51 protein-coding genes and 1 pseudogene are annotated in these 56,789 nt (G+C 71.5%); 34 read left to right on the top strand and 18 right to left on the bottom strand.

Going from position 1 to position 56,789, the window contains the following annotated elements; genetic code table 11:
* Positions 1-118: 118 nt before the first annotated feature.
* The gene (locus AC07DU_RS03765; RefSeq protein WP_453373490.1) at positions 119-2,728 is read left to right on the top strand and encodes a SpoIIE family protein phosphatase; all 2,610 of its coding nucleotides are present in this window, start codon (positions 119-121) and stop codon (positions 2,726-2,728) included.
* 28 nt (positions 2,729-2,756) lie between these two features.
* Here AC07DU_RS03765 and AC07DU_RS03760 read toward each other — a convergent pair whose 3' ends face one another.
* The 6 genes from AC07DU_RS03760 to AC07DU_RS03735 form a co-directional block, all read right to left on the bottom strand.
* Positions 2,757-3,476, bottom strand: a complete 720-nt coding sequence (locus AC07DU_RS03760) for a PspA/IM30 family protein (RefSeq protein WP_479109453.1) — start codon at positions 3,474-3,476, stop codon at positions 2,757-2,759.
* Positions 3,477-3,543: 67 nt separating this feature from the next.
* Positions 3,544-5,583 (bottom strand): TPM domain-containing protein, encoded by a 2,040-nt coding sequence (locus AC07DU_RS03755; RefSeq protein ID WP_479109884.1) that lies wholly within the window; start codon positions 5,581-5,583, stop codon positions 3,544-3,546.
* 176 nt (positions 5,584-5,759) lie between these two features.
* Positions 5,760-6,536, bottom strand: a complete 777-nt coding sequence (locus tag AC07DU_RS03750) for a succinate dehydrogenase/fumarate reductase iron-sulfur subunit (RefSeq protein ID WP_360900772.1) — start codon at positions 6,534-6,536, stop codon at positions 5,760-5,762.
* The gene (locus AC07DU_RS03745; protein WP_479026913.1) at positions 6,533-8,449 is read right to left on the bottom strand and encodes a fumarate reductase/succinate dehydrogenase flavoprotein subunit; all 1,917 of its coding nucleotides are present in this window, start codon (positions 8,447-8,449) and stop codon (positions 6,533-6,535) included. The genes AC07DU_RS03750 and AC07DU_RS03745 overlap by 4 nt, the downstream gene beginning before the upstream one ends.
* Positions 8,450-9,277, bottom strand: coding sequence for a hypothetical protein (locus AC07DU_RS03740; RefSeq protein ID WP_360900766.1), 828 nt, complete (start codon positions 9,275-9,277; stop codon positions 8,450-8,452).
* Positions 9,278-9,380: 103 nt separating this feature from the next.
* Positions 9,381-9,611 carry a hypothetical protein gene (locus AC07DU_RS03735; RefSeq protein ID WP_360900763.1) on the bottom strand — a complete coding sequence of 77 codons (231 nt, stop codon included), beginning with the start codon at positions 9,609-9,611 and terminating at the stop codon, positions 9,381-9,383.
* Between the two features lie 347 nt (positions 9,612-9,958).
* On the opposite strand from AC07DU_RS03735, the gene AC07DU_RS03730 reads away from it, so the two are divergent.
* From AC07DU_RS03730 to AC07DU_RS03655, 16 genes are all read left to right on the top strand, one after another.
* Entirely contained in the window at positions 9,959-12,433 is a 2,475-nt protein-coding gene (locus tag AC07DU_RS03730) for an ABC transporter family substrate-binding protein (RefSeq protein WP_479109451.1), read from the top strand.
* A gap of 386 nt (positions 12,434-12,819) precedes the next feature.
* Entirely contained in the window at positions 12,820-14,724 is a 1,905-nt protein-coding gene (gene typA, locus AC07DU_RS03725) for a translational GTPase TypA (RefSeq protein ID WP_360900757.1), read from the top strand.
* Between the two features lie 494 nt (positions 14,725-15,218).
* Complete coding sequence (locus tag AC07DU_RS03720; protein ID WP_479109449.1) at positions 15,219-16,874, top strand: peptide ABC transporter substrate-binding protein; 1,656 nt, start codon at positions 15,219-15,221, stop codon at positions 16,872-16,874.
* A gap of 197 nt (positions 16,875-17,071) precedes the next feature.
* Entirely contained in the window at positions 17,072-17,998 is a 927-nt protein-coding gene (locus AC07DU_RS03715) for an ABC transporter permease (protein WP_453287079.1), read from the top strand.
* A gap of 24 nt (positions 17,999-18,022) precedes the next feature.
* Entirely contained in the window at positions 18,023-18,946 is a 924-nt protein-coding gene (locus tag AC07DU_RS03710) for an ABC transporter permease (RefSeq protein WP_366866505.1), read from the top strand.
* A gap of 51 nt (positions 18,947-18,997) precedes the next feature.
* Positions 18,998-20,047 (top strand): ABC transporter ATP-binding protein, encoded by a 1,050-nt coding sequence (locus AC07DU_RS03705; protein ID WP_360900745.1) that lies wholly within the window; start codon positions 18,998-19,000, stop codon positions 20,045-20,047.
* Positions 20,040-21,092 carry an ABC transporter ATP-binding protein gene (locus tag AC07DU_RS03700; RefSeq protein WP_366866503.1) on the top strand — a complete coding sequence of 351 codons (1,053 nt, stop codon included), beginning with the start codon at positions 20,040-20,042 and terminating at the stop codon, positions 21,090-21,092. Before AC07DU_RS03705 ends, AC07DU_RS03700 begins: the two co-directional genes overlap by 8 nt.
* A 213-nt stretch (positions 21,093-21,305) precedes the next feature.
* Positions 21,306-22,937 (top strand): peptide ABC transporter substrate-binding protein, encoded by a 1,632-nt coding sequence (locus AC07DU_RS03695; protein WP_479109447.1) that lies wholly within the window; start codon positions 21,306-21,308, stop codon positions 22,935-22,937.
* Positions 22,938-22,968: 31 nt separating this feature from the next.
* The gene (locus AC07DU_RS03690; protein WP_360900736.1) at positions 22,969-23,892 is read left to right on the top strand and encodes an ABC transporter permease; all 924 of its coding nucleotides are present in this window, start codon (positions 22,969-22,971) and stop codon (positions 23,890-23,892) included.
* On the top strand, positions 23,885-24,916 hold the full coding sequence (locus AC07DU_RS03685) for an ABC transporter permease (RefSeq protein WP_361944774.1): 1,032 nt from the start codon (positions 23,885-23,887) through the stop codon (positions 24,914-24,916). The genes AC07DU_RS03690 and AC07DU_RS03685 overlap by 8 nt, the downstream gene beginning before the upstream one ends.
* A gap of 12 nt (positions 24,917-24,928) precedes the next feature.
* Positions 24,929-25,912 (top strand): ABC transporter ATP-binding protein, encoded by a 984-nt coding sequence (locus AC07DU_RS03680; protein ID WP_453373463.1) that lies wholly within the window; start codon positions 24,929-24,931, stop codon positions 25,910-25,912.
* The gene (locus AC07DU_RS03675) at positions 25,905-26,960 is read left to right on the top strand and encodes an ABC transporter ATP-binding protein (protein WP_360900727.1); all 1,056 of its coding nucleotides are present in this window, start codon (positions 25,905-25,907) and stop codon (positions 26,958-26,960) included. The genes AC07DU_RS03680 and AC07DU_RS03675 overlap by 8 nt, the downstream gene beginning before the upstream one ends.
* A 354-nt stretch (positions 26,961-27,314) precedes the next feature.
* A complete protein-coding gene (locus AC07DU_RS03670; RefSeq protein WP_360900724.1) occupies positions 27,315-27,509 on the top strand; it encodes a hypothetical protein in 195 nt (64 codons plus the stop codon).
* 61 nt (positions 27,510-27,570) lie between these two features.
* Complete coding sequence (gene mshB / locus AC07DU_RS03665; RefSeq protein WP_479109445.1) at positions 27,571-28,467, top strand: N-acetyl-1-D-myo-inositol-2-amino-2-deoxy-alpha-D-glucopyranoside deacetylase; 897 nt, start codon at positions 27,571-27,573, stop codon at positions 28,465-28,467.
* Positions 28,464-28,847 (top strand): DUF6113 family protein, encoded by a 384-nt coding sequence (locus tag AC07DU_RS03660; protein ID WP_479109443.1) that lies wholly within the window; start codon positions 28,464-28,466, stop codon positions 28,845-28,847. The genes mshB and AC07DU_RS03660 overlap by 4 nt, the downstream gene beginning before the upstream one ends.
* Before the next feature lie 204 nt (positions 28,848-29,051).
* Positions 29,052-31,082 (top strand): peptidoglycan binding domain-containing protein, encoded by a 2,031-nt coding sequence (locus tag AC07DU_RS03655; protein ID WP_479109441.1) that lies wholly within the window; start codon positions 29,052-29,054, stop codon positions 31,080-31,082.
* Between the two features lie 75 nt (positions 31,083-31,157).
* On the opposite strand, the gene AC07DU_RS03650 is transcribed toward AC07DU_RS03655, so the two are convergent.
* Both AC07DU_RS03650 and AC07DU_RS03645 read right to left on the bottom strand, forming a co-directional pair.
* Positions 31,158-31,949 (bottom strand): transglutaminase family protein, encoded by a 792-nt coding sequence (locus tag AC07DU_RS03650; protein ID WP_479109439.1) that lies wholly within the window; start codon positions 31,947-31,949, stop codon positions 31,158-31,160.
* On the bottom strand, positions 31,946-32,932 hold the full coding sequence (locus AC07DU_RS03645) for a GNAT family N-acetyltransferase (RefSeq protein WP_479109437.1): 987 nt from the start codon (positions 32,930-32,932) through the stop codon (positions 31,946-31,948). Before AC07DU_RS03645 ends, AC07DU_RS03650 begins: the two co-directional genes overlap by 4 nt.
* A 117-nt stretch (positions 32,933-33,049) precedes the next feature.
* Between AC07DU_RS03645 and fdxA the strand changes: the two genes are divergently transcribed.
* Positions 33,050-33,379, top strand: coding sequence for a ferredoxin (gene fdxA / locus AC07DU_RS03640; RefSeq protein WP_030713714.1), 330 nt, complete (start codon positions 33,050-33,052; stop codon positions 33,377-33,379).
* Between the two features lie 150 nt (positions 33,380-33,529).
* Positions 33,530-34,627, top strand: a complete 1,098-nt coding sequence (gene dapC / locus AC07DU_RS03635; protein WP_479109435.1) for a succinyldiaminopimelate transaminase — start codon at positions 33,530-33,532, stop codon at positions 34,625-34,627.
* A 75-nt stretch (positions 34,628-34,702) separates the two neighbouring features.
* Here dapC and AC07DU_RS03630 read toward each other — a convergent pair whose 3' ends face one another.
* The gene (locus AC07DU_RS03630; protein WP_360900702.1) at positions 34,703-35,065 is read right to left on the bottom strand and encodes an ATP-binding protein; all 363 of its coding nucleotides are present in this window, start codon (positions 35,063-35,065) and stop codon (positions 34,703-34,705) included.
* A 246-nt stretch (positions 35,066-35,311) separates the two neighbouring features.
* Complete coding sequence (locus AC07DU_RS03625; RefSeq protein ID WP_479109433.1) at positions 35,312-36,250, bottom strand: hypothetical protein; 939 nt, start codon at positions 36,248-36,250, stop codon at positions 35,312-35,314.
* A gap of 86 nt (positions 36,251-36,336) precedes the next feature.
* Here AC07DU_RS03625 and dapE point away from each other — a divergent pair, with 86 nt between their 5' ends.
* Positions 36,337-37,416 carry a succinyl-diaminopimelate desuccinylase gene (dapE, locus tag AC07DU_RS03620; protein WP_453373471.1) on the top strand — a complete coding sequence of 360 codons (1,080 nt, stop codon included), beginning with the start codon at positions 36,337-36,339 and terminating at the stop codon, positions 37,414-37,416.
* 64 nt (positions 37,417-37,480) lie between these two features.
* Positions 37,481-38,299 carry an LOG family protein gene (locus tag AC07DU_RS03615; RefSeq protein ID WP_360903447.1) on the top strand — a complete coding sequence of 273 codons (819 nt, stop codon included), beginning with the start codon at positions 37,481-37,483 and terminating at the stop codon, positions 38,297-38,299.
* Between the two features lie 84 nt (positions 38,300-38,383).
* Here AC07DU_RS03615 and folP read toward each other — a convergent pair whose 3' ends face one another.
* The gene (folP, locus tag AC07DU_RS03610) at positions 38,384-39,244 is read right to left on the bottom strand and encodes a dihydropteroate synthase (protein WP_453288160.1); all 861 of its coding nucleotides are present in this window, start codon (positions 39,242-39,244) and stop codon (positions 38,384-38,386) included.
* A 76-nt stretch (positions 39,245-39,320) separates the two neighbouring features.
* Between folP and AC07DU_RS03605 the strand changes: the two genes are divergently transcribed.
* Positions 39,321-39,683, top strand: a complete 363-nt coding sequence (locus AC07DU_RS03605) for a DivIVA domain-containing protein (RefSeq protein WP_453373473.1) — start codon at positions 39,321-39,323, stop codon at positions 39,681-39,683.
* A complete protein-coding gene (locus AC07DU_RS03600; RefSeq protein ID WP_479109431.1) occupies positions 39,680-40,258 on the top strand; it encodes a DNA-3-methyladenine glycosylase I in 579 nt (192 codons plus the stop codon). The genes AC07DU_RS03605 and AC07DU_RS03600 overlap by 4 nt, the downstream gene beginning before the upstream one ends.
* A 26-nt stretch (positions 40,259-40,284) precedes the next feature.
* Here the strand turns inward: AC07DU_RS03600 and chcB are convergent, their stop codons facing one another.
* The gene (gene chcB, locus AC07DU_RS03595; protein ID WP_360903459.1) at positions 40,285-41,088 is read right to left on the bottom strand and encodes a 2-cyclohexenylcarbonyl CoA isomerase; all 804 of its coding nucleotides are present in this window, start codon (positions 41,086-41,088) and stop codon (positions 40,285-40,287) included.
* Positions 41,089-41,421: 333 nt separating this feature from the next.
* On the opposite strand from chcB, the gene AC07DU_RS03590 reads away from it, so the two are divergent.
* On the top strand, positions 41,422-41,589 hold the full coding sequence (locus AC07DU_RS03590; RefSeq protein ID WP_003966491.1) for a DUF3117 domain-containing protein: 168 nt from the start codon (positions 41,422-41,424) through the stop codon (positions 41,587-41,589).
* A gap of 131 nt (positions 41,590-41,720) precedes the next feature.
* On the opposite strand, the gene AC07DU_RS03585 is transcribed toward AC07DU_RS03590, so the two are convergent.
* On the bottom strand, positions 41,721-42,383 hold the full coding sequence (locus tag AC07DU_RS03585; protein ID WP_360903462.1) for an O-methyltransferase: 663 nt from the start codon (positions 42,381-42,383) through the stop codon (positions 41,721-41,723).
* 178 nt (positions 42,384-42,561) lie between these two features.
* Here AC07DU_RS03585 and sigE point away from each other — a divergent pair, with 178 nt between their 5' ends.
* From sigE to AC07DU_RS03560, 5 genes are all read left to right on the top strand, one after another.
* The gene (sigE, locus tag AC07DU_RS03580) at positions 42,562-43,341 is read left to right on the top strand and encodes an RNA polymerase sigma factor SigE (RefSeq protein ID WP_392050377.1); all 780 of its coding nucleotides are present in this window, start codon (positions 42,562-42,564) and stop codon (positions 43,339-43,341) included.
* Entirely contained in the window at positions 43,338-43,994 is a 657-nt protein-coding gene (locus AC07DU_RS03575) for a zf-HC2 domain-containing protein (RefSeq protein WP_479109429.1), read from the top strand. The genes sigE and AC07DU_RS03575 overlap by 4 nt, the downstream gene beginning before the upstream one ends.
* 96 nt (positions 43,995-44,090) lie before the next feature.
* Positions 44,091-45,395 carry a S1C family serine protease gene (locus AC07DU_RS03570; protein ID WP_479109427.1) on the top strand — a complete coding sequence of 435 codons (1,305 nt, stop codon included), beginning with the start codon at positions 44,091-44,093 and terminating at the stop codon, positions 45,393-45,395.
* A gap of 118 nt (positions 45,396-45,513) precedes the next feature.
* Positions 45,514-45,966 (top strand): sec-independent translocase, encoded by a 453-nt coding sequence (locus AC07DU_RS03565; RefSeq protein ID WP_479026962.1) that lies wholly within the window; start codon positions 45,514-45,516, stop codon positions 45,964-45,966.
* Positions 45,967-46,167: 201 nt separating this feature from the next.
* Complete coding sequence (locus AC07DU_RS03560) at positions 46,168-46,893, top strand: hypothetical protein (protein WP_360903474.1); 726 nt, start codon at positions 46,168-46,170, stop codon at positions 46,891-46,893.
* Between the two features lie 96 nt (positions 46,894-46,989).
* Here the strand turns inward: AC07DU_RS03560 and AC07DU_RS03555 are convergent, their stop codons facing one another.
* From AC07DU_RS03555 to AC07DU_RS03545, 3 genes are all read right to left on the bottom strand, one after another.
* Complete coding sequence (locus tag AC07DU_RS03555; RefSeq protein WP_360903477.1) at positions 46,990-48,150, bottom strand: Mrp/NBP35 family ATP-binding protein; 1,161 nt, start codon at positions 48,148-48,150, stop codon at positions 46,990-46,992.
* A 42-nt stretch (positions 48,151-48,192) separates the two neighbouring features.
* Complete coding sequence (locus AC07DU_RS03550; protein ID WP_453373492.1) at positions 48,193-48,771, bottom strand: DUF1003 domain-containing protein; 579 nt, start codon at positions 48,769-48,771, stop codon at positions 48,193-48,195.
* A gap of 106 nt (positions 48,772-48,877) precedes the next feature.
* Positions 48,878-50,149, bottom strand: a complete 1,272-nt coding sequence (locus AC07DU_RS03545) for a magnesium transporter MgtE N-terminal domain-containing protein (protein ID WP_360903480.1) — start codon at positions 50,147-50,149, stop codon at positions 48,878-48,880.
* 220 nt (positions 50,150-50,369) lie between these two features.
* Between AC07DU_RS03545 and AC07DU_RS03540 the strand changes: the two genes are divergently transcribed.
* Positions 50,370-51,161 (top strand): hypothetical protein, encoded by a 792-nt coding sequence (locus AC07DU_RS03540; RefSeq protein ID WP_479026966.1) that lies wholly within the window; start codon positions 50,370-50,372, stop codon positions 51,159-51,161.
* Positions 51,162-51,545: 384 nt separating this feature from the next.
* Here the strand turns inward: AC07DU_RS03540 and AC07DU_RS03535 are convergent, their stop codons facing one another.
* Together AC07DU_RS03535 and AC07DU_RS03530 are read right to left on the bottom strand one after the other, a co-directional pair.
* Complete coding sequence (locus AC07DU_RS03535) at positions 51,546-52,058, bottom strand: hypothetical protein (RefSeq protein ID WP_479109425.1); 513 nt, start codon at positions 52,056-52,058, stop codon at positions 51,546-51,548.
* A gap of 31 nt (positions 52,059-52,089) precedes the next feature.
* Positions 52,090-53,205 carry a magnesium and cobalt transport protein CorA gene (locus tag AC07DU_RS03530; RefSeq protein WP_360903489.1) on the bottom strand — a complete coding sequence of 372 codons (1,116 nt, stop codon included), beginning with the start codon at positions 53,203-53,205 and terminating at the stop codon, positions 52,090-52,092.
* Between the two features lie 377 nt (positions 53,206-53,582).
* Here AC07DU_RS03530 and AC07DU_RS03525 point away from each other — a divergent pair, with 377 nt between their 5' ends.
* The 4 genes and pseudogenes from AC07DU_RS03525 to AC07DU_RS03510 all read left to right on the top strand — a co-directional run.
* The gene (locus AC07DU_RS03525) at positions 53,583-54,167 is read left to right on the top strand and encodes a suppressor of fused domain protein (protein ID WP_479109423.1); all 585 of its coding nucleotides are present in this window, start codon (positions 53,583-53,585) and stop codon (positions 54,165-54,167) included.
* A gap of 69 nt (positions 54,168-54,236) precedes the next feature.
* On the top strand, positions 54,237-54,896 hold the full coding sequence (locus AC07DU_RS03520) for a DUF6758 family protein (RefSeq protein WP_360903495.1): 660 nt from the start codon (positions 54,237-54,239) through the stop codon (positions 54,894-54,896).
* A 233-nt stretch (positions 54,897-55,129) separates the two neighbouring features.
* Positions 55,130-55,993, top strand: coding sequence for a PHP domain-containing protein (locus AC07DU_RS03515; protein ID WP_360903753.1), 864 nt, complete (start codon positions 55,130-55,132; stop codon positions 55,991-55,993).
* A gap of 73 nt (positions 55,994-56,066) precedes the next feature.
* Positions 56,067-56,666: pseudogene (locus AC07DU_RS03510) on the top strand (MarC family protein); the annotation flags it as partial.
* Positions 56,667-56,789 lie beyond the last annotated feature (123 nt).

Here is a 56,789-nt window from a genome sequence, read left to right as displayed (position 1 = left end):
AATCATCGAGACCGTGCTGTGATCGTGAACGCCGTGCCGTCCGGGGCCGTGGTGCTGAATACTGCGGTCATGGCCGGTCCGGTTGCGGTGAGCTGGAGGGGACGGTCGCGTGAGCGAAATACCTGCGCAGGCACAACAGGCCAACGTGCCTCAAGAGTCATGGCACGACGCCCTGTGGCACAGCAGCCCGCCTGGCTCGATATATGACTACATAAAGGTCGCTTCCTTCTCGATCGGTCCCGACGGCTTCATCGACCAGTGGAGTCTGCGCGCCGAGGAACTCTTCGGGCTGACTGCCGCCCAGGCCGTCGGACGCGATCCGGTCGACGCCTTCATGCCGCCCGAGCTGCGCCCCGACGCGCACCGCAAAGTCGCGGAGATCCTCGACGGCAAGGAGTGGACCGGCCTGATCCCCTTCCGGATCCCCGGCGGGGACGGTGCGCACGGGGTGGCCGAGATCTATGTGATGCCCACCCAGACCGAGACGGCCGAGCGGGCCGCGCTGTGCGTCGTCGTCGACGTGCGCGCCCTGCGGTCCATCGAGTCCGACCTGGCGGCCTCACAGGCCATATTCGGTCAATCTCCCTTCGGCTTCCTGCTCTTCGGTACGGACCTCACGGTGCAGCGGGCCAACCGCCGGTTCGCCACCGTCTTCGGCGGCGCCGCCGAGGAGCACATGGGCCGCACCGTGCACGACTACCTGCCCCCGCACGAGGCCGACCGGATGGCCGACGCCCTGCGCCGGGTCCTGGACACCGGGGAGGCGGTCACCGACCTGCGCATCACCGGCGCCGCGCCCGGCAGCCGGGAGAACCGCCACTGGTCCATCAACCTCTACCGCGTGCACGGCGGCAGCGGGCGCCCCGTCGGCGTCGCCGGCATCGGCACCGACGTCACCCGCCGCCACCTCGCGGCGCGCGAGGCCGCCGGGGTCCGGCGCAACCTCGCCCTGCTCAACGAGGCCGGGCACCGCATCGGCAACTCCCTCGACCTGGAGACCACCGCCCGGGAGCTCCTCGACGTGACCGTCCCGGGCTTCTGCGACCTGGCCGCCGTCGACCTCTACCAGGCGCTGCTGCTCGGCGACGACGACCGGCCCGCCCGGCCGCAGGGCCCGGGCGTGCCCAGCCTCCCCGGCCAGGGCCCGGCCCGCACTCCCTCCGCCGCGCTGCGCCGGGTGGCCTTCGCCTCCGCCGTATCGGGCGCCCCGCTGTCCGGTCCGGTCGCGCCGGTCTCCGTGGGCGACGTCCACCGGTACCCGGCGGCGTCGCCGGGCGCGCTCGCCCTGCGCACGGCGCGGCCGCGGCTGATCGAGGGCGGCGGGCCGGAGGACCTCGTGCAGTCCACGCTGGTCGTGCCATTGGTCGCCCACGACACGGTCGTCGGGCTCGCGCAGTTCTCCCGTACGAAGGGCAGCGAACCCTTCGGCGAACGGGACCGGGCGGTCGCCGTCGAGCTGGCCGCGCGGGCCGCCGTGTGCATCGACAACGCGCGGCTGTACCGGCGCGAGCACGAGCGGGCCCTGATACTGCAGCGCAGTCTGCTGCCCCCCGGCGACCCCGAGGCGGCCGGTCTGGACATCGCCTGCCGCTACCTGCCCGGGAACGCGGCGACGGAGGTCGGCGGGGACTGGTTCGACGTCATCGAACTGCCCGGCCACCGCACGGCCCTGGTCGTCGGCGACGTCATGGGCCGGGGCCTGCGGGCCGCCGTGGCCATGGGCGAACTGCGGACCGCCGTACGGACCCTCGCGCTGCTCGACCTCGAACCGGCGGAGGTGCTGAGCGCGCTCGACGAGATCGCGCGGGGCCTCGGGGCGCCCGGCGGCTCCCAGCAGGCGTCGCGGGCCGCCCTGCACTCGCGGGACGCGGACCGCTCCGAGGTGTACCTCGCCACCTGCGTCTACGCGGTCTACGACCCGGTGACGCGGCGCTGCACGATCGCCAACGCGGGCCACATGCCGCCCGTCCTGGTGGAACCCCCGGACGAGGGCGGGACGCCGCGGCCCGCCCTGCTGCTGGAAGTGCCCCCGGGCATGCCGCTGGGGGTGGGCGGGGAGCCGTTCGAGGAGGTGGAGGTCGAACTTCCGGAGGGCGCCCTGCTGGCCCTCTACACCGACGGCCTGGTCGAATCCCGCGACCATCCGCTGGAAGAGGGACTGCGCGGCCTGCGCGCGGCCCTCGCGGACCCGGTGCGCCCCCTGGAGGACGTGTGTGACCACGTCCTGAACACGCTGGACACCCGGCACGGCGAGGACGACATCGCCCTGCTGATGGCCCGGGTGCAGGGGCTGCCGATGGACGCGGTGGGCGACTGGCAGCTGCCGCGGGAGGCCCGCTCGGTGGGGCGCGCGCGGGAACTGGCCCGGGCGAAGCTGCCGGCCTGGGGCCTGGAGGGGCTGCTGGACACCACCGAACTGCTGGTCAGCGAGCTCGTCACCAACGCACTGCGGTACGGGGAGGGCGAGATCCGCCTGCGCCTCCTCCTGGACCGGACCCTCGTCTGCGAGGTGTGGGACGCGAACCTCGTCCAGCCGAGGCGCCGGCGCGCCCGGGACACGGACGAGGGAGGGCGGGGGCTCCAGCTCGTCGGGATGCTCTCCGCGGGCTGGGGTACGCGCCGCACCCACCGGGGCAAGACGGTCTGGTTCGAGCTCCCGCTGCCGGGCGCGACCGCGGAGGCGGTGTCCGAACTCTCCGCCGAGCAGCTGCTGAACATGTACGGCTGACCCCCGGGGCCGGGATCCCGGGGAAGGGTCAGACGGCCGGGCGCCCCTTGAGCGCGGCGAGCCTGGCCTCGATCTCCGAGGTCCTGCCCAGGTCGTCCAGGGACTCGAACTGCGCGTCCAGCGAGGAGGCGGCCAGCTCCTGCTTGCCCAGCGCCAGCGCCTCCTCGCGCCGCACCTTCTCCTCGAAGCGGTGCAGCTCGCTCGTCGGGTCCATGACGTCGATGCTCTTCACCGCGTCGAGCATCGTGTTCTGCGCCTGCGCGGTCCTCGCGCGGGCCACCAGCTCGTCGCGCTTGGCCTGGAGCTCGGTCAGCTTGTCCTTCATCGAGTCCAGGCCCGCCTTGAGCCGGTCGACGACCTGCCGCTGGGCGGCGATCGTCGGCTCCGCCGTCTTGGCCTCCTTCTCCGACTGGAGCTGGCGTCCCAGCGCCACCTTCGCGAGGTTGTCGAACTTGTCGGCGTCCGCGCTCGCCCCCGACGCCCGCAGCTCGTCGCCCTTGCGGCTCGCCGCGAGGGCCTTGGAGCCCCACTCGGAGGCCGCCTCCACGTCCTGCGTGTGGTCCGCCTCCAGCATCCGCAGATTGCCGATCGTCGTCGCCACGGCCTGCTGCGCCTCCGAGATGTTGTTCGTGTAGTCCCGGATCAGCTGGTCCAGCATCCTCTGCGGGTCCTCCGCCTGGTCCAGCAGCGCGTTGATGTTGGCCTTGGCGAGCTGGGTGACGCGGCCGAGGACGGTCTGCTTGCTCATGGTCGGTCTCTCCTGGTGAGGGTCGGGGTGAGGGGGTGAGGGTGAGGCGTCGCGCTGCCCCCTGCCGTCAGAAGCGGCCGCCGCCGCCCATCCGGCCGCGGGTCGCGCCGCCGCCGAAGGAGCCCGGGGCCCCGCCGCCCCCGAAACCGCCGCCCCCGCCTCCGAAGCCGCCGCCTCCGATGCCGCCGCCCCGCAGGATCTGGCCGAGGATGATCCCGCCGAGCACGGCGCCGCCCCGGCCGCCGCCGGCCCGCCTCCCCGCGTACGGGTCCTGGTACGCCCGTACGTCCTGCTCCGCCAGCCGCTGCGCCTGCCGGGCCAGCTCATCCGCCCGCTGCGCCTGAGCCAGCGCGCCCGCCGGGTCCGCGGCCGTCAGGGACACCGCCCGCTCCAGGTGCCGGCCGGCCTCCGCCAGGCGGGTGCGGGCCTCGCTGCCGATCGCGCCCCGGGTGGTGGTGATGTAGTCCGTCGCCGCGCCGATCGCGCTGCGCGCCGAGAGCATGGCCTGGTCGAACAGGGCCACCGCCCGCTGCCGGCCCGACTCCCGCTCCCGCACCCCGGCCAGGGCCTGGTCGAGGGCCGCGTCGGCCTCCTCCACGCGGCGCAGGGCGTCGATCGGGTCGTACCGCCCGGCCGCCGTCTCCCGCTGGACGTCGGCCAGTACGGCCTCGGCCCGGCCGATCCGCCCGCGCAGGTCCGCCGTGGAGGTGCCCTCCGCGGTGCCCGTCAGCAGCCCCCGCGCGTCGGCGAGGTCGGACTCCGTCTCGTTCAGTGCGCCCGGCAGCGCCCCGGCCGCCTCCGCCAGCTCCCGCGCGCGCCGCTCGACCGCGTCCACCAGGGTCGCCACCTGGTCCACCGCGCTCTCCGCGGCCCGTACGTGCACGGCCGCCCTGCCGTTGTCGCCGCCGTCGACGGCCGCCCGGGCCTCGCCCAGCTCGGTCGTCGCGAACAGCAGCCGGTCCTCGGCCCGTTCGGGGTGGGATGCCACCGGCGCGGACGCGGAGTCCGCGTACAGCCCGGCCAGCGCGGTCACCGTCGCCCCGGCCGTCGTCGTCCGCCCGGTCAGGTCGCGCACGCGCTCCCGCACGGCGGCGAGGGCCTGCGGGGCGTTCTTCTCCAGGTCGCGCAGCCGGTCGAAGTCCGCCGACTCGGCGTCGAGCCGCCGGTTCGCCTCCGTGCAGCGGGCCACGATCTCGTCCAGCATCCGGCGCCGGACCGCGTCGTCCTCCGGATGGGCGTCGTCGAGCTGCTGGCGCAGCCGGAAGGCCTGCGTCAGCTCCCCCTTGGCGTGGTCCACGGCCGCGGTGAAGGGGCCGACCGCCTCCTCGCCGAACTGGGCGGTGGCGAAACCGAGTTCCTCGGTGCTGGTGCGGATCGCGTCGTCGGTCTGCACCAGCAGCGACTTGGCCTCGGCGTCCAGCTGCGGCAGCGGCAGCCGGTCGGGTGCCCCTTCGGGCCAGCCCGGTCCGGTCGTGGCCGCGCGGCCGCCGCCGGGACCGGCGCCCCTGCGCCTGCGGCGGGTGTACGCGTACGCCGCGAGCGCGCCGGCGGCGCCGACCGCGACCACCGGGAGCACGAAGTCCCCGGCCCCGCTCTCGCCGCTCGCCCCGCCGCCGGGATCGGCCGGGCCGGGGGTGATCGCCGGCGCCGGCACGGGCCTGCCCGCGAGCACGGCGTCGTAGCCGTTCGCCGCACCGATCGCGGCGCCCGCCCAGTCGTTCTGCTTCAGGGCCGGCTCGATGGCGGTCCGCGCCACGGCGGCCAGCTGCTGTTCGGTGAAACCGGAGTCGACGGCGGCCGAATAGGCGTAATGGCGCGCCCCGGTGGCCACGGCCAGCAGGACGTCCTCCTGGCCCAGGCCGTTCTTCTCCGCGGTGGCGTCGGCCCAGCTCTGGGCCGAGCGCCCCGAGAAGTCGCGTACGTACGCCACGAAGAGCTGGATCCTCCGCTCGGCGTACAGCCGGTCGAGCGCGGCGGCGACGGCGGCCTCCCGGGCGCCCAGGGCCCCGACCCGGTCGGTGATCTGCCCCTGCCGGGACAGGCTCACGGGATCGTCGGCGCGCGCGGGCGACGTCCCGGCCGGCCCCCAGCCGGCGACGGCCAGCAGCGCGGCGGCGAGGACGAGGCCGACCCGTACCGCCGCCGCGCCGCGCGGCCCGCTTCTCTTGTTCCTTCTGGGCACCCTCACATGGGGGACATTATGGGTGGTTCCGCCCTCCCGCACCTGGAGTCACGGGAGGGCGGCTGCCGCTGTCGTCCACCTCATGCCCCACCTCATGCCGACTACCGGGGATCCGAACGCCGCCCGATCTTGTTCCCCAGCCACACCAGCGGGTCGTACTTGCGGTCCACCGCCCGCTCCTTCAGCGGGATCAGCGCGTTGTCGGTGATCTTGATGCCCTCGGGGCAGACCTCCGTACAGCACTTGGTGATGTTGCAGTAGCCCAGCCCGTGCTCCTCCTGGGCGGCGCGCTTGCGGTCCAGGCCCGCCTCCGCCGCCGCGTCCAGGGGGTGCATGTCCAGCTCCGCCACCCGCATCAGGAAGCGCGGACCGGCGAAGGCGCTCTTGTTCTCCTCGTGGTCCCGCACCACATGGCAGGTGTCCTGGCACAGGAAGCACTCGATGCACTTGCGGAACTCCTGCGAGCGCTCCACGTCGATCTGCTGCATCCGGTACGCGCCCGGGGCCACCCCTGCCGGAGGCACGAAGGCCGGGACCTCCCGCGCCTTGCGGTAGTTGAAGGACACGTCCGTCACCAGGTCGCGGACGACCGGGAAGGCGCGCAGCGGGGTGACGGTGATCGTCTCGGACCGCTCGAAGGTGGACATGCGCGTCATGCACATCAGCCGCGGGCGGCCGTTGACCTCCGCGCTGCACGAGCCGCACTTGCCCGCCTTGCAGTTCCAGCGCACCGCCAGGTCCGAGGCCTGGGTCGCCTGGAGCCGGTGGACGATGTCCAGGACCACCTCCCCGTCGTGCACCTCGACCGTGAAGTCCCGCAGTTCCCCGCCCTCCGCGTCACCCCGCCAGATCCGGAAGCTCGCGTCGTACGTGCTCATTCGTACTGCTCCTCTTCGGCGAGGTACTTGGCCAGCTCTTCCTTCTCGAACAGCGCGAGCAGGTCGGGGCGGATGGGATCGGTGCGGACCCGGGTGAGCTCGATCCGGTCGGCCCGGGGATCCGCGGGCGGCGGGTCGACGGGGCGGCACAGCAGGTTCACCGGGCGCCAGCTGCGCTCCATCGCCGGGCAGTCCTCGCGGGTGTGCCCGCCCCGGCTCTCGGTGCGCTCCAGGGCCGCGCGGGCCACGCACTCGCTGACCAGCAGCATGTTGCGCAGGTCCAGCGCGAGGTGCCAGCCCGGGTTGAACTGCCGGTGCCCCTCGACACCGGCCCGGGAGGCCCGCAGCCGCAGCGTCGCGAGCTTCTCCAGCGCCTCGGCCATCTCGCCCTCCCGGCGGATGATGCCGACGAGGTCGTTCATGGTCGTCTGGAGCTCCTGGTGGAGCGTGTACGGGTTCTCCGCGCCCTCGGCGGCGTGGAAGGGGGCCAGCGCCTCCGCGGCCGCCGCGTCGATCTCCGCCTGGGAGACGGCCGGGCGCCCGGCGGCCCCCGAGGAGGCGTCCCGCGCGGCGTACTCGGCGGCGTGCAGCCCGGCCCGCCGCCCGAAGACCAGCAGGTCGGACAGGGAGTTGCCGCCCAGCCGGTTCGAGCCGTGCATCCCGCCCGCGACCTCACCGGCCGCGAAGAGCCCCGGGACGCCGACCGTGGCCGCCGTGTCGGAGTCGACCGCGATCCCGCCCATCACGTAGTGGCAGGTCGGGCCCACCTCCATCGGCTCCGCCGTGATGTCCACGTCCGCCAGCTCCTTGAACTGGTGGTACATGGAGGGCAGGCGGCGGCGGATCTTCTCGGCCGGCATGCGCGTGGACACGTCGAGGAAGACACCGCCGTGCGGGGAGCCGCGGCCCGCCTTGACCTCCGCGTTGATGGCCCGCGCCACCTCGTCGCGCGGCAGCAGTTCGGGCGGGCGCCGGTTGTGGTCCGGGTCCTCGTACCAGCGGTCGCCCTCCGCCTCCGACTCGGCGTACTTCTCCTTGAAGACGTCGGGGACGTAGTCGAACATGAACCGCTTGCCCTCGGAGTTGCGCAGCACCCCGCCGTCGCCGCGCACCGACTCGGTGACGAGGATGCCCTTCACCGACGGCGGCCAGACCATGCCCGTCGGGTGGAACTGCACGAACTCCATGTTCAGCAGGGGCGCGCCCGCGAGCAGGGCCAGGGCGTGGCCGTCGCCGGTGTACTCCCACGAGTTCGAGGTCGTCTTGAAGGACTTGCCGATCCCGCCCGTGGCCAGGACGACCGCCGGGGCCTCCAGGACGAAGAAACGGCCGGACTCCCGCTCGTAGCAGAAGGTCCCCGACACCTGGTCACCGTCTTTGAGGACCCTCGTGACCGTGCACTCCTGGAAGACCTTGAGCCGGGCCTCGTAGTCCCCGTACTCCTTGAAGTCCTCCTGCTGGAGCTGGACGATCTTCTGCTGGAGGGTGCGGATCAGCTCCAGGCCGGTGCGGTCCCCGACGTGCGCGAGCCGCGGGTACTCGTGGCCGCCGAAATTGCGCTGGGAGATCTTCCCGTCGGGCGTGCGGTCGAAGAGCGCGCCCCAGGTCTCCAGCTCCCACACCCGGTCGGGGGCCTCCTTGGCGTGCAGCTCCGCCATCCGCCACTGGTTGAGGAACTTGCCCCCGCGCATGGTGTCGCGGAAGTGCACCTGCCAGTTGTCACCCTCGTTGACGTTGCCCATGGAGGCGGCGATCCCGCCCTCCGCCATCACGGTGTGGGCCTTGCCGAAGAGGGACTTGCAGATCACGGCCGTACGGGCGCCGCGCTCGCGGGCCTCGATCGCGGCGCGCAGCCCGGCGCCGCCCGCGCCGACCACGACCACGTCCCACTGCTGCCGGTCGACTTGAGCCATTTAGAAGATCCTCGGGTCGTCGAAGGTGCCGCTGGCCACCAGGTACACGTAGAAGTCGCACAGGGCCACGCTGATCAGGGAGGCCCACGCCAGGAGCATGTGGCGGGCGTTGAGCGCGCTGACCCAGCCCCACAGCCGGTAGCGCACCGGGTGCTTCGAGAAGTGCTTGAGCCTGCCGCCCACGATGTGGCGGCAGGAGTGGCAGGACAGGGTGTACGCCCAGATGAGGACGATGTTGACGAGGAACAGCAAGGTCCCCAGGCCCATGTGGCCCCACGCGTAGTGCTCGTCGCGGAAGGTCAGCACCGTGTCGTACGTGAGGATGCCGGCCACCGGGAGCGCCGCGTAGAAGAAGTACCGGTGCATGTTCTGGAAGATCAGCGGGAAGCGGGTCTCGCCGGTGTACTTCGCGTGCGGTTCGGCGACGGCGCACGCGGGCGGCGAGGCCCAGAAGCCCCGGTAGTAGGCCTTGCGGTAGTAGTAGCAGGTCAGGCGGAAGCCGAGCGGGAAGACCAGGATCAGCAGGGCGGGTGACAGGCCCCACCAGCTGCCGAAGAGGTCCCAGTTCGGGCCGTCGCGCATCTCCCGGCAGTTCTCCGCGAGGCACGGGGAGTAGAAGGGGGAGACGTAGGGGGCCGCGTAGTAGTCGGCGTTCGCGAAGGCCCGCCAGGTCGAGTAGACGATGAAGGCGAGCAGCCCGGCCGCGGTGGCGGCCGGGGCCAGCCACCACCGGTCGGTCCGCAGGTGCCGGGCCGCGATCGCGGCCCGGGAGGCGTCGTGGACGCCGCCGCCGGGCCGCTGCTGGGGTCGTTCCGTGCCTGTGGCCAAAGGGGACTCCGGGAGGAGTGATGAGGGGTGGCCCAGGAGGCCCGGCCGCGGACGGCCGGGCCAGATGGGGTGCGGGTCGTGGGACCGGAGAGGACGTGCGCCGTCAGGGTGCGCGGCGGTCGCGCAGGCCGAGGCCCTCGTCGTCGGCGTCCTTCCACAGCGAGCTGTCGTACGGGGTGTCCGGGACCGTCACCATGCGGGACGGGTCCGGAGCGGGCGCCGTCGTCGAGCTCCCCGGCTTCTGCCGCCTGGCCTGCTGCTCCAGCTGCTCGACCTTGCGCGTCAACTCGTCCAGGTTGCGCCGTACGGCACTCAGATCGTCTTGCAGGGACATGATTTGCCCTCACTTCCGCCGGACTGCGGTGGCAACGCTCATGTGCGCCTGCGAGTGTCGCGCTTCCCGTCCCCCCTTGTGAAGGGACGTGCAGCGATTGCGGGCGCGCAGGCGTGAACTGTGCGCCCCTCCCTGCCCCCATTCTCATCCCTCTCCCGGGGGACCGCCCCTCGGCCACGCACAGGGGATTGGTCCGCACGGGTGGGGTTCGCGGCGTGGCGAGAGGCGGCTGCGAAAGGTGCGACGGGCCGTCGATTTCAGTGGGTTCCGGCAACCGGTGTGATCAGCTCCAAATACCGCCGAACGTGATCATGCTTCCCCCACGCCCCGCCCCGGAGGTACGACCCATGTCCCAGAGAAGGCGCAGGTCCTTGGCGCTCCTGACCTCGGGAGTCCTCGCACTGCCACTGCTCACGGGCTGCGGCGCGGGTGACGACGAGGGCGGACCGGCCGCGGCGGGGCAGGACATCGCCGCGACCGTCCGCGACCAGGTCGCGGACGGGGGAGTGCTGCGCTGGGCGGTGGACACCCTCCCGGACACCCTGAACACCTTCCAGGCCGACGCGGACGCGACGACGAACAGGATCGCCGGGGCCGTGCTGCCCCAGCTGTTCGTGCTGGACGGCAGGGGCCGGCCGGTGGCCAATCCCGACTACCTGGAAAAGGCCGAGGTCGTCGAGCGGGAGCCCAAGCAGGTCGTCCTGTACAAGCTGAACCAGCAGGCGGTGTGGAGTGACGGGCGCGAAGTCGGCGCGGCCGACTTCGTGGCGCAGTGGCGGGCGCTGAACGGCAAGGACTCGGCGTTCTGGACGGCGCGCAACGCCGGCTACGACCGGATCGAGAAGATCGAGAGGGGCAAGTCCGACCTGGAGGTCAAGGTCACCTTCGCCAAGCCGTACTCCGACTGGCGCTCCCTGTTCACCCCGCTCTACCCCAAGCAGGTCATGGGCACCCCGGAGGCCTTCAACGAGGGCGCCCGCGGCGCGCTGAAGGCCACCGCCGGCCCCTTCGCGCTCGGGGCGATCGACAAGAAGACCGGCACCGCGGCCCTGACCCGCAGTCCGCGCTGGTGGGGCCGGCCCGCCAAGCTCGACACACTGGTCCTGACGGCGGTGCCCCGGGCCGAGCGCCCGGCCGCGCTGGCCGCCGGGAAGCTCGACATGGCGGAGATCGACCGGGCGGGCGCCGACCGGATCGCCCTGGCCCGCCGCGACGCCTCCGGCCAGGGCGGCAAGGGCTCGGGCGGGGCCCCCGCCCACGGCCCGGCGGCCGCGATGACCCCGGCGCAGGCCACCCTGTCGTGGGCGATCGCCTTCGGGACGGACGAGGGCAAGGCCGCGGCCGAGCAGGAGAGCCGCCGCAAGCACCTGGCGGCGGTGAAACGGTACGCCGACGAGCAGGCGGCCCTGCGCGACTTCACGGTGCGCAAGTCCCTGGAGCCGGCCTACACGCAGCTCGCCATGAACGGCGCGTCCGGCCCCCTGTCCGACGAGCGGGTGCGCCGGGCGGTCGCCCGGGCCCTGGACCGCAAGGCACTGGCCGAGCTCGTACTGAAGCCGCTCGGCCTGCCCGCGAAGCCCGTCGGCAGCCACCTGGCCCTGGCCGGGCAGCGGGCGTACGCCGACAACAGCGGCGCCCTCGGCGGCCAGGACACCCAGGCGGCCCAGGCCCTGCTCGCGGACGCGGGCTGGCGCCGGGGCGGCAAGATCACCGAGCCGGCGGGCGCCAAGGCCGGCCCGCAGAGCGGCGCGGAGGGTTCCGAGGACGCGAAGCAGGACGACGGGAAGACCCCGTCGGGCCCGGGCACCGGGAACGACGGCCTCTACATCGTGGGCCAGGACGACGGGGCCAACGGCGACCTGCGGTCCGCGACCGCGCAGCTGCCGAAGGTCCGCCCGGTGGGCAAGCCCGCCGGCCCCGCCGCCCGCAGCGGCCACGGCGGCACGCACGGCAGCCGCCCCGAGGGCCCCGAGGGGCACAGCGGCGACGGAGTCCTCGCCGGGACGGCGGCGTACGGACCCGACGGCGAGATCGTCGACGCCGACGCTTTCGCCCGGGGCGGTCCGCAGGACGGCACCTCCCCGGTCCTGGCCCCCGCCCCCTTCGCGGCCCAGCAGGAGGCCGCCCTGCTGGCCCAGGCCGGCCGGCTGGCCGCCGTCGACGACCCCAAGCGCGGCCCGGCCCGCGACGGTGACGCCGGCGAGCCCGCCAAGGCCACCCCGGCCCCGGCCAAGCAGGCCACCCGCACCTCGGGCTCCATGCTCGCCAAGGACGGCAAGGCCCTCACCCTGCGCTTCGTCCTCCCGTCCGGCCCCGGCTCGGAGTCCCTGCGCACGGTCGGCGACCGGATCGCCCAGATGCTCCGCAAGGTCGGCGTGAACACCGAGATCACCAAGGTGGCCGACGACAGCTTCTTCAAGGACCACGTCGCCTCGGGCCAGTACGACCTGGCCCTGTACTCCTGGCCCGCCACGGCCTACCCCGCCACCGACGCCCGGCCCATCTTCGCCAAGCCGGAGCCGGCGGCGGACGGCTCGCTCCTCGTCGAACAGAACTACACCCGGGTCGGCACCGACCACATCGACCAGCTCTTCGACCAGGCCCTGGGCGAGCTGGACGAGGAGCAGTCCCGTGAGCTGATGCGCAAGGCCGACGCCCGGATCTGGGCCGCGGCCGGCTCGATCCCCCTCTACCAGCGCCCGGAGCTGGTGGCCGTCAAGCCCAGCCTGGCCAACGCCGGCGCCTTCGGCCTCGGCGCCCCCCGCTACCAGGACATCGGCTGGAAGAAGCAGCAGGCCGCCCGGGACAAGAACAGGAAGTAACCGAGGAGGACCGGGGTTCCGCGGGGCTTCCCCGGGGAAGCCCCGGGAAGCCCGGGGGAGAAGATGTGGTGACAAAGGGGTGACTGTCGCAGTGACCGGCGGGTATCAACCTCAGATGTGACTCAAGTCCCTTGCCCGCCGAATCCCCGGCGGGCAAGGTCGTGCATACCCGTTGACCCGCGTGATTACAGGCAGGAACGGCGGTCGGGGCACCCCACGCATCACCCGGCCGCGCTCAGTCGTCCGGCCTCTTGACAGACCCCCCGGCATGCAGTTCCCGCTGCGCGACGTACCATGGGGTAAGGCCGTGGCAGGTTTTCGCCCGGTCGAGGCGCGCGTGCCGGACCGTACGCGACGCCATCCACGATCCCGGGAGAAGCGCCGAAGTGCCCACGCGCCACGACATCCGTAACGTCGCCATCGTCGCCCACGTCGACCATGGCAAGACGACCATCGTCGATGCCATGCTCAAGCAGGCCGGTGCCTTCGCCGCCCACCAGCACCTCGACGACCGCATGATGGACTCGAACGACCTGGAGCGTGAGAAGGGCATCACGATCCTCGCCAAGAACACGGCGGTGAAGTATCACCCCAAGGACGGCGGGGCCCCGATCACGATCAACATCATCGACACCCCCGGCCACGCCGACTTCGGTGGTGAGGTCGAGCGCGGTCTGTCGATGGTGGACGCCGTCGTTCTGCTGGTGGACGCCTCCGAGGGTCCGCTGCCCCAGACCCGCTTCGTCCTGCGCAAGGCCCTGCAGGCGAAGATGCCGGTCATCCTCTGCATCAACAAGACCGACCGTCCGGACTCCCGGATCGACGAGGTCGTCAACGAGACGTACGACCTCTTCCTCGACCTGGACGCGGACGAGGACCAGATCGAGTTCCCGATCGTCTACGCCTGCGGCCGTGACGGCGTCGCCTCGCTGACCAAGCCCGAGGACGGCACCGTCCCCGCGGACAGCGACAGCCTGGAGCCGTTCTTCTCCACCATCCTGGAGCACGTCCCCGCCCCGGTGTACGACGAGGAGGCCCCGCTCCAGGCCCACGTCACCAACCTGGACGCCGACAACTTCCTCGGCCGCATCGCGCTCGTCCGCGTCGAGCAGGGCGAGCTGCGCAAGGGCCAGACCGTCGCGTGGATCAAGCGTGACGGCACCATCTCGAACGTCCGCATCACCGAGCTGATGATGACCGAGGCGCTCACCCGCAAGCCGGCCGAGGTGGCGGGCCCGGGTGACATCTGCGCGGTCGCCGGATTCCCCGACATCATGATCGGCGAGACCCTGGCCGACCCGGAGAACCCGATCGCCCTGCCGCTGATCTCGGTCGACGAGCCGGCGATCTCCATGACCATCGGCACGAACACCTCGCCGCTGGTCGGCCGCGGTGGCACGGGCAAGGGCGCGGACGCCAAGTCCGCGGTCAAGGACCGCAAGGTCACCGCCCGCCAGGTCAAGGACCGCCTCGACCGCGAGCTGGTCGGTAACGTCTCGCTGCGCGTCCTCGACACCGAGCGTCCCGACGCCTGGGAGGTCCAGGGCCGCGGTGAGCTCGCGCTCGCCATCCTGGTCGAGCAGATGCGCCGCGAGGGCTTCGAGCTCACCATCGGCAAGCCGCAGGTGGTCACGCAGGAGATCGACGGCAAGGTGCACGAGCCGGTCGAGCGCATGACGATCGACGTCCCCGAGGAGCACATGGGCGCGGTCACGCAGCTCATGGGCGTCCGCAAGGGCCGCATGGACAACATGTCGAACCACGGCTCCGGCTGGGTCCGCATGGAGTTCGTGGTCCCGTCGCGCGGTCTCATCGGCTTCCGTACGGAGTTCCTGACGGGTACGCGCGGTACCGGTATCGCGCACTCCATCCACGAGGGCTACGAGCCGTGGTTCGGCCCGCTGGTGACCCGTAACAACGGTTCGCTGGTCGCGGACCGCGCGGGCTCGGTCACGCCGTTCGCGATGATCAACCTGCAGGAGCGCGGCGTCCTGTTCACCGACCCCGGCACCGAGGTGTACGAGGGCATGATCGTCGGCGAGAACTCGCGCTCCGACGACATGGACGTGAACATCACCAAGGAGAAGAAGCTCACCAACATGCGTGCGGCTTCCGCGGACAACACCGAGAACGTGGTGCCGCCCCGCAAGCTCTCCCTGGAGCAGTCCCTGGAGTTCTGCCGCGACGACGAGTGCGTCGAGGTGACCCCGGAGGCCGTCCGCATCCGCAAGGTCGTCCTGGACCAGAAGGAGCGCTCGCGCACCGCGTCGCGCGCCAAGTCCGCCAAGTAGCCTCAGGCGCAAGCGCGTTCCAGGCGTAGGCACGTAGGATCCACCACGGCCACCCCCGGCTTTGCTCGGGAGGTGGCCGTAGTGGTCGAATCACCCGCAAAACACAGCAGCCCCGCCCCTCGCGACGTCCGTGAAGGGAGGGGCTGTTCGCTTTTGTCAAGCGGATTTTTGCGTTCTAGTGTCCGCATACCGACCGTGACACTCCGGAAGATGAGCTAACCGTCCGTTTCGCACGTGTCTGTCTCCTATCCGTTTGTCCGGATTTCGGGTTTCTGCCGGGGATCGATGTTGTGAAAACGAGACCACTTAAGTGTGGTTTACGGCCTGACCGTCCCCGAGGATGGCTCCATTGAGCTCGGGTCAATGGGTCACGCGCTGTGGGGAGCGCGCCGACTCACGAGCACACTATGGGCAGGAATCCGCTCGTCGTCAGGGGTGTCGACGAGGTTTCTCTGCCCCTCAAGTCGATCAGTGGACTCATGAGGAGGAAACCCATGCGCGGTGCCAAGAGCGCCAAGTGGGTCGTGGGCGCGGTTGTCGTCGCCCTGGCCGCTACTGCCTGTGGCGGCAGTGACGGTGACAGCAAGGACAAGGGCAGTGCCGCCGCCGGCGGCACGTTCCGTTTGGGCAGCACCGAGCCGGACACCATCGACCCGGGGCGTGCCCACGAGTCCACGGGCATCCTGCTGGCCAACGCCCTGTTCACCGGCCTGTACGGAAACACGCCGGACGGCCTGGCCGAGCCGGCGCTCGCCGAGTCGGCGACGTCCGACGAGGGTTGCACGTCCTGGACCTTCAAGATCAAGCCGGACACCAAGTTCTCCAACGGCGAGGTCGTCAACGCCGAGTCGTTCGCCCGTGGCTGGGCCCGTGCCGCGCACAAGGCCGCCGCCTCCGACGTGGCGTACCACTTCGCGGGCATCAAGGGCTACGAGCAGCTGCAGGACGGCTCCGCCAAGACCTTCAGCGGTGTCACCACCCCGGACGCGAACACCCTCAAGGTGGACCTGTCCAAGGCGGACTGCGAGTTCGTCCTGAAGACGGCGCACAACGCCTACAGCCCGGTCCCCTCGACGGCCAAGGTCGGCGAAGAGGACAAGGCCTTCGGCGAGGCCCCCATCGGTAACGGTCCGTTCAAGATGGACGGCACGTGGGAGCACAACAAGGCGATCAACCTGGTCCGCAACGACGGTTACAGCCTGCAGAAGGCCTCCCTCGAGAAGGTCCAGGTCACGCTGCTCAACGACAAGACCGCGCACCAGCTCGAGTACGACGGCTTCCAGGCCGGCACCTTCGACTACGCGCACATCCCCGTGCCGATGCTGAAGACGGCCGAGGCCAAGTTCAAGGCGCAGAACAAGTGGTTCGCCAAGGACACCAACGGCATGAACTACATCCTGCCGATCGGTGACAACGGCCCGACCGCCTCCAAGGACGCCCGTCTGGCGATCTCCTACGCGATCGACCGTCAGGCCGTCGCCAAGGGTGTCTTCCAGGGCTTCCAGACCCCGTCGACCACCATCGTGCCGCCGGCGTTCCCGAAGGCGTACCAGAAGGACCTCTGCGTCTCCTGCATCAAGCAGGACCCCGCCAAGGCCAAGGAGCACGCCGAGAAGGCGGGCCTGAAGCCCGGCAGCGAGCTCAAGTTCAGCTTCAACACCGGTGCGGGCCACGAAGAGTGGGTCCAGGCCTTCGCGAAGCAGATCGAGGACGTCCTCGGCGTCAAGGTCAAGCTGGACGGCAAGGACTTCCCGGGCATGCTCAAGGAGCAGCAGGGTTCCCAGGCCACCGGTGTCTACCGCTTCGCGTGGGGCGCCGACTACCCGACCCCGGAGAACTTCCTCTTCCCGCTCCTGCACTCGTCTTCCATGGCGAAGGACGCTGAGGGCAACGTGACCGGTGACAACCGCGTCCGTTACAACAACCCGGAGTTCGACAAGCTGATCGACACGGCCCGCGCCACCAAGGACGAGGCCGCTCGCATCAAGATGTACCAGCAGGCCGAGAAGATGGCCATGGACGACATGGCGCTCATCCCGACCTTCAACCGTTCCCAGTTCCGCCTGATGGCGACCGACAAGTTCAACGGTCTGGACGACATCAACTTCAACGAGGACCCGATCCTCGAGAAGATCTCGCTCAAGAAGTAATCGGTTCGGACGGTATATCCGTCAGGAGCGAACGTGCCGCGGCCCCCGGGTGACCGGTGGGCCGCGGCCCCGCTCGGCAGGCCGTTTTCACTTCGGCACCCCTCACATCCGCGGGCAATCCCCGCACGCCGAGAGCCGGCCCGTTCCTTGGGCTGGAGGCCGCTGCTCCCAGAAGTGGCCAGGTAGAGAGGCAAAACATGGGAAGGTACGTCGCCCGTCGCCTCGGGCAGATGGTCATTGTCCTCATAGGCGCGACCATGGTTCTGTTCGCGTGTCTGTTCGTACTCCCCGGCGATCCCGTGGGTTCGATCGCGGGCAGCGACAAGGCACGTGACCCCGCAGTGGTCGCGGAACTCAAGGCGCGTTACGGGCTCGACAAGTCGTTGCCCGAGCAGTACGTGAACTACGTCGCGAAGGTCGCCACCGGCGACCTCGGTGAGGACTTCGTGCAGCGCCGCGAGGTGTCCGAGATCCTCGCCCCCAAGCTTCAGAACACGGCGAAGCTGGCCCTGCTGGCCATCGTCCTCGTCACGGTGTTCGGCATGGGCGTGGGCATCATCGCCGCGCTCTACAGATACAGCATTCTCGACATGGTCACGACATTTTTTACGACCATGGCCGTGGGCTTCCCGACCTTCGTGATCGGCATGCTGCTCATGAAGTACTTCGCCGTGGAACTCCAGTGGTTCCCGCAGCTCGGCGGAGACAAGCTCGAGGGCATGGTCCTTCCGGCGATCACCCTCGCCATCACCGACGTCGCCTTCGTCGCCCGCCTCACCCGCGGCACGATGCTGGAGGTGCTGCGCGCGGACTACGTGAAGACGGCCGTGGCCAAGGGACTTCCGCGCCGCCGCGTGCTGTTCAAGCACGTGCTGCGCAACTCGTCCATTCCCGTGGTCACCTACCTGGGCATTTCGTTCGGCGCGCTTCTCGGTGGTGCCCTCATCACCGAGGCGATCTTCAACTGGGACGGTGTCGGTCTGGCACTGGTTCAGGCGATTCAGCAGCAGAACAACCCGATCGTGATCGGTGTCGTGACCTACAGCGTCGCGATCTTCGTCGTCCTCAGCCTCATCGTGGACCTGCTGTACGCGGCCCTCGACCCGCGTATCCGCCTCAGCTGACCGCCCCCCAAGGAGGATTTCCTCATGTCTGAGCTCGCAACGAGCCCGGCGATCGGGGACGAGAACCCCGTGTCGCCCGCTTCGGCCCCCGCCGAACCCGCACCCAAGCAACTGAGCCAGTGGGGCGAGATCCGCCACCGCTACGTCCAGAACAAGCTGGCCGTGGTCGGTCTCGTGATCATCACCCTGCTGTTCCTGACCGCTGCGTTCGGCGACATGTTCGCCCCGTTCGACCCGGCGGCACAGGACCTGGAGAACACGCTCGCCTCTCCCAACGGCACGCACTGGATGGGTACCGACGCCCTGGGCCGCGACATGTTCTCGCGCCTCATAGCCGGCACCCGCGTCGCCATGTTCGTCGGCCTCGCCTCGATCTTCTTCGCGGTGCTGATCGGTGTCGCCCTCGGCGCCATCGCCGGTTACTTCGCCGGCTTCGCCGACACCCTCGTCATGCGCATCGCGGACGTCTTCCTCGCGTTCCCGCTGATGATCGGCGCCGTCGTCATCATCCTGGTCACCGGCCGCGGCATCACCCCGGTGATCATCTCGCTGGCGATCTTCTCCTGGGCGACCGTGTCCAGGCTCCTGCGCAGCTCGATCCTGTCGGTGCGCGAGATGGACTACGTCCATGCGGCCAAGGCGCTCGGCGCCGGCGGCTGGCGGATCGTCCGTACCCACATCCTGCCCAACTCGCTGACCGCCGTGCTGGTCTACGCGACCTTCAACGTCGGCACCACGATCATCGGTGTGGCGGCGCTGTCCTTCCTCGGCGCCGGCGTTCCCGTCGACGTCCCGGAGTGGGGCAACATGCTGGCGGCCGGGCAGGCCTTCATCGGCGTCAATGACTACCTGTGGGTGTACCCCAGCCTGTTCGTCGTCGTCACCGTGCTCGGCTTCGCCTTCGTCGGCGACGGCCTGCGTGACGCGCTCGACCCGAAGCTCCGGTAGGGCCGCCCGATGCCCCGAGACAACATCAGCAAGCAGGACGAAGGTGGCGGCGTGACCACGTCGGAGATTCTCAGCGTTGCGGAGACGGGTGGCCGGTCCACCGCGCCGCTGCTGGAGGTGGACAACCTCCAGGTCGAGTTCAAGACCCGTGACGGGGTCGCCAAGGCCGTCAACGGCGTGAGCTACAGCGTCAACTCAGGCGAGACGCTCGCCGTGCTCGGCGAGTCCGGCTCCGGCAAGTCCGTCACCGCTCAGGCGATCATGGGCATCCTCGACAGCCCGCCCGGACGGATCGCCGGCGGCGAGGTGCGCTTCCACGGCAAGGACATCCTCAAGATGTCCGACGAGGAGCGCCGCAAGCTCCGCGGCAACAAGATGGCGATGATCTTCCAGGACGCGCTGTCCTCCCTGAACCCGGTCTACTCGGTGGGCGACCAGCTCGGCGAGATGTTCCGGGTCCACCGGGGCATGTCCAAGAAGGACTCGAAGGTCAAGGCCATCGAGCTCATGGACCGCGTGAAGATCCCCGCCGCCAAGGCGCGCGTGGGTGACTACCCGCACCAGTTCTCCGGCGGTATGCGCCAGCGCATCATGATCGCCATGGCGCTGGCCCTGGAGCCCGACCTGATCATCGCCGACGAGCCCACCACGGCTCTCGACGTGACGGTCCAGGCCCAGGTCATGGACCTCCTCGCGGAGCTCCAGCGCGAGATGAACATGGGCCTGATCCTGATCACCCACGACCTCGGCGTCGTCGCCGACGTCGCGGACAAGATCGCGGTCATGTACGCGGGCCGCATCGTCGAGACCGCCCCGGTCCACGAGATCTACAAGCGCCCGTCCCACCCGTACACCCGCGGCCTGCTCGACTCGATCCCGCGCCTGGACCAGAAGGGCCAGGAGCTCTACGCGATCAAGGGCCTGCCGCCCAACCTGCTCCGCATCCCCGCGGGCTGCGCCTTCAGCCCGCGCTGCCCCAAGGCGCAGGACATCTGCCGTACGGAGATCCCGGTCTTGCACCCGGTCACCGAGCAGGACGGCACCGAACTGCCCGGCCGCGGCAGCGCGTGCCACTTCTGGAAGGATCAGATCCATGGCTGAGCTCACCAAGAACGCCTCCGGGCGCGAGCCGATCCTCCAGGTCCGCAACCTGGTCAAGCACTTCCCACTGACCCAGGGCATCCTGTTCAAGAAGCAGGTCGGCGCCGTCAAGGCGGTCGACGGCATCTCCTTCGACCTGTACCAGGGCGAGACCCTCGGCATCGTCGGCGAGTCCGGCTGTGGCAAGTCCACGGTCGCCAAGCTCCTGATGAACCTGGAGCGGGCCACCGCGGGTGAGGTGCTCTACAAGGGCGAGGACATCAGCCGGCTGTCCGGCAAGGCCCTCAAGGCCGTCCGCCGCAACATCCAGATGGTGTTCCAGGACCCGTACACCTCGCTGAACCCGCGCATGACGGTCGGCGACATCATCGCCGAGCCGTACGAGATCCACCCCGAGGTGGCTCCCAAGGGCGACCGGCGCCGCAAGGTCCAGGAGCTCCTGGACGTCGTTGGCCTGAACCCGGAGTACATCAACCGCTACCCGCACCAGTTCTCCGGCGGCCAGCGCCAGCGCATCGGCATCGCCCGCGGCCTCGCGCTCCAGCCCGAGATCATCATCTGCGACGAGCCGGTCTCCGCGCTCGACGTGTCGGTGCAGGCGCAGGTCATCAACCTGATGGAGAAGCTCCAGGACGAGTTCAACCTCTCCTACCTCTTCATCGCGCACGACCTGTCGATCGTCCGGCACATCTCGGACCGCGTGGGCGTCATGTACCTGGGCAAGATGGCCGAGATCGGCACGGACGCCCAGATCTACGAGCACCCGACGCACCCGTACACGCAGGCGCTGCTGTCGGCCGTCCCGGTCCCCGACCCGGAGGCCCGCGAGGGCCGCGAGCGGATCATCCTCACCGGTGACGTCCCGTCCCCGGCCAACCCGCCGTCGGGCTGCCGCTTCCGCACCCGCTGCTGGAAGGCGCAGGACAAGTGCTCCACCGAGGAGCCGCTGCTGGCGATCCCGGAGCGCTTCAAGGGCCAGGACACCCCGGCCGCGCACGACTCGGCGTGCCACTTCGCGGAGGAGAAGGCCATCCTGGCCGTCTGACCCGCGAACCGCACGTTCCCACGGCCGGTCCCCGGCGCCCCACGGCGCCGGGGACCGGCCGTCGGCGTTCGGCGTCCCCCGGGAGCCGGCCGTGCACTCGCAGGGGTGACAGGGGAGTGACGCGGGGGTGCAATCGGTCCAACGAGGAGTGCACGTGACCCCACATAGGGTGACATTGACCCCACGTGAGTCTTGGGATCAAGGAGGCACTCCATGCGCGGAGCCACCCACGCCAAGTGGGCCGCATGTGCGGTGGCCGTCGCCCTCGCGGCGACGGCCTGCGGCGGCGGCGACAACGACGGAGGCGGGGGCGGCGGCGCCGGAATCGTCAGCTCCTCGTGGGGTGACCCGCAGAACCCGATCGAACCGGCGAACACCAACGAGGTGCAGGGCGGCAAGGTCCTCGACATGCTCTTCCGGGGACTCAAGCGCTACGACCCGAAGACCGGCGAGGCCAGGAACATGCTCGCCGAGAAGATCGAGACGACCGACAGCCAGAACTTCACGATCACCCTGAAGGACGGCTGGAAGTTCAGCAACGACGAGCCGGTCACCGCGCAGTCCTTCGTGGACGCCTGGAACTACGGGGCGGACGTCCGCAACAAGCAGAACAACGCGCCGTTCTTCGCCGACATCGTGGGCTACGCCGACGTCCACCCGGAGTCCGGCGAGCCCAAGGCCAAGGCCATGTCCGGGCTGGTCGTCAAGGACGCCAAGACCTTCACGGTCGCCCTCAAGGACAAGTTCTCCACCTGGCCCGAGACCCTCGGCTACCAGGCCTTCTCCCCGCTGCCCAAGGCCTTCTTCACCGACCACACCGGCTGGCTGAACAAACCCGTCGGCAACGGCCCGTACCTGGTGGACTCGTACACCAAGGGCACCGGCATGAAGCTGCGCAAGTGGGACGGGTACGCGGGCGAGGACAAGGCGCAGAACGGCGGCGTCGACCTCAAGGTCTACACCGACAACAACACCGCCTACACCGACCTGATCTCCGGCAACCTCGACCTCGTCGACGACGTCCCGGCGCAGCAGCTGAAGAACGTCAAGAACGACCTCGGCGACCGGTACATCAACCAGCCGGCCCTCATCATCCAGACCCTCACCTTCCCGCTGTACGACGCCCAGTGGGGCAAGCCGGGCCTGGAGAAGGTGCGCCGGGGCATCTCGCGGGCCATCAACCGCGACGAGATCACCAAGCAGATCTTCCGCGAGACCCGCACCCCGGCCAAGGACTGGACCTCACCGGCCCTCGGCGAGAAGGGCGGCTTCTCCGCGACGGCCTGCGGCGACGCCTGCGCCTACGACCCGGCCGAGGCCAAGAAGCTCATCCAGGAGGGCGGCGGACTGCCCGGCGGCAAGGTCACGCTGACCTCGAACGTCGACACCGGCTCGCACCGTGACTGGATGGACGCCGTCTGCAACAGCATCAACAACGCCCTGGGCGAGGGCCCGGTCTGCACGGTCAACCCGGTGGGCACCTTCGCCGACTTCCGGAACCAGCAGAGCAGCTTCAAGCTGACCGGCCCGTTCCGCTCCGGCTGGCAGGCCGACTACCCGCTGATCCAGAACTTCCTGGAGCCGCTCTACTCCACCGGTGCCTCCTCCAACTACGGGAAGTTCAGCGACAAGGAGTTCGACGCGCTCGTCGACGAGGCGAACCGGGAGAGCGACGCGGCCAAGGCGACCGCGAAGTTCCAGGACGCCGAGAAGATCCTCGCCGAGCAGATGCCGTCCATCCCGCTCTGGTACCAGAACGGCAGCGCCGGCTACTCCGAGCGGCTCTCGGACGTGAGCCTCAACCAGTTCAGCGTCCCGGTCTACGACCAGATCAAGGTCGGCTGACCCCTCACCCGGATCGATCCTGGAGCAGTCCATGGGACGTTATGTGATCCGGCGGCTGCTCCAGATGATCCCGGTGTTCATCGGCAGCACGTTCCTGATCTTCTTCATGGTGTACGCGCTCGGCGACCCGGTCGCGGCCCTCTTCGGAGACAAGGCCCCCGACGCCGCCACCGCCGCGCGGATCCGCAAGGACCTCTACCTCGACCGGCCCCTGTGGGAGCAGTACCTCCACTACATGGGCCAGATCTTCCAGGGCGACTTCGGCACGGCCTTCAACGGACAGAAGGTCACCTCCCTCATGTCCACGGCCTTCCCCGTCACCCTGCGCCTGACCATCGTCGCGATCGTCATCGAGATCCTCGTCGGCATCACCCTCGGCGTGGTCAGCGGACTGCGCCGCGGCAAGGCCGTCGACACCACCCTGCTGGTGCTCACGCTCGTGGTCATCTCCGTGCCCACCTTCGTGACCGGGTACCTGCTGCAGTTCGTCCTGGGCGTGAAATGGGGCTGGGTCCGGCCCACCGTCTCCCCGGACGCCCCCTTCAGCGAGCTGATCCTGCCCGGCATCGTGCTCGCGCTGGTCTCCCTGGCGTACGTCACCCGGCTGTCGCGCACCTCCATCGCCGAGAACGTGAAGGCCGACTACGTGCGCACCGCCGTCGCCAAGGGCCTGCCGCGCCACCGGGTCATCACCCGCCACCTGCTGCGCAACTCCCTGATCCCCGTGGTCACCTTCATCGGCACCGACATCGGCGCCCTCATGGGCGGCGCCATCGTCACCGAGCGGATCTTCAACATCCACGGTGTCGGCTACCAGCTCTACCAGGGCATCCTGCGCAACAACTCGCCCACCGTGGTCGGCTTCGTGACCATCCTCGTCATCGTCTTCCTGCTGGCGAACCTGCTCGTCGACCTGCTCTACGCGGTCCTGGACCCGAGGATCCGTTATGCCTGAGCCCGAACGCCCCGAGGGTTACGACCCCGTCGGGCCCCGTCCGCACGAGGCGATGTCCCCCACCGGTCAAGGCGGAGCGATGGATCTGGCCCTGGAAGAGGCCGAGAGCCTGGAACAGGGCCCCGGGCCCCGGGGGGCGGCCGGCCCCGGGGAGCCTGCGCCGGCCGCCTCCGGCGGACGGGCCCGCTCGCTGTGGTCCGACGCCTGGCACCAGCTGCGCCGCAACCCCGTCTTCATCCTCTCCTCGCTGCTGATCCTCTTCCTGGTGCTCATCGCGATCTGGCCCCAGCTCATCGCCGACGGCGACCCGCTCCGGTGCGACCTGTCCAAGTCGCAGCAGGGCTCCGCCTCCGGACACCCCTTCGGCTACGACACGCAGGGCTGCGACGTCTACACCCGCACCGTCCACGGCGCCCGCGCCTCCATCACCGTCGGCGTCTGCGCCACCCTCGGCGCGGCCCTGCTCGGCTCCGTGCTCGGCGGGCTCGCCGGCTTCTTCGGCCGCTGGAGCGACGCCCTGCTCTCCCGGGTCGCCGACATCTTCTTCGGCATCCCGGTGGTCCTCGGCGGCCTCGTGTTCCTGTCCGTGGTCACCAGCACCACCGTCTGGCCGGTGGTCGGCTTCATCATCCTGCTCGGCTGGCCGCAGATCGCGCGCATCGCCCGCGGCTCGGTGATCACCGCCAAGCAGAACGACTACGTCCAGGCCGCCCGCGCCCTGGGCGCCGGCAACGGCCGGATGCTGCTGCGGCACGTGGCGCCCAACGCCATCGCCCCCGTCATCGTCGTCGCCACGATCGCGCTCGGCACGTACATCGCCCTGGAGGCCACCTTGTCCTTCCTCGGCGTCGGCCTGCGCCCGCCCACCGTCTCCTGGGGCATCGACATCTCCAACGCGGCCTCGCAGATCCGCAACGCCCCGCACATGCTGCTCTACCCGGCGGGCGCGCTGAGCCTGACCGTGCTCGCCTTCATCATGCTCGGCGACGCGGTGCGCGACGCCCTCGACCCCAAGCTGCGCTGAGGAGCCCCGCACATGCTGCTCGAAGTCCGCGACCTGCACGTGGAATTCAAGACGCGCGACGGAGTCGCGAAGGCGGTCAACGGCGTCGACTACGCGGTGGACGAGGGCGAGACGCTCGCCGTGCTCGGCGAGTCCGGCTCCGGCAAGTCGGTCACCGCCCAGGCCGTGATGGGGATCCTGGACATGCCGCCGGGCCGGATCACGGGCGGCGAGATCCTCTTCAAGGGCCGGGACCTGCTGAAGATGAAGGAGGAGGAACGGCGCAAGATCCGCGGCGCCGACATGGCGATGATCTTCCAGGACGCGCTCTCCTCCCTGAACCCGGTCCTCAGCGTGGGGGCGCAGCTCGGCGAGATGTACGAGGTCCACCGCGGGATGTCCCGCAGGGACGCCAAGGTCAAGGCGATCGACCTGATGGACCGGGTGAGGATCCCGGCGGCGAAGCAGCGCGTGGGGGACTACCCGCACCAGTTCTCCGGCGGCATGCGCCAGCGCATCATGATCGCCATGGCGCTGGCCCTGGAGCCCTCGCTGATCATCGCGGACGAGCCGACGACGGCCCTGGACGTCACCGTCCAGGCCCAGGTGATGGACCTGCTGGCCGAGCTCCAGCGCGAGCTGAACATGGGCCTCGTCCTGATCACCCATGACCTGGGGGTGGTCGCGGACGTCGCCGACAAGATCGCCGTCATGTACGCGGGCCGGATCGTCGAGGCGGCCCCCGTCCACGAGATCTACAAGGCGCCCGCGCACCCGTACACCCGCGGTCTGCTGGACTCCATCCCGCGCCTGGACCAGAAGGGCCAGGAGCTGTACGCCATCAAGGGCCTGCCGCCGAACCTGCTGGCCATCCCGCCCGGCTGCGCCTTCAACCCCCGCTGCCCGATGGCGCAGGACGTCTGCCGCACGGACGTCCCGCCGCTCTACGAGGTGACCGAGTCGCCCGTGCCCAGGACCAGCGCCTGCCACTTCTGGAAGGAGTGCCTCCATGGCTGAGTCCCTTCTGGAAGTGAAGGACCTCGTCAAGCACTACCCCCTGACCCAGGGCGTGCTGTTCAAGAAGCAGGTCGGCGCCGTCAAGGCGGTCGACGGGGTCTCCTTCGAGCTGCGCGCCGGCGAGACCCTGGGCATCGTCGGGGAGTCCGGCTGCGGGAAGTCGACCGTGGCCAAGATGCTGGTCCACCTGGAGCGCCCGACGGCCGGTTCGATCGCGTACAAGGGCGAGGACATCACCAAGCTGTCGGGGCGCGCCCTGAAGGCGGTGCGCCGCAACATCCAGATGGTCTTCCAGGACCCGTACACCTCGCTGAACCCGCGGATGACGGTCGGCGACATCATCGGCGAGCCGTACGAGATCCACCCCGAGGTGGCTCCCAAGGGCGACCGGCGCCGCAAGGTCCAGGAGCTGCTGGACGTGGTCGGCCTGAACCCGGAGTACATCAACCGCTACCCGCACCAGTTCTCCGGCGGCCAGCGCCAGCGCATCGGCATCGCCCGGGGCCTCGCGCTCCAGCCCGAGATCATCGTCGCCGACGAGCCGGTCTCCGCGCTGGACGTCTCCGTCCAGGCGCAGGTCATCAACCTGATGGAGAAGCTCCAGGACGAGTTCAACCTGTCCTACGTCTTCATCGCGCACGACCTGTCGATCGTCCGGCACATCTCGGACCGGGTCGGTGTCATGTACCTGGGCCGGGTCGTCGAGATCGGCACGGACGCCCAGATCTACGACCACCCCACCCACCCGTACACCCAGGCCCTGCTGTCGGCCGTCCCGGTGCCCGACCCGCAGGCCCGCGCGTACCGCGAGCGGATCATCCTCACCGGGGACGTGCCGTCCCCGGCCAACCCGCCGTCGGGCTGCCGCTTCCGCACCCGCTGCTGGAAGGCGCAGTCGCGCTGCACGACGGAGGTGCCGCTGCTCGCGGTTCCGGCGGTCTTCCCCTCCGGTCCGGCGGCGCACCCCTCGGCCTGCCACTTCGCGGCGGAGCGGCAGGTGCTCCCGACGACGCCCCCGCCTCCGCCGGGGCCGCTGACGAAGGGATAGCCGAGGACCGATCATTTCCGGCCACCCGTCGTGCCTCCGGCACGGATGCTGCGGCTGCCCCCTCCAACGCCGTTTACACAGGGGCAACTTGACCGTTTCTGCCCCGAGATCTGCGGCATGCAGCCTGGGTCCCGTGCGGCCGTGCGGGTGCCGACAGCCGGCCGGGGAGGCGTACAGCCCCTCCGGCCGGCCTCCCCGTGACCCCACGTGTGCGCGGCATGCGCCCTTCGTGCTGCTGGATTTCGACCGATGCGCTGGTACGGAAAGTTATGATCCGTAGCGCACGGTGGGTATGACTCTGCCGAGCACGAATACGCGTACTGATGTGTCCGCTCGACGTGGAGGTGAAACGCCGTGGCACTCTCGATCTCCGCCGTGGTGCTGCTGGGCGTCATCGTCTTCCTGCTGGTCCGCAAGTCGGGCCTGAAGGCGGGGCATGCCGTGGTCTGTGTGCTCCTCGGCTTCTACCTGGCGAGCTCCACCGTGGCGCCGACCCTCAGTCAGCTCACCAACAACGTGGCGACCATGATCAGCGGCCTCAAGTTCTAGGGCGGTCCGGTCCTGGCCGGGCTCCGGCCCCGCCGGCGGAGCACCCCCTACGCTAGGGCCCATGAACGGTCTTCCCGCCCGTCGTCTGCTCCTCGTGCACGCGCACCCCGACGACGAGTCGATCAACAACGGCGTCACCATGGCCAAGTACGCGGCCGAGGGCGCGCACGTCGCGCTGGTGACCTGCACCCTGGGCGAGGAGGGCGAGATCATCCCGCCCGGGCTCGCCCACCTGGCGGCCGACCGCGAGGACGCGCTCGGCGCCCACCGCATCGGCGAGCTCGCCGCCGCGATGGCCGAACTGGGCGTCCACGACCACCGGTTCCTCGGCGGCCCCGGCCGCTTCCGGGACTCCGGGATGATGGGCGCCCCGCAGAACCACCGCCCGGAGGCCTTCTGGTCGGCCGACGTGGACGAGGCCGCCGCGTTCCTCGTGGAGGTGATCCGGGAGCTGCGCCCGCAGGTGCTCGTCACGTACGACCCCGACGGCGGGTACGGGCACCCCGACCACATCCAGGCCCACCGGGTCGCCATGCGCGGCGCCGAACTGGCCGCGGAGAAGGCCTACCGGCGGGACCTCGGCGAGCCGCACGCGATCGAGAAGATCTACTGGAACCGCGTTCCGCTCTCGGTGGTCGAGGAGGGCTTCGACCGGCTGCGCAGAGCCGTGGGAACGGTCCCCTTCCCGGGGCTCGCCTCACCGAAGGACGTGCCGGGGGTGGTCGACGACGAGCGGATCACCGCCGAGATCGACGCCGACGAGGCCTATGTGGCGGCGAAGACGGCCGCCATGCGGGCCCACGCCACCCAGATCGCCGTGGACGGGCCCTTCTTCGCCCTCTCCAACGACCTGGCGCAGCCGTTGTTCGCCCGCGAGTACTACGAACTGGCCGCGGGCCGGCCCGGCGTGCCGGCGGGAACGCGCGAACACGACCTCTTCGCGGGGGTGGGAGCGTGACGGGCGCGCTGACGGCGGGGCGGATCGCCGCCTGCCTGGGCCTGCTGATCGTGGGCGTACTGACGGGCGCGGCCGGCTGGCTCGTGGTGGACCTGTGGTTCCCCGGCGGCCTGCTGCTCGCGCTGCTGGCCCTGTTCGGGCTGTTCCTCGGCGGGCGCATCGCGCTGGGGACCGGCCTCGGGGTAGGCGGGGCCGCGGTCGGCTGGTTCCTGTCCTACGTGATGCTCGGCGTCCCGCGGCCCGAGGGTGACTTCCTCCTCAGTTCGTCCGGAATCGGCATGTGCGTCTACCTTTTGGGGGGAACGGCTTTCGCTGTGATCTGCGCCACGATGCGCGGCCCGCTGGATCGTCCGGTTTCGGCCGCGGGGCCCGCCAAGTGACGTGGTGTCGGACGTCGTAGGAGTCCGGTACGGGGGCGTGCGCGCGGGCTCGCGGGCCGCTTCAGGGGGGTTTGGCGGGGCCTATGAGGAACCCCTGATTCCAGTCGGTCAGTTGCGTGCGGGCCGCGGCCAGTATGGTGGACCGGCCGCCGAGCTGCCCGCGCACGGTATGACGGGCGGCGGAGCCAACCGGGAGAACCTGCCTTGAGTCGTGAAACCGACAGTTCGTCCTCCGGGCCCAAGGGGCACGGTGGAGCCGCTTACCCCTCGGGGACGCCACCGTATGGAACCGGCCAGTCCCCGGCCACGAGTGTGCCGCCTGGGCACGGCGCGACGACCGCTCCGGAGGAGAACCCTGTGACCTCGAAGCCGTCCACGCCCGAATCCGACGGGCCCAAGACCGAGACCACGCTGACGACCCGGATCCGGATCAACATCCCGGGTTCGCGGCCGATCCCGCCGGTGGTCGTGCGCAAGTCGATGGGCACCAACTCCGGCTCGTCCGGCTCCGCCCCGGCGGACGCCGGAGCGCAGCAGGAGCCGGAGCCGACGCCCGGGCGGAGCGCCGAACCGCCGCTGCCGTCCCGCCCGAAGCCCCAGCCGACCCGGATCGAGGCCGCGCCGGAGCCGGGCCGCGGCCAGGGCCCGGCCGGAGCCGAGGAGACGGCGAGCAACTGGTTCGCCCCGCGCAAGCCGGCCACCGCCGCGCCCGCGCCCGCCCCGGCGCCCGCCCCCGCTCCGGCCCCGGCCCCCGCCCCGGGCCAGCCGCCGCTCGGACAGCGGCCCGCACCCGCCCCCGGGCAGGCGCCGCTCGGACAGCGGCCCGCACCCGCCCCGGCTCCCGGCCCCACGCCGCCCCCGCGCGTCCAGGCCCCGCAGCCGCCGGACGCGGCCTACGCGCCGCCGCGCACCCCGCCGCCGCCCGTCGCGGACTACGGGCAGGGCTTCGCCCCGGCCCCCACGGGCCCGCTGCCCGGCGGCCCGGGCGTCGGCTCGACCCAGGGATTCCCCGCGTACGGGAACGGCCAGGGCGACGCCGGACCCAGCACCGAGGCCTTCCCGGTCTACGGCAGCCAGGCCGACGGCGGCCCGGCCGGACCCACCGGCTTCGCCACCGGCCCGGCAGGCGGCCCCGGTTCCCCCGTCGGGGAGGCGCCGCGCTGGCCCGGCCCCGAGCTGGACCCGGCGGCGCCCCCCGCCCCGGCCGGCCCGCGCCCCGTGCCCCCGGCCCAGCCGAAGGCCGACGGCAAGCCCGCCAAGCCCGCGAAGACGGCCAAGCCCGCCAAGCCCGCCAAGAAGGGCCGCTCCAAGCTGGTCCTGCTCGGCGGCGGCGTCGTGGCGCTCCTCGGCGTGGCCTACGGCGCCGGGCTGCTCCTGAACCACTCCGACGTCCCCAAGGGCACCACCGTCCTCGGCGTCGACATCAGCGGCAGCCGCGACGAGGCCGTCTCCAAGCTCCAGACGGCCTTCGGCACCCGCGCCGGCGCCCCGATCCAGCTCAGCGTCGGCGGCAAGCAGGTCGAGCTGAAGCCCGAGAAGGCCGGCCTGACCCTGGACAGCCAGACCACCGTCCGCAACGCGGCCGGCAGTGACTACAACCCCGTCACGGTCATCGGCTCGCTCCTGGGCAACGAGCGCGTCGCCGACCCCGTGATCCCGGTCGACGAGGAGAAGCTCCAGGTCGCGCTCCAGGAGCTCGCGGGCGCCTCCGGCTCGGTCACCGAGGGCACGATCAAGTTCGACACCGGCAAGCCCGTGGCCGTACCCGGCGCGCCCGGCACCGCCCTCGACGTGGACGCCTCCCTGGAGAAGGTCGAGAAGGCCTTCCGCGACCAGGTCGCCACCGGCCAGGCCGCCGTGGTCGACCTGCCGGTCACCACCAAGGCGCCGACCATCGACCAGGCCGAACTCGACCGGGCCATGAAGGAGTTCGCGGAGCCCGCGATGTCCGCCAACGCCACGGTCAAGGTGGGCACCAAGTCCGTCCCGTTCGGCAGCAAGTCCCTGCCGAAGTTCCTCAGCATGCAGGCCGTGGACGGCCACCTCACGGAGAAGTACGACCTGGAGGCGCTGAAGGCGGTCTACGGGAACACCTTCGACGGAATCCTGATCACCCGAGGCACCGGTGCCAAGACGCCGGTCACCCCGCAGGACATCGCCGGAGCCCTCACCAAGGCGCTGCGCGGCAAGACCACGGCCGAACGGACCGTGGTCGTCGACACCAACGCCGGCTAGCCGCCGCTCGCACCCCCGCCCCGCCCCCTTCGATTCTGAGGGGGGCGGGGCGGCGGCGTCAGTTCAGCGGGCGCGTCAGTTCAGCAGCGCACGCGCGGAAGCGGCCTCGCCGCGGATCCGCGCCGCCGCGCCGGCGTCCACCGCGGCCACGATGTCGGCGTACGCCTCCAGCTCGGCCGCGCCCTCGCGGAAGGCGCCCCGTTCCACCAGCAGCCGCGCCCGCTCGTACCGCAGGGTCGCGGGGTGTGACGGCAGCAGCAGCGACAGCTCCACCGCCCACAGGGCCACCCCGGACTGTTCCGGGCGGGTGGCGGCCCAGGCCCGGATGTTGGTCAGGATCCGCAGCACGACGTCCAGCGTCCGGGCCGGTGTCCGCGGGCCCGCCGCCAGCTCCGCCGGCCCCGCGCCCAGGGACGCGCCGCCCGCGAAGGGGTCCACCACCACGCCTTCCTCCGGGTCCCCGAAGCCCACCACGAAGTGCCCCGGCAGACCGAGCCCGTACACCGGCGCCCCCGCCCGCCGGGCCACCTCCAGCCAGACGACGGACAGCAGGATCGGCAGCCCGCGCCGGCGCCGCAGGACCTCGTGCAGCAGCGAGGACGACAGCCGGTCGTAGTCCGCCGGGGTGCCGTGGAAGCCGAGGCGCCCGCCGAGCAGTTCGCTCACCGCCGAGGCCCACGCCCGGGCGCCCCGCAGCCCGTACGGCAGCATCCCGGCCAGCCGGTCCAGCTCGATCTGCGCCCAGTCCATGGCGCGTTCGTCCAGTTCCGGGTCCGCCTCCGCCGCCAGCAGCAGGCACAGCAGCGCCAGGTCCGGCCGCTCCGACCGGGCCTCCGCGGCGAACTGCTCCCGCCAGACGGACGTCACGCCGCCGCCCGGTAGTGGTGGTAGGCGTGGTGCGTCGCGAAGCCCAGCCCTGCGTACAGCGCCCGCGCGCCCGCGTTGTCCGTCTCGACCTGGAGCCAGCCCGCGGACGCGCCCTCCTCCAGGGCCCGCCGGGCCAGCGCGGCCATCACCGCCGTCGCCAGGCCCTCCCGCCGGGACGCGGGATCGACCGTCACCGCCGCGAAGCCGGCCCACCGGCCGTCCACCACGCACCGCCCGACGGCCCGGCCCCCGGGCAGCGCCGCGAACCACACCGACGGCCCCGCGACCAGCATCCGCCGGGCCAGGTCCGGGTCGGTGACCTTGCCGTAGCGCCCGAGCCACTCCCCGTCCGGGACCCGGGTCAGACGTACCTCCCCGGCCGCGGGCGCGTCCACGTCGGCCACCGGCGCCAGCGCCCCGGTCCACACCTCCGCCGACACCTCGGCGGCCCAGCCGCGCCGCTCCAGCTCGGCGCAGAGCAGCTCCTGCGTGCCGGCGGCGCCCGTCGCGGCCTGCACGTAGGCGGGCAGTCCCCGCTCCGCGTACCAGGCGCTCACCCGCGCGAGTGCGTCGTCCAGCGGTATCCCCGGATCGCCGAGGGGGAGCACCGAATTGGCCCGCCGGGTGAAACCGGCGGCCGCGCGCAAGGTCCACTCGCCCAGCGGCTCGCTCTCCAGCGGCTGCCAGGACCGCGCGGCGACGCGCGCGAGCTCCTCGAAGGAGGCCGCGGGACCCCGCCGCCGGGCCGGCGCCGGGGGCACGGTCTTGCCCGCGACCAGGGAACCTTCCGCGATCCGGACGCTCTGCCCGTTCTTCTTTGTGATCAGGAGCACACCCTCGGTCCAGGATGTGAGCACCCCGACCGTGTCCGTGAATTCGGGTGATCCGCTCACTCCGGCCTCCACCCGTCGTACAGAGACTCGTTTACCCACGTCAGATGGGGTAATTCGGACCTCCAGCCGTCCACCGGCAGTGAATTCCACAGCTCTGTCCGCCCCTCCTGTTCGGATCGTGCCCGGGAACGGAGATACTAGGGGCGGGCATCGACGACGCCGCGCTCCCGCGCGATATGGAAAGCCCTACCGAGGAGGAACGAGAGCGTGACCTACGTCATCGCGGAGCCTTGTGTCGACGTCAAGGACAAGGCATGCATCGAAGAGTGCCCGGTCGACTGCATCTACGAGGGCCAGCGGTCCTTGTACATCCACCCGGACGAGTGCGTCGACTGTGGTGCGTGTGAGCCGGTCTGCCCGGTCGAGGCCATCTTCTACGAGGACGACACTCCGGAAGAGTGGAAGGACTACTACAAGGCGAACGTCGAGTTCTTCGACGAGCTCGGTTCGCCCGGTGGTGCCTCCAAGCTGGGCCTGATCGAGCGTGATCACCCCTTCATCGCTGCGCTGCCCGCCGGCATCAACGGCGAGCACTGACCTACACGGCAGTAGCGCCCCTCGGTCCCGTACGGCCTGCCCGCCGCACGGGGCCGAGGCGTTTTCCGCCCCGCCTACGCCCGCCGTACGTCCCCCTCGCGGTCCGTACCCCGCACGCGCAACCAGCACTCAGAGAGAGCAGAGACCACCGTGGCCGCAGTTTCCGACCGTCTTCCCGCCTTCCCCTGGGACAAGCTGGAGCCGTACAAGGCCACGGCGGCGGCCCACCCCGACGGCATCGTCGACCTGTCGGTCGGCACGCCCGTGGACCCGGTCCCGCAGCTGATCCAGCGCGCCCTCGTCGAGGCCGCCGACTCGCCGGGCTACCCCACGGTGTGGGGCACGCCCGCCCTGCGCGACGCGCTCACGGGCTGGGTGCGCGGCCGCCTCGGCGCGAGCGCCGCCGGACACCGCAACGTCCTGCCCGTCGTCGGCTCCAAGGAACTGGTGGCATGGCTGCCGACCCAGCTGGGACTGGGCCCCGGGGACAAGGTCGCGTACCCCCGGCTCGCCTACCCCACGTACGAGGTCGGCGCGCGGCTGTGCGGCGCCGAGGCGGTCGTCTACGACGACCCAACGGACCTCGACCCGGCCGGTGTGAAGCTGCTGTGGCTCAACTCCCCGTCCAACCCCACCGGGCGGGTCCTGTCCCGGGAGGAGCTCGTGCGGATCGTGGCCTGGGCCCGCGAGCACGGGATCCTGCTCTTCAGCGACGAGTGCTACCTGGAACTGGGCTGGGAGGCCGAGCCCGTCTCCGTCCTGCACGACGAGGTCTGCGGCGGCTCGTACGAGGGGATCGTCGCCGTCCACTCCCTGTCCAAGCGGTCCAACCTGGCCGGCTACCGCGCGGCCTTCATCGCCGGTGACGCCGCCGTCCTCGGCGAGCTGCTGGAGATCCGCAAGCACGGCGGCATGATGACCCCGGCCCCCGTGCAGGCCGCCACGGTGGCCGCGCTCGGCGACGACGCGCACGTCGAGGAGCAGCGCGTGCGCTACGCGGCCCGCCGCGCGGCCCTGCGCACGGCCCTGGAGGCGCACGGCTTCCGGGTCGAGCACAGCGAGGCGAGCCTCTACCTGTGGGTGACCCGCGACGAGCCCTGCTGGGAGACGGTCGCCCACCTGGCGGGCCTCGGCATCCTGGTCGCCCCGGGTGACTTCTACGGCGAGGCGGGCGTGCGGTTCGTACGGGTCGCCTTCACCGCCACCGACGAGCGCGTCGAGGCGGCGGTCAAGCGCCTCGCTGGCTGAGCCCGCCGTACACGCCCGAAGGGGCCGGGAGTGCGCACTCCCGGCCCCTTCGGGGTTCCCGCGGTCCTACGGTGATCAGCCGAGCGGCAGACCGCCCGGCAGACCGCCGCCCGGAAGGCCGCCACCCGGCAGGCTGCCGGTCAGCGAGCCGACCGGCAGGTCCTGCGCGGAGGGCACGGCGGGAAGGCCGCCGAGCAGCCCGCCCGCCTTGCCCGCCACGTCGGCGGCCGGAGCCGGCAGGGTCTGCGCGGCGGTACCCACGGCGTCCGTGGCCGTGGCCGAGGCGTCGGCGGTGTCCGGGGCGGTCAGGGTGCCCAGCTGCGGCACGGACTCCAGACCGGCGGCACTGGCCGCGCCGGCCGCACCGACCACGGGCGCTGCCCCGGCTGCGACGAGCAGCGCGGCACGGGCGATCCGGCGGGTCAGGGGGAGGGACATGTTGCTCCTAAGCGGTAGCGGCTGAGTACACCGTGACTAACCGCTCGCGGGGCGGGTGGAGTTGCGCCCCCCGTAGGTAAAGGATCGGTAACGCATCGTTTAATCGGCTTCCGCGACAAGCGCATTGGGCGCCGCCCACCTGCGCTTCTCTCCGTTCCCGGTGCTCGCGGCCCCCGAAATGATCACCCCTGCACGAGTGACGCCTCGTACGCGGATCCGGATCCGGTCACAGCACTGGTCACAGCATTAGCGGGCCAGGAAGATCCGCACCTCGCCCGGCGCGGCGTGGTGGGAGTCCACGGCGCTGCCCTTCGTCCCCGCGCCACTGGCGCGCCACCGCCCGCCGTCCTTGCCGGCCACCCAGCCCCGCGCGCCGTACGACACCCGGGATATGTCCAGCTCCTTCGCGTGGGCCACCGCCCAGTGGGCCATCGCCCGGCTGCGGCGCGAGGCCGCCTCCCCGCCGTCCCGCTTCTCCACGAGGGCGACCTCGGCCTCCCGGCCGGCCTCGGCCGGCTTCGCGGGCAGGGTGTGCAGCGCGTCCTTGCCGAAGATCCGGAACAGGCCGGCCCGGACCTTCTCCGGATCACCGGGGCCCCGGGGCGCGGGACCGCCGCAGTTCACCGAGCCGCCGCCGGCGAACGCCGCCGTCAGCACGGTCGCGTCCGGCTCGTGCTTCGCGTACGCCTGCGGGTAACCGCTGCGCTGCACCTTCTGCGCGGCCACCGTCAGCGGCAGCCGCGAGTACCCGGGCACCTCCACGAGGTGGTCGTAGAAGATCCCGGCCGAGTAGACCGGGTCCGTGATCTGCTCCGGGGTGCCCCACCCCTGCGAAGGGCGCTGCTGGAAGAGGCCGAGGGAGTCCCGGTCGCCGTGGTCGAGGTTGCGCAGCGCGGACTCCTGCATGGCGGTCGCCAGCGCGATCGTCACGGCGCGGTCCGGCAGGCCCTTGGCGACGCCGACGGCGACTATCGTCGCCGCGTTCGCCGCCTGCTCCGGGGACATCTCGTACGCCCCCTCGCCGCCCGCCGCATCCGCGTCCGCCAGGCAGAAGGGGGCGCCGCCCCCGCCGTTCGAGGCGCGCTGCACGGCGAAGTAGCCGATCACGGCCATGAGGACGAGCAGGCCCATGGCCGTACGGAGCAGCCTGCGGCGACGAGGACGGGGATCACGGGTCTCGGACACGCGGCCCACCGTACTTGAGGCATATGACGCGTCCACCGGCCGGACGCACGAGGCCCCGCCGCAGCCCGGGGCGTTAGGGTCGGACCATGCCCGAATCCGAGCTGGACCTCACCCTGGACGCCGCCGAGCTGACCGCCCGGCTCGTCGACATTCCCTCCGTGAGCGGCGACGAAAAGGTACTCGCCGACCTCGTGGAACACGCGTTGCGCGGCCTGCCCCACCTCACCGTGGACCGCCTCGGCAACAACGTCGTCGCCCGCACCCGCCTGGGCCGCGCCGAGCGCGTCGTCCTCGCCGGGCACCTCGACACCGTGCCCATCGCCGGCAACGTGCCGTCCCGCCTCGACGAGAACGACGTCCTGTGGGGATGCGGCACCACCGACATGAAGTCGGGCGTGGCCGTGCAGTTGCGCATCGCCGCGACCGTGCCCGAGCCGAACCGCGACCTCACCTTCGTCTTCTACGACCAGGAGGAGGTCGCCGCCGACCTCAACGGCCTCGGCAAGATCGCCGAAGCCCACCCCGACTGGCTGACGGGCGATTTCGCGGTCCTGCTGGAGCCCTCCAACGCCGAGGTCGAGGGCGGCTGCCAGGGCACCCTGCGCGTCCTGCTGCGCACCTCCGGCGAGCGCGCGCACTCCGCCCGCAGCTGGATGGGCTCCAACGCCATCCACGCGGCGAGCCCGATCCTGGCCACGCTGGCGGCGTACGAGCCCCGCAGGCCGGTCATCGACGGCCTGGAGTACCACGAGGGCCTCAACGCCGTCCGCATCGAGGGCGGCGTCGCCAACAACGTCATCCCCGACGCGTGCACGGTGACGGTCAACTTCCGCTACGCCCCGGACCGCAGCGAGGCCGAGGCGCTGGAGCACGTGCGCGAGGTGTTCGCGCACTGCGACATCGCCGAGTTCGTCGTCGACGACTCCTCGCCCGGCGCCCGCCCCGGCCTCTCGCACCCGGCCGCCGCGGCCTTCATGGAGGCCGTCGGCGGCCACGCCATGCCGAAGTTCGGCTGGACGGACGTCTCCCGCTTCAGCGCGCTGGGCGTCCCGGCGGTCAACTACGGCCCCGGCGACGCGCTGCTGGCCCACAAGGTGGACGAGCGGGTCGAGACGAAGGCCATCTTGCACTGCGAGGAACGACTCCGCGCCTGGCTGACCGCCTGAATTCCGCTCCCCGTCACCTTTGTGCGCCTAACCTGATCCAACGATCAGCAGGAGGGAGCACATCATGGGCAACCCCGAAGGCAACGCTCGCCGTCGGCCCGAGGAGCAGCAGCTCGGGCCGGTGCTGAGGAGGCGGGGCCAGGTGCAGGCGGGCAGTACGACGGACCAGCGGCTGCTGGATTCGGCCGGGCCCTCCGAGTGGGTGCACACCGATCCCTGGAGGGTCCTGCGCATCCAGTCGGAGTTCATCGAGGGCTTCGGCACGCTCGCCGAGCTGCCGCCCGCGATCAGCGTGTTCGGCTCCGCCCGCACCGCCCCGGGCACGCCCGAGTACGAGGCGGGCGAGCGGATCGGCCGCGCCCTGGTGGACGCGGGCTTCGCGGTGATCACCGGCGGCGGTCCGGGTGCGATGGAGGCGGCCAACAAGGGCGCCCGCGAGGCGGGCGGCATCTCGGTCGGCCTCGGCATCGAGCTCCCCTTCGAGCAGGGGCTCAACCAGCACGTGGACCTCGGACTGAACTTCCGGTACTTCTTCGTCCGCAAGACGATGTTCGTGAAGTACAGCCAGGGATTCGTGGTGCTGCCGGGCGGCCTGGGCACGATGGACGAGCTGTTCGAGGCGCTGACCCTGGTCCAGACCCGGAAGATCACCCGCTTCCCGATCGTGCTGTTCGGCACGGAGTACTGGAGCGGGCTGGTCGAGTGGCTGAGGAACACGGTGATCGCGCAGGGCAAGGCCTCCGAGTTCGACCTGCAGCTCTTCCACGTCACGGACGACGTGGAGGAGGCGGTCACGCTGGTCAGCAAGGAGGTCGGCGAGGGGACGAACGAACGCGCCGCCCGGGGCGCGACCGAGCGACTGGCCCGGGAGGCCGGCGACTAGTGCGGTGACCGGAAAGGTTCACCGCACTGGGCGGCATGCGACCGGGCGGGCGCCGAGCCGGCCCGCCCGGTCGGCCGTCTGCCCTCAGGCCAGGCCCCGGCGGGCGACCGCCGGTGGCCGGTGGCCCTGGATCGAGGCGACCATGTCGAGGATCTGCTTCGTCTCCGCCACCTCGTGGACCCGGTAGACCCGGGCGCCCAGCCAGGCCGAGACGGCCGTCGTGGCCAAGGTGCCCAGCAGGCGCTCCTTGACCGGCTTGTCCAGGGTCTCGCCCACGAAGTCCTTGTTCGACAGGGAGACCAGGACCGGCCAGCCCGTCGCCGTCATCTCGCCCAGTCGGCGGGTGGCCTCCAGCGAGTGGCGGGTGTTCTTCCCGAAGTCGTGCCCCGGATCGATCATGATCGCGTCCCGGCGGACACCGAGGGCGGCGGCCCGCTCGGCGAGACCCACCGTGACCTCCAGGATGTCGGCCATCACGTCCTCGTACTCGGTCCGGTGCGGCCGGGTGCGCGGCTCCACCCCGCCCGCGTGCGTGCAGACCAGGCCGGCCCCGTGGCGCGCCGCGACCTCCGCCAGCCGGGGGTCCACCCCGCCCCACGCGTCGTTCAGCAGGTCCGCCCCGGCCTCGCACACGGCCTCGCCGACCTCGTGCCGCCAGGTGTCCACACTGATCACCACGTCCGGGTGGCGGCGCCGCACCTCGGCCACGAAGCCGACCGTGCGCCGTGCCTCCTCGGCCGCGTCCACGTGCTCGCCCGGGCCCGCCTTGACCCCGCCGATGTCGATGATCGCGGCGCCCTCGGCCACCGCCTGCTCGACCCGGTCCAGCGCCGGCTCGTCGCGGAACGTCGCGCCCTGGTCGTAGAAGGAGTCCGGAGTCCGGTTGACGATGGCCATGATCACCGGCTCGTGGGTGTCGAACTCGCGCCTGCCCAGTCGCAGCATCCTGCTCTTTCCTCCTTCGGCGGCCCTCGCGCCTCGCTTGCGACCTTAACCTGGTGGCCGGAGTCTCTCAGGGGAGTTGATCGTGTTCTTCTTCTTGATGATCGCGCTGGTCGTGGTCGTGGCAGCGGTCACCCTCGCGGTGATCGGCGGCGGCTCGGAAGCCGTCCTGCCGGAAGCGGAGCCGGACCGGGTGGCGGACGGTCTGCCGGAGACCCGGCCCGTCGTACGGGCGGACATCGACGCCCTGCGGCTGCCGGTCGCGCCGCGCGGCTACCGGATGGCCGAGGTGGACGACGTACTGGAGCGCCTCGCGGCGGAACTGGCCGAGCGCGACGCCCGGATCGGGCAGCTGACGGCCGCCGTGGCCGCGGCCACCGCGGCGGGCGACCCGTCGGACGCGCCCGTGCGGACCGACCTCACCAAGGACGGTGAGCGGTGACCGGCCCGGTGGCGGGCCCGGACGGGTCGCTGCGGTGCCCCTGGGCGCTGTCCACGCAGGACTACGTGGACTACCACGACACCGAGTGGGGCCGTCCGGTCCACGGCGACGACGCGCTCTACGAGCGGCTGTGCCTGGAGGCCTTCCAGTCGGGGCTGTCCTGGCTGACGATCCTGCGGCGCCGCGAGGGATTCCGTAAGGCCTTCGCCGACTTCGAGATCGCGGCGGTCGCGCGGTTCGACGAGCTGGACGCGCAGCGGCTGCTGGCCGACGAGGGGATCATCCGCAACCGGGCCAAGATCGAGGCGACGCTGGCCAACGCCAAGGTCCTCGCCGGGTGGCAGCCGGGCGAACTGGACGCCCTGATCTGGTCCCACGCCCCCCAGGAGCCCGGACCGGCCCCGCTCACGGTCACGGAGGTCCCGGCGGTCACCCCCGAGTCCACGGCCCTCGCCAAGGCCCTGAAGAAGGCGGGCATCCGCTTCGTCGGCCCCACGACGGCCTACGCCCTGATGCAGGCCTGCGGACTGGTCAACGACCACCTGGCCGCCTGCGCCTCCCGCGACCCGGAGTAGACCGGGCCGCGGACCGGCGGAGGGGCTCAGCGGCCCAGGTACTTCGGCGGCTGCTTCGCGAGGAAGGCCTGGACCGCGATGCCGTGGTCCTCGGAGGCCCCCGCACGGGTCTGGAGGGTGTCCTCGTGGGCCAGGGCCTCGGCCAGGGAGTGGGAGGCCCCGTACGCCAGGGACTCCTTCAGCGCCGCGTACGCGACCGTGGGGCCGGCCGCCAGGGCGCGGGCCACGGCCTCGGCCTCGGCGTGCAGGGAGTCCGAGGGCACCAGGCGGTTGACGATGCCGAGCTCGTACGCCTCCTGGGCCTTGACCGAGCGCGGGAAGAGCAGCAGGTCCGAGGCGCGGGAGGCGCCGATCAGCCGGGGCAGGGTCCACGAGACCCCGGAGTCGGCGGTCAGCGCCACCCCGGCGAACGAGGTGTTGAAGGAGGCGGTGTCGGCGACGACCCGGAAGTCGGCCGCCAGCGCGAAGCCGAAGCCCGCTCCGGCCGCCACGCCGTTCACGCCGGCCACCACGGGCTTGGGCATCTCGGTGAGCGCCCGCACGATCGGGTTGTAGTGGTCCGCGACCGTGGTCATGGTCAGCGAGGAGCCGGTCTCGCGGTCCGACGCGAGGTTGCCGATGTGCTCCTTGAGGTCCTGGCCCACGCAGAACGCCCGGTTGCCGGCCGCGGTCAGCAGAACGGCCCGCACGGCGGTGTCCCCGGCCGCGGCCTGGACCGCGTCGCGCAGGGCGACCTTGGCCTCGGTGTTCATCGCGTTCATCGCGTCCGGACGGTTGATCGTGATGGTGGCGAGTCCGTCGGTCACTTCGTAGAGCACGCTGTCGGCCATGGCAGGGGGTCCCCCTTCGTCGCGGGCTTGGCTACCGGCCGGTACCGGCCGGTGCAAGGGCCAGCATGGCGGACCGGACGCGGCGCGGACATGTGATGTGTGTCAAAGAAAGCCGAGGGCCGTCGCGTGGTGCGGCGGCGAAGTATCGCAGGCCGGTCCCCGAAATGAGTGGTTTTGGCCGAGCGCGTTGCGCAAGCGTTCCCGTGCGATATTGGTCATCGGGTCCTGACATGCGGGATAATGGCTGGGAAGCAATGTGTTCGATGCCGGGTACTAGGCGCCTGAATGGGGCCGTCGGCTGACGATGAGCTGGTTTCAGGAAGGGGAACGAGCATGGCGGCCATGAAGCCGCGGACGGGCGACGGCCCGCTCGAGGTCACCAAGGAGGGGCGGGGCATCGTCATGCGCGTACCGCTCGAGGGCGGCGGTCGGCTTGTCGTCGAACTGACCCCTGATGAGGCGGACGCCCTGGGTGACGCCCTGAAGAAGGTCGTCGGCTAAGGCGCTGACCACACTTCTCCACCTGCATTCTCTGCGCTGCCCCGACCGCGAACCCGCGGCCGGGGCAGCGTTGCGTCGTGGCGCCCGACGTCGAACCGCGACGGGTCGAACCGCGACGGGGTGAGGCGGGCTCAGCGGCGCACGGCGCAGAGCAGCCCGTCGCCCACCGGCAGCAGCGCGGCCTCCAGGGCGGGGCTCTCCCGGACGCTGCGCAGCAGCTCGCGGACGCGGAGCACCTCCACCGGCTGGGCCGCGGAGTCGACCGTACGGCCGTCGGAGAAGACTCCCTCGAAGCACACGAGTCCCCCCGGGCGCAGCAGCCGCAACGATTCAGCGAGGTAGTCGAGGGACTCCGAGGGGTCCCCGTCGCAGAAGACGAGGTCGTACCCGCCGTCGGCGAGGCGGGGGAGCACGTCGAGGGCCCGGCCGGGGATGAAGCGGGCGCGGTTGCCCGCGAAGCCGGCGGCGCGGAAGGCCTGGCGGGCGAAGGCCTGCCGGTCCGCTTCGGGATCCACCGTGGTCAGGACCCCGTCGGGGCGCATTCCGTGCAGGAGGTGGATGCCGGACACGCCCGTTCCGGTGCCGATCTCGGCGACGGCCTTGGCGTCCGCGGTGGCGGCCAGCAGGCGCAGCGCGGCCCCGGTACCGGGGGAGACCGAGCGCAGGCCCGCTTCCCTGGACCGGTCGCGGGCCCATCGCAGAGCGTCGTCCTCGGCGACAAACGCGTCGGCGAACGCCCAGCTCGTCTGCCGGTTGCCGCTAATGACCCTCTCCTGTCCCCATAGTTGGCGCAACGGTGACTGTATCCGTTGACGCCGGGAACCCGCAGATGGGACCGGGCGTTGTGAGGGGTGGAGGCGGGATAAGAGGGGACGGTGCCGGGCAGACCGGCGGCCGGGACCGCTCCGGGGTCTAAGTCTCGCGTAAAGATACTGCAAAAATGCTTATCCGGAGCTGACAGAGGGGGTGGCTATGGTAGGGACTCCACTGGACACCACCAGAGCCGATAGGGGAGGTGCGGCTGCGCCTGTGGATCGTGGAGGCGTGTTCAGACGCCTCTTCTGGTCGGCGGGTGAGCCGAAATCCGTGACCTACATTGCTGACCGCTTCCACACCGCAGACACCGCAACCACCGCGACCTTTGCCGCCGATGCGGGCTCTCAGGCGTGGACCCCTCCTTCATGGGAGGAGATCGTCAGCACGCACAGCGCGCGGGTCTATCGCCTTGCCTACCGTCTGACGGGCAACCAGCACGATGCCGAGGACCTGACCCAGGAGGTCTTCGTCCGCGTCTTCCGGTCGCTGTCCACGTACACGCCCGGCACGTTCGAGGGCTGGCTGCACCGCATCACCACGAACCTGTTCCTGGACATGGTCCGCCGCAAGCAGCGCATCCGCTTCGACGCGCTCGCCGACGACGCCGCCGAGCGGCTGCCGAGCCGTGAGCCGTCCCCGCAGCAGGTGCTGCACGACACCCACTTCGACGCGGACGTGCAGCAGGCGCTGGACACCCTCGCGCCCGAGTTCCGCGCCGCCGTGGTGCTGTGCGACATCGAAGGGCTGTCGTACGAGGAGATCGCCGCCACGCTCGGCGTGAAGCTCGGCACCGTGCGCAGCCGCATCCACCGAGGCCGTTCGCACCTGCGCAAGGCGCTCAAGCACCGGTCTCCCGAGGCCCGTGCCGAGCAGCGCGCGCTGGCGGGTGTGGCGATGGGCGCGCCCGGCGCCGGGGGAGAGGGCGGAACCGAGTGAGCGGAGTCAGTCCGTCTCCCGCCGAACAGCACCTGGGCGACCGCCTCGCCGCCCTGGTGGACGGGGAGCTCAAGCACGACGCGCGCGAGCGGGTCCTGGCCCACCTGGCGACGTGCGCCAAGTGCAAGGCCGAGGCCGATGCGCAACGACGCCTGAAGACCATGTTCGTGGAGAGCGCGCCGCCGCCGCTGTCCGCAGGGCTGCTGGCGCGGTTGCAGGGGCTGCCCGGCGCCGGCCCCGACGGTCAGGCCGGACCCGGGGGACCGCAGGGTCCCACCGGCCCGCAGGGCCCCGATCCCTTCCAGGCGTTCGCGTACGGGCTGCCCCTGGCCGCCCGGCCGCAGGAGCACGGCTTCCGCATCCACGAGGTCGGCCGGCCGCGCCGCCGGTTCGCCTTCGTCGCCGCCGGAGCCGTCTCGCTGGCCGCGCTCGCGCTCGGCGGCGCGGTCCCTCTGGATACCGTGGAGCCGAACGCCGGGGGCGGGGCCCCCGCGTCCCGGCCCGGCCCCGTCGTGCCCATGGCCGACGCGGTGGTCCGCGACCGCCTGCCCACCCCGGCGGCCGTCCCGACCCTCCTGCCGACCGTGGCGACCCTGCCGCCCCTGCACCCCGCACCGCCGAGCCCGGGCCGCCCCGTCTCCCTGCTGCGCTGAGCGCGGGGGTGTCCTGCCGCTTTGGCCGACCGGGAGGGCACCCCCGAGACCTGATTGAATCGGCGGCACATGCGCATAGGTACGCGGGGAGCGCCCATGGCCGACAGGCAGCAGACCGATCCGGCTCCGCAGTGGTGGAGCCGGCCCGAGGGCGCGGCCGACGGCCGCCGCGAAGGGGTTCCCGCCCCCAGGCCCGGAGGCGGGCCCGAGGATCCGGCCCCGGACCCGCCCCTCCCGTTCCGCGAAGCGCGGTACGACCCCTGGGGTGATCAGCCCCTCCAGGTCGTGGACCGGGGCAGGGTGGCGCGCGGGATCCGGCTGTGGCAGCTGGCGGCCTGCAGCGCCGCAGCCGCCCTGCTCGCCGGCGGCGTCGGCGGCTACGTCGGCGTGCTCGCCGAACGGCAGAGCAGCACCCGGCTGGAACTGCCGCAGGCCGCCGTGGCCGACAAGGGCCGGGCTCCCGACAGCGTGGCCGGCATCGCGGCCACCGCGCTCCCCGGGGTGGTGACCCTGCACGTGCGGGGCGAGAAGGGCGGCGGGACGGGCACCGGCTTCGTACTCGACCAGCAGGGGCACATCCTGACCAACAACCACGTGGTCGCCGACTCCAAGGAGATAGCGGTCACCTTCAGCACCGGCGAGAGCGTCACCGCCGAACTGGTGGGCCGCGACTCCGGCTACGACCTGGCCGTGGTCAAGGTCAGCGGGGTACGGGGGCTGCGTGCGCTGAGCCTGGGGAACTCGGAGAACGTGAAGGTCGGCGATCCGGTGGTGGCCATCGGCGCGCCCTTCGACCTGTCGAACACCGTCACCGCGGGCATCATCAGCGCGACCGGCCGCCCCGTCACGGCGGGCGGCGACAAGGGCGACGGCAGCGACATCAGCTACGTCGACGCCCTGCAGACCGACGCCCCCATCAACCCGGGGAACTCCGGCGGCCCCCTCCTCGACGCCAAGGCCCACGTGATCGGCATCAACAGCGCGATCCGCGGCGCGGACAAGGACGACCCCACCCGGCAGGGCGGCTCCATCGGCCTCGGCTTCGCCATCCCCATCAACCAGGGCAAGCGCGTCGCGGAGGAGATCATCCGCACCGGCCGCGCCACCCACCCCGTGATCGGGGTCACCCTCGACCTGGAGTACAAGGGCGACGGAGCCCGGGTGAGGGAGAAGGCCGAGGACGGCGCACCGTCCGTGACCGAGGGCGGGCCCGGGGCGCGCGCCGGGATCAAGCCGGGCGATGTGATCACCAAGGTGGACGGCCAGCGCGTCCGCGGCGACGACGAGCTGATCATCAAGATCCGGGCCCACCGTCCGGGTGACCGGCTGCGCCTCACGGTGCTCCGCGAAGGCCGCGAACGCACCCTGGACGTGGTCCTCGGAGCGGCGAACGGCTCATGAGCACCGGATGACGGGCGGGTGAAACCCCCACGGAGACGGCACGCAGGTATGGGCCCGAGGACAACGCCGGGTACCGTGTGTCGGGGCCCGAAGTGAGAGAGAGCCGAGGAGCGGCAAGGTGTTCAACGACATAGGCGCACTCGAACTTGTCACGATCGTCGTCCTCGGCATTCTCATCTTCGGTCCGGACAAGCTGCCCAAGGTCATTCAGGACGTCACGGGTGTCATCCGGAAGATCCGCGCGTTCTCGGACAGTGCGAAGCAGGACATCCGCTCCGAACTCGGCTCCGAGTTCAAGGACTTCGAGTTCGAGGACCTCAATCCGAAGACCTTCATCCGCAAGCAGCTCACCGAGAACGAGGACCTCAAGGAGCTCCGCAGCAGCTTCGACCTCCGCAAGGAGCTGAACGAGGTCAGCGACGCCGTCAAGGGCACGGAAACCGCCGCGGCACCGGCCGCCGCGGCCTCCCCGTCCGCCGCCACGCCGGTCGCCGGCGGCCCCGACCTGATGAAGAAGCCCGCTTCCCCGGCCCAGGAACAGCGGGCACGCTTCGACGCCGACGCCACCTAGACCCGGCAAACCCTTCCGGCCACAGCACCAGCCACTCTTCGCCGCCACATGGAAGACACCCCCCACGCCCAGCCTGCCCGGCTATCCGGGGTCGGATGGCTATCCTCCATCTGTCCGGACCGATGACGCCCAAGGCTGGGGGTCCCCCCGCGAGGCGAGGGGAGGGCCGTTCCGGACCCCACGGAACGAGAGGCCGCCCACATGGAGACGACGAGCAGTAGCCGGGTAGGAGCGCAGACCGCCGAGGCACCCGCCGACGCGCCCGCGCCAGACCCGCAGACGAGCCCGCAGACCCCGACGCAGCCGCAGGAGGCCGCCGCTCCCGTGCCGTCGGCCCGCCGGACCGCCGAGAAGTTCCGGGCGGCCGACTTCCCCTGGTACGGGCTGGACGGGGCCTTCACCGGCCCCCGCTGGCTCATGCAGGTCGCCGCGGCCGCCGACGGCACCGTGGAGCACGGCTCCACCGGCCACGGCGACGAACCCTCCGCCCGCGGCGAGATCGCCACCGGCGAGAAGGAGCGCTTCGCGGTGGTCATCACCGTGGCGAGCAACCCGCTGCGCCGCAGCGGCGACGGCACCGGCGTCCTGGAGGCCACCTCGGTCTCCTCGGCGGCCTGGCTCGCCGGCTCCGCGCTCCTGGCCTACAGCTGGCCCGGGCAGATGGACCACTCCCTGCGCGACGACTGGCTGGACCAGCAGACCGAGGCCGCGTGGGAACTGGCCGACGACCTCGACGGGGAGGACTGGTCGACGCTGTCGCTGCCCGTGGACGGCGAACCGACGCCCTTCCACTACCGCGAGTCGGAGTTCGGGTGGGTGCTCGCCGGTTCCACCGGCAGCGGGGTCCACCTGGGCGCCTACGGGCGGGGGATGAGCGCCTACGGGCTCGGGTTCTCCGTGATCACGGACCTCGGCGCGTACGAGTAGCGGTCCGGGTACGCGAAAGGGCACCGCTGGTCGGCGGTGCCCCTTCGTGCGGCCCGGTGCGGTGGTGCGGTGTGCGCACCCCGCCCGCAGCTCAGGTCAGAACTTGTTCCGCGGGGTGATGCCCAGCGACATGCCCGACAGGCCGCGGGCGCGGCCGCCCAGCTTGCCCGCGATGGCGCGCAGGGCCGCACCCGCCGGGGAGTCCGGGTCGGACAGGACGACCGGCTTGCCCTCGTCGCCGCCCTCGCGCAGCCGGACGTCGATCGGGATCGAACCCAGCACCGGGACCGTCGCGCCGACCGTCTTGGTGAGGCCGTCGGCGACCTTCTGGCCACCGCCCGAGCCGAAGACGTCCACCATCTCGTCGCAGTGCGGGCACGGCAGGCCCGACATGTTCTCGACGACGCCGACGATCTTCTGGTGGGTCTGCACGGCGATCGAGCCGGCCCGCTCCGCGACCTCGGCCGCGGCCTGCTGCGGCGTGGTCACGACGAGGATCTCGGCGTTCGGCACCAGCTGGGCCACGGAGATCGCGATGTCACCCGTACCCGGCGGCAGGTCCAGCAGCAGCACGTCCAGGTCGCCCCAGTACACGTCGGCCAGGAACTGCTGGAGGGCCCGGTGCAGCATCGGGCCGCGCCACACCACCGGCGCGTTGCCCGGGGTGAACATGCCGATGGAGATGACCTTCACCCCGTGCGCGGACGGCGGCATGATCATGTTCTCGACCTGGGTCGGACGGCCGTCCACACCCAGCATGCGCGGCACGCTGTGGCCGTAGATGTCCGCGTCGACCACGCCGACCTTCAGGCCGTCCGCCGCCATCGCCGCGGCCAGGTTGACCGTGACCGAGGACTTGCCGACGCCGCCCTTGCCGGACGCGACCGCGTACACGCGGGTCAGCGAGCCCGGCTTGGCGAAGGGCACCTCGCGCTCGGCGGTGCCGCCGCGCAGCGAGGCCGCCAGCTCCTTGCGCTGCTCGTCGCTCATCACGTCCAGCGTGACGGACACCGAGGTGACGCCCGCGACCTTCGCGACGGCCTCGGTGACGAGCTGGGTGATGGTGTCGCGCATGGGGCAGCCCGACACGGTCAGGTAGACCGTGACGGCGACCGCGCCGCCCTCACCGATCTCCACCGATTTGACCATGCCGAGCTCGGTGATCGGCCGGTGGATCTCGGGGTCGTTCACCGTCGCCAGGGCGTCCAGGATCGCGTCCTGCTCAGGCACGGCGGCGGAGCTTGTGTCGGTAGCCATGCCCCGATGGTACGGCTCGGTAGCACGGCTCAGGAAAGCCCGTCAGCGGTCGCCTTCATCACGTTCCGCGGGGAATAGACGCCGCTCGTCCATCTCCTTGATCAGGTCCTGGAACTCGGACCTGATCCAGTCACGCGTGGCGACCTCGCCCAGGCCCATCCGAAGGGCGGCGATCTCCCGGGTCAGGTACTCGGTGTCGGCGATGGAGCGCTCGTTCTGCTTGCGGTCCTGCTCCAGGTTGACCCGGTCGCGGTCGTCCTGCCGGTTCTGCGCGAGCAGGATCAGCGGAGCGGCGTAGGAGGCCTGGAGCGACAGCATCAGCGTCAGGAAGATGAACGGGTACTCGTCCCAGCGCAGGTCCTTCGGCGCGAAGATGTTCCACAGCACCCAGACGATGATGACGATCGTCATCCAGACGATGAACCGGCCCGTGCCGAGGAAGCGCGCCACCCGCTCCGAGAGCCGTCCGAAGGCCTCCGGGTCGTACTCGGGCAGCAGCCGCCGCCGCGCGGGCCGCGGCAGGTCCAGCCGCACCCTCGACCGCGTCAGCGCGCTCGACCCGGTGCTCGGAGCGGGCTTCCCGGCGCGCTCGGCGGAACGGTCGGCGGCCTCCGCCGCCAGCCCCTGCTCGCGCACCTGCGTCCGCGCCTGCTCGCGCCGCTCACGGATCTGCTCCCTGCGCCGCTCGCGCGCCTGCTCGCCGCGCCCCCGCTCGAAGCGCCCCCGGTCACTGGCCACGTACGGCCTCCTCGGAATGGAAGTCCGTCTCGCGCCAGTCGTCCGGCAGCAGGTGGTCCAGTACGTCGTCGACCGTCACCGCGCCGAGCAGCGAGCCGCTCTCGTCGACCACGGGCACCGCGACCATGTTGTAGGCGGCGAGATGGGTGGTCACCGCGGGCAGCGAGGCGTCCGGCCGCAGCGGCGGGAGGTCCGTGTCCACGATCGAGCTGACCAGGGTGAACGGCGGGTCGCGCAGCAGCCGCTGGAAGTGCACGGTGCCCAGGTACTTGCCCGTCGGCGTCTCGTCCGGCGGCCGGCACACGTACACCTGCGCCGCCAGCGCCGGCGACAGGTCCGCCTGCCGTACGCGGGCCAGCGCGTCCGCGACGGTCGCGTCCGGTCGCAGCACGATCGGTTCGGTGGTCATCAGGCCGCCGGCGGTGTTCTCCTCGTAGGACAGCAGTCGGCGCACGTCGGCCGCGTCGTCCGGCTGCATCAGCGTCAGCAGCCGTTCCTTGTCGTCCTCCGGCAGCTCGGACAGCAGGTCGGCCGCGTCGTCCGGGTCCATCGCCTCCAGGACGTCGGCGGCGCGCTCCTCCTTCAGCTTCCCGAGGATCTCCACCTGCTCGTCCTCGGGCAGCTCCTCCAGCACGTCCGCGAGCCGGTCGTCGTCGAGGGCGTTGGCCACCTCGGCGCGCCGCTTCGGCGTCAGGTGGTGCAGGACGTTCGCCACGTCGGCCGGACGCATCTGCTCGAAGGTGGCCACCAGGTTCTCGGCGCCCTGCCCGTGCTCCTCCAGCGAGAAGCCCGTCACCGCCGACCACTCGACGGTCAGGGTCTCGCCGCGCCGGCGCAGCGCACCCCCCTTGCCCTTCCGTACGAAGATCCGGTCGATCTCCCAGTCGCGGCGGGCCGGCAGCTGCTGGATGGCCACGTCCAGGACGGTGACCTCCTCGCCGCTGGCGACGAGGGTGACGCGCCGGTCCAGCAGCTCGCCCAGGACCAGCCGTTCGGTGGGGCGCTGCTCGAAGCGCCGCATGTTGATGACGCCGGTGGTGATGACCTGCCCCGACTCCACGCCGGTGACCCGGGTCATCGGCAGGAAGACCCGGCGCCGGCTGACCACCTCGACCACCAGGCCCAGCAGCCGGGGCGGGCGCCCGCCGACGCGCAGCATCGCGACGAGGTCGCGGACGCGGCCGACCTGGTCGCCGTTGGGGTCGAAGACGGGCACACCCGACAGATGCGAGACGAAGATCCGCGGGGCGCCTGCAACCATCCGAGCGCCTCCTTGAGTGTCGATCAGCAGTCGTGCCGACCTCAATCTAGCCCGTGCCGCGCGAAAGCGTCCTGGTGGGCGGTCCGGGTGGGGCCCGAGCCGGCGCCCGGCCGGGGGTTGGCCGGGGCCCGGCGTCAGCCGGGGGGCGCGGTCGCGGGGGGCGGCGTACGGGCGGGTACGCTGCCTGCTGCTTGCAGACGAACGACGAGAGGCACGGCCCGTGACCGCCTACTTCCCTGCCGCGCGGCTGCGCCGGGCCGCCTTGATCGGTGTGTTGTGCGCGGGCCTCGCCGTCACCGGTACGGGCTGTGGCGACGACCCCGACGAGGGCACGAACGGTGTCGGCAAGCTCTCCGCCGACAAGATCGAGGCGAAGGCGAAGGCGGCCGCCGCGGAGGCCGACTCGGTACACCTGTCCGGCACGCTGGTGAGCGGGGGCAAGTCCTTCACCCTCGACATGCGGCTGAAGTCGGACGGCGGCTCCGGCGAGGTGAAGTCGAAGGACGACACCTTCCAGCTGCTGCGGGTGGGCGAACAGCTCTACCTGAAGGCGAGCGCGGCGTTCTGGGGGCAGTCCGACTCGGCGGGCAAGCTCGGCGACAAGTACGTGAAGGTGCCCGAGGGCGACCCCTCCTACAAGCAGTTCCGCGGCTTCACCGACATGGACGTACTGCTGGACGGGCTGCTCGGCCTGGAGGGCAAGCTCGCCAAGGGCTCCTACACCAAGGTCGGGCACACGCGCGTGGTCCAGGTCACGGCGGACGCCGGCAAGGGCGGCAAGCTCTCGGTGTCGCTGGAGGGGACCCCGTACCCGCTGCTGATGGAGCGCGCGGGCGGGGCGGGGCGGGTGGAACTCGCGGAGTGGGGCAAGCCGTTCGCGCTCGACCCGCCGGCGCAGGACCAGACGGTCGACTACGGCTCCGAGCTGCCGACGACGAAGGAGAAGGACGGCGGCTCGGGGCCGGCGCCGTCCAAGGGGGCGGGGCAGGGGGCGAACCCCACGAAGCCGTAGCCCTGCGGGGCGGGGCGGTTGGTCTTGGCCCGGGCCGCGCTGTGTCGCGTGCCGCGCCGTTTTCCGTGCCGTGCCGTGCCGTGCCGTGCCGTGCCGTGCGGTGCCGTGCCGTGCCGTGCCGTGGGGTGCCGTGCCGTGCCGTGTTGCGTGGCGCGGGGCGTGCCGGGCTGCCGGGGTGCGGGTGGCCGGTTGCGTCGGGGTCGGGCGCGCGCCGGGGTGTCTCCTCGGGCGCCGAACGGTTCGGGGGGTCGGGGGGTGCGGCGGTGGTGTGTTCGGCGCCCTGCGGGGACACCCCGGCACACACCCGGCCCCGCCGCAACCGGCCACCAACCCGTCCCGCCGACGTCGGCGACCTGTGGGAAGCCCGGAGCTCGGTGGGGCGGGTCAGCCTCGGGAAGCTTTTTTGCGCTTGAGGAGGAGTTTCGGGAGGTGGGCCGGCATGGGGTGGCGGGTGAGGGCCGGGGAGGGGAGAGGGGCTGCGGCCAGTGAGTCGTCCGGGAGGGGGCCCACCGCCTGCGGTTCCAGGCGGAGCAGCCGGCACTCGCGCGCCCAGCGCTCGGTCATCTCCTCCGAGTCGGGCGCGTTCAGCCGCTTGCCCTTGAGCTCCGCGACGGCCGCCGCCCACTCCTCGCCGCGGGGCGCGAGCTCCCGTACCGTCGCCGTCCAGGCCACCAGCCGGCCGCCCTTGTCCTTGCTCCGTACGGTCACCACGCAGGCCGCGCCGTCCGCCAGCCCCGGGAACGGCTGCTCGCCGGGCCCGTCGCCCAGCACGTGGGCGGCGCCGTCCACCCAGGCGTGCCACAGGGCGCGGTCGGCCCCGGAGCCGCGGACCCAGATCAGGCCGGACTTCTTGGTGGCCTCCTCGACGAGGGCCAGGTCGAGCGCGCTGAGAGTCATGCGGACAGGGTAGGGGGTGCGTTCCCGGGCGCTACAGCCAGCCGTGGCGGCGCAGGGCGCGGTGGATGGTGAAGCAGATCCCGACGATCGAGGCCATCACCATCGGATAGCCGTACTTCCACTGGAGCTCGGGCATGTGCTCGAAGTTCATCCCGTACACCCCGCAGATCATCGTCGGCACGGCGATGATCGCCGCCCAGGAGGTGATCTTGCGCATGTCCTCGTTCTGGGCGACCGTCGCCTGCGCGAGATTGGCCTGGAGGATCGAGTTCAGCAGCTCGTCGAAGCCGACGACCTGTTCGTGCACGCGGGCGAGGTGGTCGGCGACGTCGCGGAAGTACTTCTGGATGTCCGGGTGGACCAGCCGCATCGGCCGCTCGCTCAGCAGCTCCATCGGGCGCAGCAGCGGGGCGACCGCCCGCTTGAACTCCAGCACTTCGCGCTTGAGCTGGTAGATGCGGCCCGCGTCGCCGCCGCGCGCGCTGCCCTTGGCGGGGGCGGCGAAGACCTCGCTTTCCACCTCGTCGATGTCGTCCTGCACGGCCGCCGCGACCGCGATGTAGCCGTCGACGACGTGGTCGGCGATGGAGTGCAGGACGGCCGAGGGGCCCTTGGAGAGGAGGTCCGGGTCGTCCTGGAGGCGGTGGCGCAGTCCCTTGAGGGAGCCCTGACCCCCGTGCCGGACGGTGATGACGAAGTCGGGGCCTGTGAAGCACATCACCTCGCCGGTCTCCACCACCTCGCTGGTGGCGGTCAGTTCGGCGTGGTCGACGTAGTGGATCGTCTTGAAGACGGTGAAGAGCGTGTCGTCGTACCGCTCCAGCTTCGGCCGCTGGTGCGCGTGCACGGCGTCCTCCACGGCCAGCGGGTGCAGACCGAAGGTGGCCGCGATCCCCGCGAACTCCGCCTCGGTCGGTTCGTGCAGGCCGATCCAGGCGAAACCGCCGTCCTCGCGGACCCGGCGCATCGCCTCACGCGGTGTCAGACAGGCGGATCCGAAGACCCGTCGCCCGTCGCGGTACACGGCGCAGTCGACCACCGCGCTGCTCGCCGACGGGTCGCGGGTGGTGTCGTAGCCGGGCTGTGCGGCGGTGGACTTGCGCAGGGACGGACGGACGGCCGCACGCAGGTAGGGCAGCATCGACATGGCAGGCTCCTTCGCGCGCACGGCCGCGGCCGTACGGGTGGGAGACCTTCCGGCGCTGCGGGCAGGCGGCCCCGGACAACCGGAAGGAACAGGACGGGAGGACAAAACGTTCTGCCGTCGCTCTTCTACTGATCAGGAGATCACAGGGGGCGCGATGCGCCCGGCAGGGAAGCGGAAGAGCGATTGGTACTGCACGATCGACTTCGATCCATCGCAGCCCCACCTCCTCCGGCCGGTCCCCCGTGAGGGACGTCCTGTCGTCCGGAGCCTTGAAACAACTCTTCTGCGTGCGGCCCGAACCAGCTGTCAACACTATCAGCCGACGACTGGTCAAGACCCGCCCTTTACCCTGCTGATACGAGTTCTATGCTCCATCCATGGCAGAAATTCTGGCCCTCGTCGAGTCCCGGCTGCGCACGGCGTTCGGTGACCCCGACGCCCGAGCCGCCGTCACCTTCCTGGGCACCGACCGCATCGAGGTACTCCGCTTCGCCGAGGGCGACCTCGTGCGGTACGCGACCCTCGGGATGTCCGCACACCCGATGACCGATCCGACCGCCGTGGTCGCCGACCCCGTACGGGGCCCGCGCGCCGAGCTGGTCCTGACCGTACGGGCCGGGCTGGCGGCCACCGACAAGCTGCTGAGGCCGCTCGCGGTGCTGGCCGCGTCCCCTCAGGTCGAGGGGCTGGTCGTGGCCCCCGGGGCCTCGCTGGACGTGGGCGGGCCGCTCTGGGACGGGGCGCCGTTCAGCTCCGTCCTCGTGGCGGAACCCGGCGGGCTGGTGGAGGACTTGGAGCTGGACGAGCCGATGGACCCGGTGCGGTTCCTGCCGCTGCTTCCGATGACGGCGAACGAGGCCGCGTGGAAGCGCGTCCACGGCGCGGCCGCCCTCCAGGAGCGCTGGCTCGCGCGAGGGACGGATCTGAGGGACCCCCTGCGGAGCGCCGTCGCGCTCGACTGACGGGACCGGCGGCCCGGATGGGCGAGCGCGCCTTGACGGGGGGCCGGGCGGGGAGGAGCGTGGTTCCTCATGAGGGGTGAACCAAGTTGCCCGAAGTGCGGTGGCCGGGTCAGGGCGCCCGGACTCTTCTCCGACTCCTGGCAGTGCGCCCTGCACGGCGCTGTCCACCCCCTGCAACCCGTCATCCCGCCGAGCGTCGAAGGTCTGGGCGTGATCGTGCACCGCGCCCGGGTGCCGGTGTGGATGCCCTGGCCGCTGCCGGTGGGGTGGCTGTTCACGGGGGTCGCGTCCGCCGGTGACGACCGCAGCGGGGGCCGGGCGACGGCGGTGGCCTGCTCGGGCCCCGGGCCGCTGGGCGGCATCGGCGAGCTGCTGCTGATCGCGGAGGAGCTGGGCGTCGGCCTGGGCGCGCGGTACGCGGGCATCGACGGCCCCGACCCCGGCTCGCACATCAACGTCTCCGCGCCGCCCCACGCCAAGGTGGTCGCGGCGGGCCGCCCGACGCCGCTCTGGCACGTCAACGGCGGCCCCGACGACCGGGCCGTCTTCGCCGGCGAGGCCCGGGGCCTGTGGCTATGGGCCATCGTCTGGCCGGAGCAGTCCGGCCTCCTGATGTACGACGAGCTCGTCCTCACCGATCTCCGCGACGCGGGAGCGGAGGTCGAGCTCCTTCCGTGCGGGGCCCTGAGCCCCCGCATCCTCGGGCCGGACCAGAGCAAGACGGCTTAGGCCGTCTCTTTCAGATCTTGTCGGCCGAGCCCGCGGCGTCTGGTGCCGTGCATGGCAAGGCGGAGGGGCGTGCCGCGTACTGGACGTACCCGGACGTCCCGACAACGCGGCCAGGTGCGGTGCCAGACGCCGCGGGCCCGGCAAGATCCGGAAGAGACGGCCTAGGGGGAGCGGGCTCCTTCGACCCGGTTATCCTGGAGTGTCCCCGTCCGTACGACCCATGGAGCCCGGCTGTGCGCATCGATCTGCACGCCCACTCCACGGCCTCGGACGGTACCGACACCCCCGCCGAGCTGATGCGCGCCGCCGCCGGTGCCGGGCTGGACGTGGTGGCGCTGACCGACCACGACACCGTGGCCGGGTACGCCGAGGCCGTCGCCGCGGTGCCGGCCGGGCTGACGCTGGTGACGGGGGCCGAGCTGTCCTGCCGCCTCGACGGCGTCGGGATGCACATGCTGGCGTACCTCTTCGACCCCGAGGAGCCCGAGCTCCACGCCGAGCGGGAGCTCGTCAGGGACGACCGGACCCCCCGCGCGCAAGCCATGATCGGCAAGCTCCAGGCCCTCGGCGTGGACGTCACCTGGGATCAGGTGGCGCGGATCGCCGGTGAGGGCTCGGTCGGGCGGCCGCACATCGCCACGGCCCTCGTCGAGCTGGGCGTCGTACCCACCGTCTCGGACGCGTTCACGCCCGACTGGCTGGCCGACGGCGGCCGCGCGTACGCCGAGAAGCACGAGCTCAACCCCTTCGACGCCATCCGCCTGGTCAAGGCGGCCGGCGGCGTCACGGTCTTCGCCCACCCCGCCGCCGTCAAGCGCGGCCGGTGCGTGCCCGAGGCCGCGATAGCCGAGCTGGCGGCCGCGGGTCTGGACGGCATCGAGGTGGACCACATGGACCACGACGCCGACACCCGGGCGCGGCTGCGCGGCCTGGCGGCGGACCTCGGACTGCTGACCACCGGGTCCAGCGACTACCACGGCAGCCGCAAGACCTGCCGTCTCGGGGAGTACACCACCGACCCCGAGATCTACGGCGAGATCACGCGCCGCGCGACCGGGGCCTTCCCGGTGCCCGGCGCCGGCGGACGCGCGCGCTGACGGCCGCTTTCCGGCCCGCTCCACCCGTCTCGCACCCCCTTCGCACCACCCCTCTCTCCTGCAAGGCATCACTGTGTTCGACTTCGCCGTCTTCGGATCCCTTTTTCTCACCCTTTTTGTGATTATGGACCCGCCCGGGATCACGCCGATCTTCCTGGCCCTGACCTCCGGCCGTCCCGCCAAGGTGCAGCGCCGCATGGCCTGGCAGGCCGTCTGCGTGGCCTTCGGCGTCATCGCCGTCTTCGGCGTCTGCGGCCAGCAGATCCTGGACTACCTGCACGTCTCCGTCCCGGCGCTGATGATCGCCGGTGGTCTGCTGCTCCTGCTCATCGCGCTGGACCTGCTCACCGGCAAGACCGACGAGCCGAAGCAGACCAAGGACGTGAACGTCGCCCTGGTCCCCCTGGGCATGCCGCTGCTGGCCGGGCCCGGTGCGATCGTGTCCGTCATCCTGGCCGTGCAGAAGGCGGACGGGGTCAGCGGGCAGGTCTCGGTCTGGGCCGCGATCCTCGCCATGCACATCGTGCTGTGGATCACCATGCGCTACTCCCTGGTAATCATCCGGGTGATCAAGGACGGCGGCGTCGTCCTCGTGACGCGGCTCGCCGGCATGATGCTCTCGGCCATCGCCGTGCAGCAGATCATCAACGGCGTGCTCCAGGTCGTGGGGGGGGGGGGGGGGGAGCCCCCCCCCCCCCCCCCCACACACCCCCCACCACCCCCCGATAGGGGGGGGGGAAGACCCATCGAGAAACTAGAAAGAAAAAAAAACAAAAAAAAAAAACAACACACCCAC

The sequence above is a fragment of the Streptomyces sp. NPDC045695 genome (assembly GCF_056432025.1).
The sequence above is the reverse complement of the archived record's forward strand: the minus strand, read 5'-3'. Positions and strand labels throughout refer to the sequence as shown.

Excerpts from the sequence above, each read along its gene's own strand:
- folP (WP_453288160.1), bottom strand. The coding sequence starts at position 39,244 with ATGCTGCGACTGGGCAGGCGCGAGTTCGACACCCACGAGCCGGTGATC.
- AC07DU_RS03630 (WP_360900702.1), bottom strand. The coding sequence starts at position 35,065 with ATGTCCCTCCCCCTGACCCGCCGGATCGCCCGTGCCGCGCTGCTCGTC.
- sigE (WP_392050377.1), top strand. The coding sequence starts at position 42,562 with ATGGTAGGGACTCCACTGGACACCACCAGAGCCGATAGGGGAGGTGCG.
- dapE (WP_453373471.1), top strand. The coding sequence starts at position 36,337 with ATGCCCGAATCCGAGCTGGACCTCACCCTGGACGCCGCCGAGCTGACC.
- AC07DU_RS03750 (WP_360900772.1), bottom strand. The coding sequence starts at position 6,536 with ATGAGCACGTACGACGCGAGCTTCCGGATCTGGCGGGGTGACGCGGAG.
- AC07DU_RS03710 (WP_366866505.1), top strand. The coding sequence starts at position 18,023 with ATGTCTGAGCTCGCAACGAGCCCGGCGATCGGGGACGAGAACCCCGTG.
- AC07DU_RS03545 (WP_360903480.1), bottom strand. The coding sequence starts at position 50,149 with ATGGTTGCAGGCGCCCCGCGGATCTTCGTCTCGCATCTGTCGGGTGTG.
- AC07DU_RS03555 (WP_360903477.1), bottom strand. The coding sequence starts at position 48,150 with ATGGCTACCGACACAAGCTCCGCCGCCGTGCCTGAGCAGGACGCGATC.
- AC07DU_RS03760 (WP_479109453.1), bottom strand. The coding sequence starts at position 3,476 with ATGAGCAAGCAGACCGTCCTCGGCCGCGTCACCCAGCTCGCCAAGGCC.
- AC07DU_RS03530 (WP_360903489.1), bottom strand. The coding sequence starts at position 53,205 with ATGTCGATGCTGCCCTACCTGCGTGCGGCCGTCCGTCCGTCCCTGCGC.
- AC07DU_RS03590 (WP_003966491.1), top strand. The coding sequence starts at position 41,422 with ATGGCGGCCATGAAGCCGCGGACGGGCGACGGCCCGCTCGAGGTCACC.
- mshB (WP_479109445.1), top strand. The coding sequence starts at position 27,571 with ATGAACGGTCTTCCCGCCCGTCGTCTGCTCCTCGTGCACGCGCACCCC.
- AC07DU_RS03570 (WP_479109427.1), top strand. The coding sequence starts at position 44,091 with ATGGCCGACAGGCAGCAGACCGATCCGGCTCCGCAGTGGTGGAGCCGG.
- AC07DU_RS03675 (WP_360900727.1), top strand. The coding sequence starts at position 25,905 with ATGGCTGAGTCCCTTCTGGAAGTGAAGGACCTCGTCAAGCACTACCCC.
- AC07DU_RS03735 (WP_360900763.1), bottom strand. The coding sequence starts at position 9,611 with ATGTCCCTGCAAGACGATCTGAGTGCCGTACGGCGCAACCTGGACGAG.
- AC07DU_RS03535 (WP_479109425.1), bottom strand. The coding sequence starts at position 52,058 with ATGACTCTCAGCGCGCTCGACCTGGCCCTCGTCGAGGAGGCCACCAAG.
- chcB (WP_360903459.1), bottom strand. The coding sequence starts at position 41,088 with ATGGCCGACAGCGTGCTCTACGAAGTGACCGACGGACTCGCCACCATC.
- AC07DU_RS03690 (WP_360900736.1), top strand. The coding sequence starts at position 22,969 with ATGGGACGTTATGTGATCCGGCGGCTGCTCCAGATGATCCCGGTGTTC.
- AC07DU_RS03745 (WP_479026913.1), bottom strand. The coding sequence starts at position 8,449 with ATGGCTCAAGTCGACCGGCAGCAGTGGGACGTGGTCGTGGTCGGCGCG.
- AC07DU_RS03720 (WP_479109449.1), top strand. The coding sequence starts at position 15,219 with ATGCGCGGTGCCAAGAGCGCCAAGTGGGTCGTGGGCGCGGTTGTCGTC.
- AC07DU_RS03695 (WP_479109447.1), top strand. The coding sequence starts at position 21,306 with ATGCGCGGAGCCACCCACGCCAAGTGGGCCGCATGTGCGGTGGCCGTC.
- AC07DU_RS03700 (WP_366866503.1), top strand. The coding sequence starts at position 20,040 with ATGGCTGAGCTCACCAAGAACGCCTCCGGGCGCGAGCCGATCCTCCAG.
- AC07DU_RS03520 (WP_360903495.1), top strand. The coding sequence starts at position 54,237 with ATGAGGGGTGAACCAAGTTGCCCGAAGTGCGGTGGCCGGGTCAGGGCG.
- AC07DU_RS03715 (WP_453287079.1), top strand. The coding sequence starts at position 17,072 with ATGGGAAGGTACGTCGCCCGTCGCCTCGGGCAGATGGTCATTGTCCTC.
- AC07DU_RS03615 (WP_360903447.1), top strand. The coding sequence starts at position 37,481 with ATGGGCAACCCCGAAGGCAACGCTCGCCGTCGGCCCGAGGAGCAGCAG.
- AC07DU_RS03560 (WP_360903474.1), top strand. The coding sequence starts at position 46,168 with ATGGAGACGACGAGCAGTAGCCGGGTAGGAGCGCAGACCGCCGAGGCA.
- AC07DU_RS03680 (WP_453373463.1), top strand. The coding sequence starts at position 24,929 with ATGCTGCTCGAAGTCCGCGACCTGCACGTGGAATTCAAGACGCGCGAC.
- AC07DU_RS03525 (WP_479109423.1), top strand. The coding sequence starts at position 53,583 with ATGGCAGAAATTCTGGCCCTCGTCGAGTCCCGGCTGCGCACGGCGTTC.
- AC07DU_RS03685 (WP_361944774.1), top strand. The coding sequence starts at position 23,885 with ATGCCTGAGCCCGAACGCCCCGAGGGTTACGACCCCGTCGGGCCCCGT.
- AC07DU_RS03730 (WP_479109451.1), top strand. The coding sequence starts at position 9,959 with ATGTCCCAGAGAAGGCGCAGGTCCTTGGCGCTCCTGACCTCGGGAGTC.